Annotated in this window: 39 protein-coding genes and 1 rRNA gene; 11 read left to right on the top strand and 29 right to left on the bottom strand. The window is 68.9% G+C overall.

Annotated features, from left to right (window positions below; translation table 11 throughout):
• The 6 genes from ACTWQD_RS17810 to ACTWQD_RS17835 form a co-directional block, all read right to left on the bottom strand.
• Window positions 1-88: ribosomal RNA gene (locus ACTWQD_RS17810) — 16S ribosomal RNA — on the bottom strand; the annotation flags it as partial.
• A gap of 528 nt (window positions 89-616) precedes the next feature.
• Complete coding sequence (tyrS, locus tag ACTWQD_RS17815; protein ID WP_443197454.1) at window positions 617-1,930, bottom strand: tyrosine--tRNA ligase; 1,314 nt, start codon at window positions 1,928-1,930, stop codon at window positions 617-619.
• A 106-nt stretch (window positions 1,931-2,036) separates the two neighbouring features.
• Window positions 2,037-4,265 (bottom strand): HelD family protein, encoded by a 2,229-nt coding sequence (locus ACTWQD_RS17820; protein WP_443197455.1) that lies wholly within the window; start codon window positions 4,263-4,265, stop codon window positions 2,037-2,039.
• Window positions 4,266-4,426: 161 nt separating this feature from the next.
• On the bottom strand, window positions 4,427-4,948 hold the full coding sequence (locus ACTWQD_RS17825) for an adenine phosphoribosyltransferase (protein WP_443197486.1): 522 nt from the start codon (window positions 4,946-4,948) through the stop codon (window positions 4,427-4,429).
• A gap of 47 nt (window positions 4,949-4,995) precedes the next feature.
• The gene (locus ACTWQD_RS17830) at window positions 4,996-5,601 is read right to left on the bottom strand and encodes a hypothetical protein (RefSeq protein ID WP_443197456.1); all 606 of its coding nucleotides are present in this window, start codon (window positions 5,599-5,601) and stop codon (window positions 4,996-4,998) included.
• A gap of 76 nt (window positions 5,602-5,677) precedes the next feature.
• Entirely contained in the window at window positions 5,678-6,376 is a 699-nt protein-coding gene (locus tag ACTWQD_RS17835; protein ID WP_443197457.1) for a DNA-3-methyladenine glycosylase, read from the bottom strand.
• A gap of 87 nt (window positions 6,377-6,463) precedes the next feature.
• Here ACTWQD_RS17835 and ACTWQD_RS17840 point away from each other — a divergent pair, with 87 nt between their 5' ends.
• Together ACTWQD_RS17840 and ACTWQD_RS17845 are read left to right on the top strand one after the other, a co-directional pair.
• The gene (locus ACTWQD_RS17840) at window positions 6,464-7,996 is read left to right on the top strand and encodes an AlkA N-terminal domain-containing protein (RefSeq protein WP_443197458.1); all 1,533 of its coding nucleotides are present in this window, start codon (window positions 6,464-6,466) and stop codon (window positions 7,994-7,996) included.
• Window positions 7,993-8,499, top strand: a complete 507-nt coding sequence (locus ACTWQD_RS17845; protein ID WP_443197459.1) for a methylated-DNA--[protein]-cysteine S-methyltransferase — start codon at window positions 7,993-7,995, stop codon at window positions 8,497-8,499. The genes ACTWQD_RS17840 and ACTWQD_RS17845 overlap by 4 nt, the downstream gene beginning before the upstream one ends.
• A 73-nt stretch (window positions 8,500-8,572) precedes the next feature.
• Here ACTWQD_RS17845 and ACTWQD_RS17850 read toward each other — a convergent pair whose 3' ends face one another.
• The 10 genes from ACTWQD_RS17850 to argC all read right to left on the bottom strand — a co-directional run bounded on the left by ACTWQD_RS17850 (window position 8,573) and on the right by argC (window position 18,901).
• Window positions 8,573-9,313 carry a maleylpyruvate isomerase family mycothiol-dependent enzyme gene (locus ACTWQD_RS17850; RefSeq protein ID WP_443197460.1) on the bottom strand — a complete coding sequence of 247 codons (741 nt, stop codon included), beginning with the start codon at window positions 9,311-9,313 and terminating at the stop codon, window positions 8,573-8,575.
• 56 nt (window positions 9,314-9,369) lie between these two features.
• The gene (locus tag ACTWQD_RS17855; protein ID WP_443197461.1) at window positions 9,370-9,918 is read right to left on the bottom strand and encodes a pyridoxine/pyridoxamine 5'-phosphate oxidase; all 549 of its coding nucleotides are present in this window, start codon (window positions 9,916-9,918) and stop codon (window positions 9,370-9,372) included.
• A 166-nt stretch (window positions 9,919-10,084) separates the two neighbouring features.
• Window positions 10,085-11,563, bottom strand: coding sequence for an argininosuccinate lyase (gene argH / locus ACTWQD_RS17860; protein ID WP_443197487.1), 1,479 nt, complete (start codon window positions 11,561-11,563; stop codon window positions 10,085-10,087).
• Between the two features lie 26 nt (window positions 11,564-11,589).
• A complete protein-coding gene (locus tag ACTWQD_RS17865; RefSeq protein ID WP_443197462.1) occupies window positions 11,590-12,795 on the bottom strand; it encodes an argininosuccinate synthase in 1,206 nt (401 codons plus the stop codon).
• Between the two features lie 97 nt (window positions 12,796-12,892).
• Window positions 12,893-13,426 carry an arginine repressor gene (locus tag ACTWQD_RS17870; protein WP_443197463.1) on the bottom strand — a complete coding sequence of 178 codons (534 nt, stop codon included), beginning with the start codon at window positions 13,424-13,426 and terminating at the stop codon, window positions 12,893-12,895.
• Window positions 13,426-14,403 (bottom strand): ornithine carbamoyltransferase, encoded by a 978-nt coding sequence (gene argF, locus ACTWQD_RS17875; protein WP_443197464.1) that lies wholly within the window; start codon window positions 14,401-14,403, stop codon window positions 13,426-13,428. Before argF ends, ACTWQD_RS17870 begins: the two co-directional genes overlap by 1 nt.
• Window positions 14,404-14,435: 32 nt before the next feature.
• The gene (locus ACTWQD_RS17880) at window positions 14,436-15,707 is read right to left on the bottom strand and encodes an acetylornithine transaminase (RefSeq protein ID WP_443197465.1); all 1,272 of its coding nucleotides are present in this window, start codon (window positions 15,705-15,707) and stop codon (window positions 14,436-14,438) included.
• Window positions 15,704-16,660: an acetylglutamate kinase gene (gene argB / locus ACTWQD_RS17885; RefSeq protein WP_443197466.1), complete on the bottom strand. Its 957-nt coding sequence runs from the start codon at window positions 16,658-16,660 to the stop codon at window positions 15,704-15,706. Before argB ends, ACTWQD_RS17880 begins: the two co-directional genes overlap by 4 nt.
• 46 nt (window positions 16,661-16,706) lie before the next feature.
• Window positions 16,707-17,873 (bottom strand): bifunctional glutamate N-acetyltransferase/amino-acid acetyltransferase ArgJ, encoded by a 1,167-nt coding sequence (argJ, locus tag ACTWQD_RS17890; protein WP_443197467.1) that lies wholly within the window; start codon window positions 17,871-17,873, stop codon window positions 16,707-16,709.
• Window positions 17,870-18,901 carry an N-acetyl-gamma-glutamyl-phosphate reductase gene (gene argC / locus ACTWQD_RS17895; protein WP_443197468.1) on the bottom strand — a complete coding sequence of 344 codons (1,032 nt, stop codon included), beginning with the start codon at window positions 18,899-18,901 and terminating at the stop codon, window positions 17,870-17,872. The genes argJ and argC overlap by 4 nt, the downstream gene beginning before the upstream one ends.
• A gap of 202 nt (window positions 18,902-19,103) precedes the next feature.
• On the opposite strand from argC, the gene ACTWQD_RS17900 reads away from it, so the two are divergent.
• From ACTWQD_RS17900 to ACTWQD_RS17910, 3 genes are all read left to right on the top strand, one after another.
• On the top strand, window positions 19,104-20,069 hold the full coding sequence (locus ACTWQD_RS17900; protein WP_443197469.1) for a quinone oxidoreductase family protein: 966 nt from the start codon (window positions 19,104-19,106) through the stop codon (window positions 20,067-20,069).
• A 185-nt stretch (window positions 20,070-20,254) separates the two neighbouring features.
• Window positions 20,255-24,178, top strand: a complete 3,924-nt coding sequence (locus ACTWQD_RS17905; RefSeq protein ID WP_443197488.1) for a Pls/PosA family non-ribosomal peptide synthetase — start codon at window positions 20,255-20,257, stop codon at window positions 24,176-24,178.
• Between the two features lie 38 nt (window positions 24,179-24,216).
• Window positions 24,217-25,602 carry a M1 family metallopeptidase gene (locus ACTWQD_RS17910; protein ID WP_443197470.1) on the top strand — a complete coding sequence of 462 codons (1,386 nt, stop codon included), beginning with the start codon at window positions 24,217-24,219 and terminating at the stop codon, window positions 25,600-25,602.
• A 108-nt stretch (window positions 25,603-25,710) separates the two neighbouring features.
• On the opposite strand, the gene ACTWQD_RS17915 is transcribed toward ACTWQD_RS17910, so the two are convergent.
• The 4 genes from ACTWQD_RS17915 to pheS all read right to left on the bottom strand — a co-directional run bounded on the left by ACTWQD_RS17915 (window position 25,711) and on the right by pheS (window position 32,232).
• A complete protein-coding gene (locus tag ACTWQD_RS17915) occupies window positions 25,711-27,468 on the bottom strand; it encodes a DUF222 domain-containing protein (RefSeq protein ID WP_443197471.1) in 1,758 nt (585 codons plus the stop codon).
• Window positions 27,469-27,950: 482 nt separating this feature from the next.
• Window positions 27,951-28,604 carry a 4'-phosphopantetheinyl transferase family protein gene (locus ACTWQD_RS17920; RefSeq protein WP_443197472.1) on the bottom strand — a complete coding sequence of 218 codons (654 nt, stop codon included), beginning with the start codon at window positions 28,602-28,604 and terminating at the stop codon, window positions 27,951-27,953.
• Window positions 28,605-28,624: 20 nt separating this feature from the next.
• Window positions 28,625-31,168 carry a phenylalanine--tRNA ligase subunit beta gene (gene pheT / locus ACTWQD_RS17925; RefSeq protein ID WP_443197473.1) on the bottom strand — a complete coding sequence of 848 codons (2,544 nt, stop codon included), beginning with the start codon at window positions 31,166-31,168 and terminating at the stop codon, window positions 28,625-28,627.
• Window positions 31,169-31,170: 2 nt separating this feature from the next.
• Window positions 31,171-32,232 (bottom strand): phenylalanine--tRNA ligase subunit alpha, encoded by a 1,062-nt coding sequence (gene pheS / locus ACTWQD_RS17930; RefSeq protein WP_066434996.1) that lies wholly within the window; start codon window positions 32,230-32,232, stop codon window positions 31,171-31,173.
• A gap of 230 nt (window positions 32,233-32,462) precedes the next feature.
• Here pheS and ACTWQD_RS17935 point away from each other — a divergent pair, with 230 nt between their 5' ends.
• Window positions 32,463-32,927, top strand: a complete 465-nt coding sequence (locus ACTWQD_RS17935; RefSeq protein WP_443197474.1) for a hypothetical protein — start codon at window positions 32,463-32,465, stop codon at window positions 32,925-32,927.
• The gene (locus ACTWQD_RS17940; RefSeq protein ID WP_443197475.1) at window positions 32,924-33,562 is read left to right on the top strand and encodes an SIMPL domain-containing protein; all 639 of its coding nucleotides are present in this window, start codon (window positions 32,924-32,926) and stop codon (window positions 33,560-33,562) included. The genes ACTWQD_RS17935 and ACTWQD_RS17940 overlap by 4 nt, the downstream gene beginning before the upstream one ends.
• Window positions 33,563-33,585: 23 nt before the next feature.
• On the opposite strand, the gene pcp is transcribed toward ACTWQD_RS17940, so the two are convergent.
• Window positions 33,586-34,227, bottom strand: a complete 642-nt coding sequence (pcp, locus tag ACTWQD_RS17945; RefSeq protein ID WP_443197476.1) for a pyroglutamyl-peptidase I — start codon at window positions 34,225-34,227, stop codon at window positions 33,586-33,588.
• A 171-nt stretch (window positions 34,228-34,398) separates the two neighbouring features.
• On the opposite strand from pcp, the gene ACTWQD_RS17950 reads away from it, so the two are divergent.
• Window positions 34,399-35,706, top strand: coding sequence for an Rv2578c family radical SAM protein (locus tag ACTWQD_RS17950; RefSeq protein WP_443197477.1), 1,308 nt, complete (start codon window positions 34,399-34,401; stop codon window positions 35,704-35,706).
• Here ACTWQD_RS17950 and ACTWQD_RS17955 read toward each other — a convergent pair.
• The 4 genes from ACTWQD_RS17955 to ACTWQD_RS17970 form a co-directional block, all read right to left on the bottom strand.
• Window positions 35,703-37,076: an NAD(P)(+) transhydrogenase (Re/Si-specific) subunit beta gene (locus tag ACTWQD_RS17955; protein ID WP_443197478.1), complete on the bottom strand. Its 1,374-nt coding sequence runs from the start codon at window positions 37,074-37,076 to the stop codon at window positions 35,703-35,705. The genes ACTWQD_RS17950 and ACTWQD_RS17955 overlap by 4 nt on opposite strands.
• Complete coding sequence (locus ACTWQD_RS17960) at window positions 37,073-37,390, bottom strand: NAD(P) transhydrogenase subunit alpha (RefSeq protein WP_443197489.1); 318 nt, start codon at window positions 37,388-37,390, stop codon at window positions 37,073-37,075. Before ACTWQD_RS17960 ends, ACTWQD_RS17955 begins: the two co-directional genes overlap by 4 nt.
• Window positions 37,390-38,541, bottom strand: coding sequence for a Re/Si-specific NAD(P)(+) transhydrogenase subunit alpha (locus tag ACTWQD_RS17965; RefSeq protein WP_443197479.1), 1,152 nt, complete (start codon window positions 38,539-38,541; stop codon window positions 37,390-37,392). Before ACTWQD_RS17965 ends, ACTWQD_RS17960 begins: the two co-directional genes overlap by 1 nt.
• Window positions 38,542-38,627: 86 nt before the next feature.
• Window positions 38,628-39,083, bottom strand: coding sequence for a (deoxy)nucleoside triphosphate pyrophosphohydrolase (locus tag ACTWQD_RS17970; RefSeq protein WP_443197480.1), 456 nt, complete (start codon window positions 39,081-39,083; stop codon window positions 38,628-38,630).
• Window positions 39,084-39,255: 172 nt separating this feature from the next.
• Between ACTWQD_RS17970 and ACTWQD_RS17975 the strand changes: the two genes are divergently transcribed.
• Both ACTWQD_RS17975 and ACTWQD_RS17980 read left to right on the top strand, forming a co-directional pair.
• Entirely contained in the window at window positions 39,256-40,464 is a 1,209-nt protein-coding gene (locus tag ACTWQD_RS17975; RefSeq protein ID WP_443197481.1) for an MFS transporter, read from the top strand.
• Between the two features lie 174 nt (window positions 40,465-40,638).
• A complete protein-coding gene (locus tag ACTWQD_RS17980; RefSeq protein ID WP_443197482.1) occupies window positions 40,639-40,905 on the top strand; it encodes a GlsB/YeaQ/YmgE family stress response membrane protein in 267 nt (88 codons plus the stop codon).
• A 139-nt stretch (window positions 40,906-41,044) separates the two neighbouring features.
• On the opposite strand, the gene ACTWQD_RS17985 is transcribed toward ACTWQD_RS17980, so the two are convergent.
• The 4 genes from ACTWQD_RS17985 to infC form a co-directional block, all read right to left on the bottom strand.
• Window positions 41,045-41,956, bottom strand: coding sequence for a TrmH family RNA methyltransferase (locus tag ACTWQD_RS17985; protein WP_443197483.1), 912 nt, complete (start codon window positions 41,954-41,956; stop codon window positions 41,045-41,047).
• 64 nt (window positions 41,957-42,020) lie between these two features.
• Complete coding sequence (gene rplT, locus ACTWQD_RS17990; RefSeq protein ID WP_443197484.1) at window positions 42,021-42,485, bottom strand: 50S ribosomal protein L20; 465 nt, start codon at window positions 42,483-42,485, stop codon at window positions 42,021-42,023.
• A gap of 119 nt (window positions 42,486-42,604) precedes the next feature.
• Window positions 42,605-42,799 carry a 50S ribosomal protein L35 gene (gene rpmI / locus ACTWQD_RS17995; RefSeq protein ID WP_009358635.1) on the bottom strand — a complete coding sequence of 65 codons (195 nt, stop codon included), beginning with the start codon at window positions 42,797-42,799 and terminating at the stop codon, window positions 42,605-42,607.
• A gap of 115 nt (window positions 42,800-42,914) precedes the next feature.
• Window positions 42,915-43,958, bottom strand: coding sequence for a translation initiation factor IF-3 (gene infC / locus ACTWQD_RS18000; protein ID WP_443197485.1), 1,044 nt, complete (start codon window positions 43,956-43,958; stop codon window positions 42,915-42,917).
• A 403-nt stretch (window positions 43,959-44,361) separates the two neighbouring features.
• On the opposite strand from infC, the gene ACTWQD_RS18005 reads away from it, so the two are divergent.
• Entirely contained in the window at window positions 44,362-44,748 is a 387-nt protein-coding gene (locus ACTWQD_RS18005; RefSeq protein WP_066434949.1) for a DUF1844 domain-containing protein, read from the top strand.
• Window positions 44,749-44,801: the final 53 nt, after the last annotated feature.

Raw genomic sequence — 44,801 nt, forward strand, 5'->3', positions numbered from 1 at the left:
CGGTGCAAGCACCGGATCATCGTTCGACTTGCATGTGTTAAGCACGCCGCCAGCGTTCATCCTGAGCCAGGATCAAACTCTCCGTTGAAGTAAAACAGACACAACCAACACCCCCGGGAAAACGGGAACCATCGGCTGCACAAAATTTGAAACCAGCTGTAAAAACCATGCCATCCACGGGGTGGACAACACAGCCAAAACAACCAATCAATAAAACAATTGGTATCAACAAACTTGGCACACTATTGAGTTCTCAAACAACAGACACATTCGAATTACTCGGCGAACAATTCAATAAATGAATTTCTTTTCGCTTTTCCCTCGCTGCGATATTTCCAGCTTATTTCATTCATTTCAACTTTGCAAATCCAGATTTTCATCTGCATTTCATCCGGTGAAGCGAATCCGCCCAGCATAATTGGAAGCAACCTTTCATTTCTGCGCCGTCCGCTCCAGGGGAGCCGAAAGTACTAGAAGAATTGCTTCTCTATTTTTGTTGGGGTTGGCCGCCACTCTTCGGTGGCGACTCAGAAAACAATACACGCTCCTCCCCGACCTTGCAACCGGGTCGGGAAGGAGCGTGCAGGTGACGCGCGGTGGCACGGCGCAGCTCCGGCTAGGCGGCGCTGACCTCTACCGTGGCAAGGTTCTTCTTGCCGCGGCGCAGGAGCAGGTAGCGGCCGTGCAGCAGTTGGCCGGGTTCGATCACGGCCTCCGGGTCCGATACCTTCGCGTTGTTGACGTAGGCGCCGCCCTCCCCCACGGTGCGGCGGGCCGCGGACTTGCTGTCCGACAGTCCGGTTGCCACCAGGAGTTCAATGATGCCCAGGCCGCCGGCGTCCACGGTGGCGGTCGGGAGTTCGGAGGTTGCGGCCTTGAGCGTGGCCTCGTCGAGGACGCTGAGGTCGCCGTTGCCGAACAAAGCGGCAGAGGCTGCGATGACTTTCTCCGTGGCCTCGACGCCGTGCACCAGGGAAGTGACTTCGTAGGCGAGCTTCCGCTGGCCCTCGCGGGCAAAGGGACGCTCGGCAACGGCGGCTTCCAGGGCCTCGATCTCTGCGCGGCCAAGGAACGTGAACACCTTCAGCCGCGACGCAACATCGCTGTCCGCCGTGTTCAGCCAGAACTGGTAGAAGGCGTAGGGGCTGCACATCTCCGGATCCAGCCAGATGGCGTTGCCCTCGCTCTTGCCGAACTTTGAGCCGTCGGCATTCGTGATGAGGGGCGTGCCCAGGGCGTGGACGTGCTTGCCCTCGACCTTGCGGATCAGATCGGTGCCGCTGGTGAGGTTGCCCCACTGGTCCGAACCGCCGGTCTGCAGGACGCAGTTGTAGTCGCGGAACAGCTGCAGGTAGTCCATGCCCTGAAGGATCTGGTAGCTGAACTCGGTGTAGCTGATTCCCTCGTCGGAATTCAGCCGGTTGGCGACAATGTCCTTCTTGATCATGGTGCCGACCCGGAAGTGCTTGCCGATCCCGCGCAGGAAGTCGATGGCGCTCAGCGGCGCGGTCCAGTCCAGGTTGTTGACCATCCGCGCGGCGTTGTCACCCTCGAAGCTGAGGAAGCGCTGTACCTGTGCCTGCAGTTTGCCTACCCACTCGGCGACCGTTTCCGGGGTGTTCAGCACGCGCTCGGCGGTCTGCCGGGGATCCCCGATCAGGCCTGTGGAACCGCCCACCAGCCCGAGCGGCTTGTGGCCGGCCAGCTGGATCCGGCGCATCAGCAGCAACTGGACCAGGTTGCCCAGGTGCAGGCTCGGCGCGGTGGGGTCAAAGCCGCAGTAATAGGTTGCGGGTTCACCGGCGAGCAGCTTCTCAAGCTCCGCCTCATCTGTAGAGACGTGGACAAGGCCGCGCCATTTCAGCTCCTGCCAGACGTTGGCGAAGCTGGGGTCATTCTGCTGGGAACGAAGATCATTTAGCTGGGACACGGAATCTAAGGTAGCAGGATCAGGGCGGTCCCAGCGCGTGTGACCACCCTGCTCCCCCGGCGCCCGCGCCCCTGACGGCGGCCGTTCAGTCTTCGATGCCGGCCATTCAGTCTTCGATGCCGGCCGGCACTGCCGCGGCGGCGATCAGGCGCAGCCGCTGCGTGGGGCGGGTCATGGCAACGTACAGGTCGCCTACCCTGCCGTGCTCGTGGTTCAGCATGGCGGAGGGCTCCAGCACCACAACGCCGTCGAACTCCAGCCCCTTGGCCTCGCGGGGGCTGATGACGACGATGTCCTGCGCATAGCTGCCGGCGTCCGTGCCCACGCGGTGGCCATAGACGGCCCGCAGTGCCGCGGTCGCCTCGGGGAGAAGGTCGCCGTCGGCAATGACGGCCAGGAGCCCGCCGTCCAGCGCGGAGATCTCCTCCGGCAGGACGTCCACGAGCTTGCTGATGATCTGGCCGGATTCGACCCGGTCGATCAGCGGCGCCCAGCGGCCTTCACGGACGGCCTTCGGTGCGGACACCACCAGACCCGCCGCGTTCGCCATCCGGGCGGCGGCTTCCGCGATCTGCGAGGGCGTGCGGTAGTTGACCGTGAGTTCCTCGAGCTGCCACCGGTCCCCGAACATGGGCGCCAGGGCGCTGTGCCAGGAGTTGGCGCCGGCCACGGAGCTGGTCTGGGCAATGTCACCCACGATGGTGAACGACTTCAGGGGGCAGCGGCGCACCAGCAGCCGCCATTGCATCGGCGAAAGCTCCTGGGCCTCGTCCACCACAATGTGGCCGAACGCCCAGCTGCGGTCCGTCGTGGCGCGCTCGGCGGCGGTGAGCCGGGCCTCGCGCTCCTGGTTCTGGTCCACGAGCTCTTCCGCGGTGAACAGGGCGTCGACGCCGGCAGTCTCCATGTTGACCAGCGTCTGCTTGGCGTTGGCCAGGTCGCGGGCGCGGTCCGCTTCCTGCTGGGCCAGCCCCCTGCCGGCGGCCGCGTCGAGTTCACCGAGGAGTTCCGCCGCCTCGTCCAGGAGCGGCACGTCCGCCTCGGTCCATGGCGCGTCCGCGGGCCGGAGCAGCAGTTCGCGCTCCGCGGGGCTGAGGTGGGGGGTGCAGGCCTCAAGGATCGCGGGCCTGCTGAGCAGCTCGGTAATGAGCTTCTCCGGGGTCATGGGCATCCAGCACAGGTTCAGCGCAATGCGGACATCCCGGGCGGAACGGACGTCCTCGGCGAGGTAGGAGCGGTCTGCGTTGTTGCCCAGGTTCCCGGCTTCGACGAGTTCCGTCATCTGCTCGGTCAGTTCGCGCAGCAGGATCTTGACGAAGGACACGCGGGCCTCGTTGTGCGGCTTGCCGGTGGCACGGGCCCGGTCCCGGGCGCGGCGGACCTGCCGGGGCGTCAGGACAAGCTTGCGCCCGTCGACTTCGAGGATGCGGTTCTCCGCGGGGATGCGCTGCCGGTTGGCGACGGCGTTCGCCACGACCTCGGCCATGTCCAGACGGCCCTTGATGGCCGCGACGGCGGACTCAGGTTCCGCCACGGCGTGGATGCCGGGCATCAGCCGGCCGACGCTCGCCATCACAACGCCGGTCTCGCCGAGTGAGGGCAGCACACGCTCGATGTACTTCATGAACGACGACGACGGCCCCACCAGCAGGACGCCGGCGGACTTCAGCCGGTCCCGGTGGGTGTAGAGCAGGTAGGCGGCGCGATGCAGCGCCACGGCGGTCTTGCCGGTGCCGGGCCCGCCCTGGACCACCAGGGCGCCGGAGATCGAGGAACGGATGATCCGGTCCTGCTCGGACTGGATGGTGCCGACGATGTCGGACATCCGGCCGGTCCGCTTGGAGTTGAGGGCCGCCAGCAGGGCGCCCTCGCCCTGGAGGGATTCGTTGTCAGCGAGCAGGTCGACGTCGAGCACGTCATCTTCGATGGCCTTGACCTCGCGGCCCTGCAGGATGAGGTGGCGGCGGCGGCGCACCCCCTGCCGGTCGAACGCGGTGGCCTGGTAGAAGTGCCCGGCCTCGGGCGCGCGCCAGTCGAGCATGAGGCGCTGGAGGTCGTCCGTGGTGAGCCCGATGCGGCCGATGTACTGGGCTTCGCCGGAGTCGAGGTCGAGGCGCCCGAACACAAGCCGGTCGTCGACGGCGTCGAGCTGCGCCAGGCGGTCCTCGTAGAGGGCCGCGAACGCGTCCCTCTCGGAAACGTTCTGCATGGTGCCCACGGCTCCGGCCCGCCGGACCTGGGCCAGCTGGGCGCGCTTTTCCGCCCGCAGCTCATCCAGCCGGGCATACAATCCCGCTACATAGTCGCGTTCATGGGCCAAATCAGCGTCGTGCATCGAACGTTCCCCTATCGAAAAAGACAGACCAACCATTCTACTACCATTTCGGCCTTCCCACCGGAACATGTCAGTTTTTTGCTGGCATTCTACCGAGGCGGTTGGAATCGTCCATGGGTGCCGCAGGCATGTCGCCGCCCGGCCCCGTTGGGGAAAGGTCGCTAGAGGGCCAGCAGGGAGCTGACCCGGTGGCCGGCCAGGGCCGCGCGGCCGCCCAGATCGCCCAGTTCCATCACCACGCCCACGCCGGCCACGTGAATGCCGCAGCGTTCGAAGAGCCGGGCGGCGGCACCGAGGGTCCCGCCCGTGGCGAGGACGTCGTCGAGGATCAGGACCCGGCTGCCGGGAGCGAGGTCCGTGGTGTGCAGCTCCAGGGTGGCGGTGCCGTATTCGAGCGCGTAGTCCTCCGCCACCACGTCCCGTGGCAGCTTGCCGGCCTTGCGGACGGTGATGACGCCGGTGCCGGTGGCATAGGCGGCGGCCGCGGCCAGCAGGAAGCCGCGCGCCTCCACGCCTGCGACGGCGTCGAACTGGCCCTCGAAGGGCTCCACCAGGGCGTTGACCACAGCCTTGAGGGCTCCGCCGTCGGCGAAGACGGGGGTCAGGTCCTTAAAGACGATGCCGGGTTTGGGATAGTCGGGGATGGTGGCGCAGAGGCTGCTGATCAGTTGGCCCACCGGCATGGCGGCGTCGCTGGTGGTCACGGTGGTCTGCTGGAGCTCGCTTTGATTCACCCATCAACCCTACTGGGCGGTTCCAAATCCTCCGGAGTGCGGAGGAGTCCGTGCGCCAGCCCGTAGCTGACGACGTCGAGGGCTTTCCTGAGCGCACGCTCGGCGTTGAACCGGCCGGACGTGGCGGCGGCCAGGCGGTGGGGGTCCTTCGCCCACTCCGAGCTGCGGAACCGGTCCGCGTCGCCGTGCAGGAGACGTCCGTAGAGAACGTCCTCGAACACATCGCTTCCGTCCGTGGGCGCCGGAACCGGAATCACGTGCTGGCGGCCCTGGACCATCTCGGGGGTGAAGAGGCCGACCACAGCGTCCGCCCCGTCCGCGAGCGTGCGGTCGCCCCCGGCGTTGCACCGGCGGAGGGCCCGCACCACCAGCTTGAGGGACACGTGCTCGTCGCGGACGATGAACTTGCGCAGCAGGGCCGCCCGGAAAAGCTCCAGCCACTGCCGGCGCTCGAGCTCCCGGGGTTCCGCGGGCACCGGCCCCCCGGCCTGCGGGTCCGGCTGGAACAGTTCTGCCATCCGGAAGTAGTCCGAGGCCAGCTCCGCAAAGATCTCAAGCCGCTCGAGTTCGTTGCGCGGCTTCCCGCGCTTGCCCTCTCCCATAAGTCCTCATCATCCCTGTGCTTATATCCCTGCGCTGCAGGTGGTTGGGAATCGCCGGGACCACCGGCCACTGCTGCTAGGCCCGGCGCGCCTTCGCTGCCTTGTAGCGGGAGACGGTGGGGTCACCGGTGAGCCAGTAGCGCCAGGGGTAGTCGTCCGAGCCCCCGGCCCCCGAGACGCCGACGCGGGGTCCCGAGCTGACATCAGTGGCGTGGGCGGCCGGGAGTTCCAGCCGGAACGGGAAAGCCAGGGCGTCCCGGCCGCTGTCCGCCGTCGTGATGCCCAGAGCGGTGGCGAGCCGGGCGGGGCCGCTGGCGAGGTCTTTGGGGGACTTCGACGCCGGCCGCCGGCTCCGGGCCAGCTCCTCCCCCGCCACAATTTCGCCGGCCCGCAGCAACACGGCGGACGCCGTGCCATCCGGCCCGCACACAATGTTGGCGCAGTGGTGCAGGCCGTAAGTGAAGTAGACGTACAGGTGGCCCGCCGGGCCGAACATCACCGCGTTGCGGGCCGTCGCTCCGCGGAACGTGTGCGATCCCGGATCCGGATGCAGCGAGTCATGCGGGCCCAGGTAGGCCTCCACCTCGGAAATCCGGACGGACACCGCGCCGTCGCGCCCGTCGTGCGTCAGCACGGCCCCGAGCAGCAGGGGCGCCACCTGCCGGGCGTCCTGGGCGAGCAGCGCGCGCAGTCCGGGAGCGGGCGGACCTCCAGTGGGCTGGGCGTTGCTGGGCGGTCCGCCGGCGGGCAGTCCGGCACCGGGCGTCGCAGTCATGGTCCCACTGTAGCGGGCAGCAAGCCGCACCACGGCCGTGTCCGATTCCCGCTAGCAGCGCTGCAGGACAGCTGGCAGGATGAACCTATGGACTTCTGGCAGCGCTACCGGGCAATTGACGCCCGGGACACCCGGTTCGACGGGCAGTTCTACACCGCTGTCCGCACCACGGGCATCTACTGCCGCCCGTCCTGCCCCGCCCGGACCCCCAAGGCCGGAAACGTCACGTTCTACGAAACCTCCGCCGCCGCGCACGACGCCGGCTACCGGGCCTGCAAACGCTGCCTCCCCGAGGCCGTCCCCGGCACGCCCGCCTGGAACCTGCGCTCCGACGTCGCCGGCCGCGCCATGCGGCTCATCAACGACGGTGTGATCAACCGCGACGGCGTGGAAGGGCTCGCCGCCCGGCTGGGCTATTCCTCGCGGCAGCTAAACCGGATCCTGAGCCACGAACTTGGCGCCGGGCCGCTGTCCCTGGCGCGGGCCAGCCGCGCGCAGACCGCCCGCACCCTGCTGGTCTCCACGTCGATGAAGGCGGCAGACATCGCCTTCGCCGCCGGCTTCAGCAGCGTGCGGCAGTTCAACGACACCATGGGCGAGGTCTTCGCCATGACCCCCTCGGCGCTGCGGGCCACCGCGCGGCACCCCAAGGCGCCGGCCCACGCTGCGGCGTCCCCGTCCACCGCGCTGACCCTCAACCTTCCCTACCGGGAGCCCTTCGATCCGGGGGTTTTCGGCTTCCTCGCCGTCCGGGCCATCCCGGGCATCGAGGAGGGGTCCGCCAACTCCTACGCCCGGACGCTGCGCCTGGCCCACGGCGACGCCCGCTTCCGGGTGGACTGGGACGCCGGTGCCCCCGGCCGCCCGCTGGTACTGACCATCGGCGCCGTCGACCTGCGGGACCTGCCCACCCTGCTCAGCCGCATCCGCCGGCTCCTGGACCTCGACGCCGACCCGGTCGCCATCGACAACGCGCTGGGATCGGATCCGCGGCTCGCCGCCAGCGTCGCGGCCGCGCCGGGAATGCGGATGCCCGGGGCCGTGGACCCACAGGAGCTGCTGGTCCGCGCCATGATCGGCCAGCAGATCACCGTCGCCGCAGCCCGGACCGCCCTGATCCAGCTCTCCGCAGCCGGGAGCGAGAGCCTGGTTCCGGCGGACGGACTGCACCGGCTGTTCCCGACGGCGGAACAAATTGCCGGGGCCGGATACGAACTGCTCCGCGGCCCGCAGCGCCGCATCGACGCGGTCCGCGGCGCAGCCGCCGCGATGGCGTCCGGCGCCCTCGATTTCGGCTACGGTGATGACCTGCCAAGTCTGGAGTCCAAGCTGCTGCCGCTCGCCGGCGTCGGGCCCTGGACCGTGGGTTATGTGGCGATGCGCGTCATCGGAGCCCCGGATGTTTTCCTGGCCAACGACGCGGCCGTGCGCAACGGGATCCGCTCCCTCGGCCGGGACCAGCAAGGCCCGGCGGTCGCCGGGGACCTGCTGGCCCCGGACTTCCGTGAGGTGAGCCCCTGGCGCTCCTACGCCACGATGCACCTGTGGCGCGCGGCGGCCGGCGCGCAGGCGGCGGCCCGGTCCGCGAAGACAGCTACTCCAAGGAAAGTGACGCCATGAAAGCCCAGCTGTTGACCATGTCCACCCCGGACGGTCCTTTTACCATCATTGCGCGGGACGGGGCCGTGCTGGCCTCCGGCTGGACAGCGGTGCCCGGCGAGCTGACGGGGCAGATCCATCCGGAGCTGCTTCCGGCGGAGTACGAGGCCGTCACCGGGCTGGGCGGCATCTCGGCGGCGGTGGAGGAGTTTTATGCCGGGAACCCCGGGCCCGCCATGGACGTGCCGGTGCTGCAGAAGTCCGGCCCGTTCCGCGGGCACGCCTGGGACGTGCTGCGGACCGTCGCGCCGGGGCACCCCGTGACCTACACCGAATACGCGGAGCTCTCCGGAAACGGAAAGGCTGTCCGGGCCGCGGCCAGTGCGTGCGCCTTCAACGCGGCCGCACTGTTTGTGCCGTGCCACCGCGTGATCCGCACGGACGGCAGCCTGGGCGGCTTCCGCTGGGGGCTGGCCATCAAGGAAAGCCTCCTGGCGCGGGAAAGCCGGCTGGCCGCCGCCTGAAACGGTGAGGTGGGATTTCGCGCGCCCATGCCGCTCGTGGTCATGGTCGCGAAATCCCACCTCGGCAGGGGGGTCAGCGGGTGACGGGCACGCCGGCCGGCCACGGCAGCAGCTCGGGAAGGTCTACGCCGTCGGCCGCAGCCGTGGCGCGCAGGCTGCCGAGGGTGGGGGTGCGCCCTGCGAGCCAGGCCGCGATGTCGGTAAGCATTCCGTTGATGGCGGTGGAGCGTCCGCCGGCGGCGCCGATCGCGACGGCCGGCAGGCCGAGCGGCTGGAGGACGAAGCGCTGCCCTTCCGGCACCCGGGCGGCCAGGAACTCAAACAGGTGCTCGCAGAACGGCCGGCTCCAGGTTTCCGGGCCGCGGCCGGTGCCCAGATCGGTTGCATGGATGGTGAGTTCGCGCCAGAGCGCCAGGCCGCCGTCGAACACGACGCCGCCGCGGAAACTGATGGGCGTCTGCCAGCCGGCGCGCTCCAGCGTCCCGAAGGCGCGCAGGGCCCGGTCCAGGGCGGCGTCCAGATCGGCCCGGTGTTCTTCGGCGGTGTGCCCGGCGGCCATCTCGATGGCGCGGGTGCGGCCCTCATAGCCGCCGTCGTAGAGTTCAATGCTGTCGCCGCGGGCGGCGAATTCGACCTGGCGGGCCATCGCGTTGGCGATGCCGCAGATATGGGCCAGCACGTGGCCGCGGGTCCAGCCCGGCAGTTCCGAGGCGGCTTTGACGTCCTCCGCGGTAAAGGTGGCCGCGATTCCTGTCACTACGCCGGCTGCCCGGCGGAGTTCTTCCGGGAGTTTCTCCGGGGTGATGTGGGTCATGGCGATCATCCTAACCGAGGCTCTGGATAATCCCGACTAACTGAAGTGCCGATGAACTAAAGCACCGACTCATTAAAATGCCCCGGGCCGTACTGGTGGCGGATGTGCCGGCGGTCGTGCCGGGCCTGCCAGAACTCGACCTCTCGGGGCCTGATGGCGTACAGCTGCCAGGCTGGGTTTTCGTTCCCGCTGCCGTCCGCGCCGGGCCGGGCGAGCCAGTCGGCCGCGGAGGCTTCGCGGGAAAGCTCACTGACGGCCCCGGCGACGCGGACCTGCCGGCCCTGCGGCTGCCAGAAGAAGTTCAGCGCCGCGTGCGGGTTGCCGGTGAGTTCCCGGCCCTTTCGGGAGGCGCGGGAAGTGGCGAAGTGCCAGCCGTCGTCATCGATGTTCTTCAGGATCAGCATCCGGGACGACGGCCGTCCCAGCCCGTCCGCGGTGGCGAGGCTGCACGCGTTGGGCTGCGGCACCCCGGCGGCCAGTGCCTCGTGAAGCCACTGCCGGAAGAGTTCGGCAGGATCCGCAGGGGCCGAGGCCGGGTCGAAGTCCGGCAGCTCGTCCGGAAAATCTGGCAGGCCGCGCAGGAGCTGGCGGAATGATTCGCTCATGCGAAGACCCTACCCGGATGTTCCCGGCGGCAACCGGACATCGCTCCCCCACCTTTGGCAGGAAATCCGCCGACGCTCCTGCAGGCGGTGCAGGAGCGTCGGCGAAAACTAGCCTCGCAAGCTCGGCCAGGGAACCCTGCCGGCGTGGGCCATTCGCGTGTGGCTGCTACCCCGCGTAGGCGCGGACGCCGTCGAGCTCCGCCTCAAGGGCCAGGAGCTGGCGCTCGACGGCGGCCGGCGCCGTGCCGCCCTGGGAGTTGCGGCTGTTGAGCGAGCCCTCCGTGGACAGGACCGTGCGGACCTCCGGTGTCAGGTGCTCCGAGATGGCCGCGTATTCCTCATCCGTCAGGTCCCAGAGCTCGACGCCGCGGCTTTCGGCCTGCTTCACCGCGGCACCGGAAAGCTCGTGCGCCTCCCGGAACGGAACGCCCTGCCGGACCAGCCATTCGGCGATGTCCGTGGCCAGCGCGAAGCCCTGCGGCGCGAGCGCTTCCATCCGTTCGGTGTTGAACGTCAGGGTCGCGATCATGCCGGAGACGGCCGGGAGCAGGAGCTCCAGGGTGTCCGTGGCGTCGAAGACCGGCTCCTTGTCCTCCTGCAGGTCGCGGTTGTACGCGAGCGGCAGGCCCTTGAGCGTGGCCAGAAGCCCGGTCAGGTCGCCGATCAGCCGGCCGGCCTTCCCGCGTGCAAGCTCGGCCACGTCCGGGTTCTTCTTCTGCGGCATGATCGAGGAACCGGTGGAGTAGGAGTCGTGCAGGGTGACGAAGGAGAACTCCTTCGTGGCCCACAGGATGACTTCCTCCGACACCCGGGACAGGTCCACGCCGATCATGGCGGTGACCCACGCAAACTCGGCGAACACGTCGCGGGCGGCGGTGCCATCGATGGAGTTGTGCGTGGCCGAGAAGAAGCCCAGGTCCGCGGCCACGGCCTCCGGGTCCAGCCCGAGCGAGGAGCCCGCCAGGGCGCCCGACCCGTACGGCGACACCCCGGCGCGCTTGTCCCAGTCGGCCAGCCGCTGCACATCGCGCAGCAGCGGCCAGGCGTGGGCCAGCAGGTGGTGGCTGAGCAGCACCGGCTGGGCGTGCTGCAGGTGCGTGCGGCCGGGCATGGCCACTCCCTGGTGCGCCCGGGCCTGGTCCACCAGCGCTTCGATGGTGGCGAGCACGCCGCGGGCGATGATCCGGGCGTGGTCGCGGAGGAACATCCGGCCCAGCGTGGCCACCTGGTCGTTGCGGGACCGGCCGGCGCGGAGCTTGCCGCCCAGATGCGTGCCGGCGCGCTCGATCAGCCCGCGTTCCAGCGAACCGTGCACGTCCTCATCGGACTCGGCCGGCAGGTACGCGCCGGAGGCGACATCCTCGTCCAGCCGGGTGAGGGCGTCCAGCATGCCTTCCAGTTCGGCGTCGTCGAGCAGTCCGGCCTTGTGCAGCACGCGGGCGTGCGCCTTGGACCCGGCGATGTCGTAGCGGGCCAGCCGCCAGTCAAAGTGCGTGGACTTGCTCAGCGCGGCGAGGGCGTCGGCGGGGCCGCCGGCGAACCGCCCACCCCACAGCGCACCGGTGTTTGTAGCTTCGGACTTCGTCCCCGGGCGCACCCCAGCCTCGCTCCGCTCGGCCGGGGACCCCTGCGCCCGTGGGCCCATTTCGGATTTGTGCTCAGCCACGCGGGCTACTTTCCTGCGACGCGGATGTCGCGGCCGGAGGCGACCTTGGCGGACATGCCCCACAGCTCGATGAAGCCGCGCGCCATCGACTGGTCGAAGGTGTCGCCGGTGTCGTAGGTGGCGAGGTCGAAGTCGTAGAGCGAGGTGTCGGAACGGCGTCCGTTGACGATTGCCTGGCCGCCGTGGAGCACCATGCGGATGTCGCCGGAGACGTACTTCTGGGTGTCCTCGATAAAGGCGTCGAGGGAGCGCTTCAGCGGGGAGAACCACTGGCCGTCGTAGACCAGTTCGGCCCAGCGCTGGCCGACCGTGGCCTTGAAGCGGGCCTGCTCGCGCTCGATGGTGATGTCTTCGAGGTGCTTGTGCGCGGTAATGAGGGCCATGGCCCCGGGGGCCTCGTAGATTTCGCGGGACTTGATGCCCACCAGGCGGTCCTCGACGACGTCGATCCGGCCCACCCCCTGGGCGCCGGCGCGGCGGTTGAGTTCCTTGATGGCCTGCAGCGGGGTGACCTTGACGCCGTCGATCGCGACCGGCACGCCGGCCTCGAAGGAGATGGTGACTTCATCCGGCGCCGGCGGGAACTCCGGGGTGGCGGTGTAGTCGTAGATGTCCTTGGTGGGGGCGTTCCAGATGTCCTCGAGGTAGCCGGTTTCGACGGCGCGGCCCCAGACGTTCTGGTCGATCGAGTACGGGTTCTTCTTGGTGGTCTCGATCGGCAGCCCCTTCTCCTCGGCGAAGGCGATGGCCTTGTCGCGGGTGAGGGCGAGGTCGCGGACCGGGGCGATGCACTTCAGGTCCGGGCCGAGGGTCTGGATGCCGACTTCGAAGCGGACCTGGTCGTTGCCCTTGCCGGTGCAGCCGTGGGCCACGGTGGTGGCGCCGAACTCGCGGGCGGCCTTGACCAGGTGCTTGACGATCACCGGGCGGGAGATGGCTGAGACCAGCGGGTAGTGGCCCTGGTAGAGGGCGTTGGCCTTCAGCGTGGGCACGCAGTATTCGTTGGCGAACTCGTCGGACGCGTCGGCCACGTAGGCTTCGACGGCGCCGCAGCCGAGGGCACGCTGGCGGATGGTTTCCAGCGATTCGCCGCCCTGTCCGACGTCGACCGCCACGGCGATGACCTCGGCGCCGGTGGCTTCACCGATCCAGCCGATGGCTACGGAAGTATCCAGGCCACCGGAGTAGGCCAGAACAATACGCTCAGTCACGTCAAATGCTCCTTAGTTGTTTTGGTACTGCTTTTGTCTAGGGAAAGCCTGTCACATGGCCGTGGCAGGCCCAATCTTCAAAAAAACCTGCGGGTGCTCAGCTGGTGCCGGCTTCCTCGGCGAGCTGCAGGAAGCGCGCCGCCACGCCCGCGCCGCCTTGCGGGTCACGCGTGACCAGCAGCACGGTGTCGTCCCCGGCGATGGTGCCTAAAACGGACGGCATCACCGAATGGTCGATCGCGAGGGCCAGGAAGTTCGCTGCGCCCGGCGGGGTCCGGAGCACCACGATGTTCGCCGACGCTTCGGCGGTGACCAGCAGTTCGCCGCAGAGCCGGGTCAGCCGCGCGTCGAGGATCTCCTGCGTGACGCCGCTCTTGGCCGCCCGCTCCCCGCCCTCCCCCGGCACCGCGTAGACCAGCACGCCTTCCTTGCCGCGGACCCGGACTGCGCCGAGCTCCACAAGGTCCCGCGACAGCGTGGCCTGGGTGACCTGGACGCCGTCATCCGCGAGCAGCGCCGCGAGTTCGGCCTGGGACCGGACCGATTCCCCGGTCAGGATCGCGGTGATCCGGGCCTGCCGTGCCGTCTTGGTGGCCGGGCTGGCCCCCGGGGAGGCCGGTTGGGCGGACACTACCCGAGTCCTTCAACCACGGCGAGGCCGGAACGGTGCATCAGCCATGCCATCAGGGCCTTCTGCGCGTGCAGCCGGTTCTCGGCCTCGTCCCAGACGACGGACTGCGGGCCATCAATCACGGCCGCGGCGATCTCGTAGCCCCGGTAGGCGGGCAGGCAGTGGAGGACGACGGCGTCCGGTGCGGCCAGCTGCATGGCGGCCTCGTCGACGGCGTAGTTCCGGAACAGCTGCAGCCGGGCTTCCTTCTCGTCCTCCTGGCCCATGGAGACCCACGTGTCGGTGGCGACGACGTCGGCCCCGAGCAGCGCCTCGGCGGCGTCCACGGTCACCAGCACCGAGCCGCCGGTCTCCGCTGCGCGGTTCTCGGCGGCGGCGATGATCTCCGGGGACGGCAGGTATCCCTCAGGTCCGGCAATCCGGACGTTCATGCCGGCCGTGACGCCGGCCAGCAGGTAGGAGTTGGCCATGTTGTTGGCGGAGTCACCGAGATAGCTCATGGTGAGGCCCGCCAGGGTGCCCTTGTGCTCCTTGATGGTGAGGAGGTCGGCGAGGAGCTGGCAGGGGTGGTAGTCATCGCACAGGGCGTTGATGACGGGAACGGACGAATTCCCGGCCATGGCAACGAGTCCGGCATGCGCGCCGGTGCGCCAGACGATGGTGGACACCATGCGGTCGAGGACCTTGGCGGTGTCCTCGACGGATTCCTTGTGGCCGATCTGCGCCTCGCCCGGGTTGATGATGAGCGCGTTGCCGCCCATGTCCGCCACCCCGGTGGCGAAGGAAACCCGCGTGCGGGTGGACGTCTTGTCGAAGATGACGGCGACGGTCTTCCGTCCGCTGCCCTCGGCGGCGTACGGCTGGACGCTGTACGGGGCGGCCTTCATCCGGACGGCGAGGTCCAGGACCTCGGCCTGCTCGGCCGGGGTGAGGTCGGTGTCCTTGAGGAAGTGCCGGACCTGGCTGTTGGAAGTCACGGGCGAATTCACTGTCGGAACTTCAGTCGCGTTCACTGGGCGTCCTTTGCGGTCTGGAGGAGGGCGGGCAGGGCCGCAAGGAAACGGTCGGCCTGTTCGGTGCTGAGGATCAGCGGTGGCGCGAGCCGGATGGTGCGGGGGCCGGGGCTGTTGACGATGAAACCCGCGTCGAGGCCGGCGGTGACGACGGCCGGGGCCATGTCGGCGTCGAGGTCGAAGCCGATCAGGAGCCCTTCGCCACGGACCTCGGTGACGCCGTCGGTGGCTGCCAGCCTGGCGCGCAGGTGGTCCCCCACGGACCGGACATGGGCCAGGACGTCCTGGCTTTCCAGCACGTGCAGGGTGGCGAGGGCCGCGGCGGTGGCCACGGGGTTGCCGCCGAAGGTGGTCCCGTGCTGGCCGGCGGACAGCAGCGAGGACACCTCGGGCCCGAACGTGAGCAGGGCCCCGATCGGGAAGCCTCCACCCAGGCCTTTGGCGAGGGTCACGGCGTCGGGGACGATCCCGGCGTCTTCGCTGGCCAGCCATTTGCCGGTCCGGCCGATGCCGGTCTGGACCTCGTCCAGGATCAGCAGGGCGCCCGCGGCGCTGGTCGCCTCGCGCGCCGCCTTGAGGTAGCCGGCAGGCAGCGGGCGGACGCCGGCCTCACCCTGGATCGGTTCGAGGAAGACGGCGGCGGTGGTGTCATCCACCGCGGCGCGGAGCGCGTCGACGTCGCCGAAGGGGATGTGCACGACGCCGGCCGGCAGCGGGGCGAACGGCGCCCGGTAGGCCTCCTTGGCGGTGAGCGCAAGGGCGCCCATGGTGCGGCCGTGGAAGGCGCCCTCCAGCGCGACGATTTTGGTGCGCGGCGTCGCTGGACTGTCCGGGCTGGCGCCCGAGTTGCGCCGGGCCAGCTTAAACGCCGCTTCCACGGCCTCGGTCCCGGAGTTGGCGAAGAACACCTTGGAGCCGGCCGGGGCCTTGCTGATCTCCAGCAGTTTCTCGGCCAGCGCGATCTGGGTGGGGCTGGTGAAGAAGTTGGAGACGTGGCCCAGGGTGGCGAGCTGGCTGGAGATCACCGACGTGACGAAGGGGTGCGCGTGGCCGAGGGCGTTGACGGCGATGCCGCCGAGGAGGTCAAGGTATTCCTTGCCGTCGGCGTCCCACACGAGGCAGCCCGCGCCGCGGACCAGGACCCGCTGCGGCGTGCCGAACACGCCCAGGAGGGCGGACGAGTAGCGGGACAGCCACTGCGCGCCGGTGGTCTGGCCGCCGGTTTCGACCAGCTCCGTGAGTTCGGGGGCAGTTTCGATCTGGTTCATTTGCGTTCCTCGTCCGGGACGACCTGCGTGCCGATGCCCGCCGTCGTGAAGGTTTCCAGCAGCATCGAGTGCGGCAGCCTGCCGTCCACGATGTGTGCGCGTTCGACGCCGCCCTCGACGGCCTTGAGGCAGGCCTCCATTTTGGGAATCATGCCCGATTCCAGGCGCGGCAGCAGCTCGCGGAGTTCCGACGCCGTCAGCGAGGAGATGAGCGAGGAACGGTCCGGCCAGTTGGCGAAGAGCCCCTCGACGTCGGTGAGGATCACCAGCTTCGAGGCGCCGAGGGCTTCGGCGAGGGCTGCGGCGGCGGTGTCCGCGTTGACGTTGAGGACCTGGCCGGTGGTCTGCGCCTGCTTTGTTCCCGCGTCCAGGCTGCCGTCGTCGAAAATTTCGGGGGCAACGGTGGAGATCACCGGGATCCGTCCGGCCGCGATGATGTCCAGGATTCCCTCGGGGTTCACGCCGGTTACCTCGCCCACCAGGCCCAGGTCCACCTCCTGGCCGTCGACGACCGTGCCCGTGCGGACCGCGCGGAGCAACCCGCCGTCCTCGCCGGACATGCCGACGGCGTAGGGGCCGTGGGAGTTGATGAGGCCCACCAGCTCGCGGCCCACCTGGCCCGTGAGGACCATGCGGACCACGTCCATGGCTTCGGGCGTGGTGACCCGGAGGCCGCCCTTGAATTCGGACTCGATGCCGAGCCGGCTGAGCATGGCGTTGATCTGCGGACCGCCGCCGTGCACCACCACGGGGTGGATGCCGACGTGGTGCAGGAACACGACGTCCTCGGCGAAGGCACGGCGGAGCTCATCGTTGACCATGGCGTTGCCGCCGTATTTGATCACCATGGTGGTGCCGGCGAAGCGCTGGATCCAGGGCAGGGCCTCGATCAGCGTGCCGGCCTTGTCCTGCGCGTCGGACATGGACGTGGTTTCGCGGGTCTGGGTGTTCATGGGGCGTCCTCCTGTTTGTCCTCCTGTTCGTCCTTCTTCGAAGGCACTAGCTGGAGTAGGCGCTGTTTTCGTGGACGTAGTCGTGCGTGAGGTCGTTGGTCCAGATGGTGGCCTCGGCCCCGCCGGCCTGCAGGTCGATCTCGACCAGGACCTCGCGGGGTTCCAGGTCCACCAGGCTGCGGTCGTCGCCGATGCTGCCGTTGCGGCAGATCTGCACGCCGTTCATGGACACGTTGAGCTGGTCGGGTTCGAAGGCGGCGTCGGTGGTGCCGACGGCGGAGAGGACCCGGCCCCAGTTGGGGTCCTTGCCGAAGATGGCGGCCTTGAAAAGGTTGGAGCGGGCGACGGAGCGGCTGACCACTTCGGCGTCTTTTTCGCTCGCGGCGTTGAACGTGCGGATCGCGATGTCGTGGCTGGCGCCCTCGGCGTCGCCGATGAGCTTGCGGGCCAGCTCCGCGCAGACCTGGGTCAGGCCCGCGCCGAAGTCGACGGCGGACGGCACGGCGCCGGAGGCACCGGAAGCGAGCAGCACCACGGTGTCGTTGGTGGACATGCAGCCGTCCGAGTCTGCCCGGTCAAAGGTGACCCGGGTGGCGTCGCGGAGGACGACGTCGAGCATGTCCGGCTGGACGTCCGCGTCGGTGGTGAGGACCACCAGCATGGTGGCGAGTCCCGGGGCGAGCATGCCCGCGCCCTTGGCCATGCCGCCGATGGTGAATTCCTTGCCGGCGGCGTCGGTGCCGGTGAAGACCGCCTCTTTGGACACGGAGTCCGTGGTCATGATGGCGGTGGCGGCGTGGGATCCGCCGTCGCTGCTGAGGGCCGCCGTGGCGGCACCGATCCCGGCGAGGATCTTGTCCATGGGCAGCTGCTCGCCGATCAGTCCGGTGGAGCAGACAAAAACGTCGGTGGCGGAGACGCCGAGGGCTTCAGCGGTTTTTTCGGCCGTGGTGTGAGTGTTCTGGAAACCCTGCGGGCCGGTGCAGGCGTTGGCCCCGCCGGAGTTGAGGATAACGGCGTCCACGCGGCCGTCCTTGACCACTTCGCGGGACCAGTGCACGGGGGCTGCGGCGACCCGGTTGGACGTGAACACGGCTGCGGCGGCTTTGGCGGGACCGTCGTTGACCACGAGGGCAAGATCCGGCTTTCCGGAGGTCTTGAGGCCGGCGGTGACGCCGGCGGCGCGGAATCCCTGGGGGGCGGTGATGCTCACGGTGCGACTCCCTGGTGGTTGAGGCCGGCGGTTTCCGCCAGGCCGAGGGCGATGTTCATGGACTGCACGGCGCCGCCGGCGGTCCCCTTGGTCAGGTTGTCGATGGCGCACGTGACGATCACGCGGCCGGTGTGCGCGTCGAGCGCCAGCTGCATCACGGCGTGGTTGGATCCCTGCACGGACTTGGTGGACGGCCAGCGGCCTTCAGGCAGCAGGTGCACGAACGGCTCGTCGTCGTAGGCCTCGGCCCAGGCGGAACGCAGCTCCTCCGCCGTCACGCCCGGCCGCACCTTGGCGGTGGCGGTCGTCAGGATGCCGCGGCTCATGGGTGCCAACGTGGGGGTGAAGGAGACGGTGACGGGGGCGTTCAGCGCCTTCGACAGCCCCTGTTCGATTTCCGGGGTGTGCCGGTGGCCGCCGCCCACGCCGTAGGGGCTCATGGAGCCCATGACCTCGGCGCCGATCAGGTTGACCTTGGCGGCCTTCCCGGCCCCTGAGGTGCCGGAGGCGGCGACAATCACGACGTCGTCCGCCTGCAGCAGGTGGTTGCTGAAGCCGGGGGTCAGGGCGAGCAGGGCCGACGTCGGGTAGCAGCCCGGGACGGCGATCCGCTTGGCGCCGCGGAGGGCCTCGCGCTGGCCCGGCAGCTCCGGCAGGCCGTAAGGCCACGTTCCGGCGTGCGGGGAGCCGTAGAACTTCTCCCAGGTTTCGGCGTCGTCCAGCCGGTGGTCGGCACCGGCGTCGATGACCAGGGTGCCGGCCGGCAGCTGCGCGGCGATATCGGCGGAGGCGCCGTGCGGAAGGGCCAGGAACACGACGTCGTGTCCGGACAGGTTCTCCACGGTGGTGTCCTCGAGAATGCGGCTGGCCAGACCGTGGAGATGGGGCTGCAATTCCCCTAGTCTGGAACCGGCGTTGCTGTGCGCCGTGATGGCGCCGATGGTGACGTCGGGGTGGCCGGCAAGGAGCCGCAGCACCTCGCCGCCGGCGTAGCCGCTGGCCCCGGATACGGCAACAGAAATAGTCATACCCCCGACTATACAGCAAGACTATGCATAGATCCCGATATTTATGCATGGGTGGTGCGCGTGTTCCGCTCCCCTTGACCCGCGGCGGCACGGACAGCCGCGCCGGATCCCGGACGGCACTTCGCCGATGGGGCCGGTGTCCCTAGGATGGGTGAAAACAGCCGGGTCCGGCCCGCACACGTCAGCCCAGTCAAGGAGTTCCATGATGCATGCAATCGTTGCCCGCGAGGCCGGAGGCCCCGACGTTCTCAACCTGGCTGAAGTGGACCGCCCGGTCCCGGGCCCCGGGCAGCTGCTGGTCAAGGTCGCCGCCGTCGGCGTGAACTTCATCGACACCTATAAGCGCAGCGGCGCCTACAAGGTGGCGTACCCCTTCACCCCCGGCTCCGAGGCCTCGGGCACCGTGGAGGAACGGGGCGACGGCGTCACCGGGTTCTCCGTTGGCGACCGTGTGGCCACGGCCGAGGGCGTCAACTGCTACGCCGGCTACGCCCTGATTGACGAGGACAAGGCGCTGCCGGTGCCGCACGGGGTGGACGATTTCACGGCCGCGGCCCTGCCGCTGCAGGGCATCACCGCGCACTACCTGATCAACTCCTCCTTCAACGTGGAGCCCGGCCACACCGTCCTGCTGCACGCCGGTGCCGGCGGCGTGGGGCTCCTGCTGATCCAGCTGCTCAAGGCCCGCGGCGCGCGTGTCATCACCACGGTGTCCACCGATGACAAGGAGCAGCTGGCCCGTGAGGCCGGCGCGGACCACGTGCTGCGCTACGACGGTTTCGCCGCGGAGGTCCGCGAACTGACCGACGGGGCCGGCGCGGACGTGGTGTACGACGGCGTCGGGAAGGACACGTTCGACGGGTCCCTTGCCGCCCTGCGCGTCCGCGGCACCCTGGTGCTCTTCGGAGCAGCGTCGGGCCCGGTGCCGCCCTTCGACCCGCAGCGGCTCAACTCGGGCGGCTCGCTGTACCTCACCCGGCCGACGATCGGCCACTTCCTGCGCGACGCCCGGGAACGCCGCTGGCGCTCGGACGAGCTCTTCGCGGCAGTGGCCGACGGGACCCTCAAGGTGCGGATCGGCGCCCGTTACGACCTGGCCGAAGCCGGCCGGGCCCACGATGACCTCGAGCAGCGGCGCACCACCGGCAAAGTCCTGCTGGTGCCCTAGGCCGGGTATCACGGGCTCAGGAACAGACCAGGCTCAGGAACAGACCATGGGGAACCGCGTGCGAACATCGCCTCAGTGGCGGACTATTAACACAAAGCGAACCCGGAAACCTTCCGTTCACCTAGGCCGGAGACCATCCCCCTGTGACTGATCACCAAGCGCAACCCGGCGGCCCGCCGCAGGCCCTGGCCACCGTCAGCCCCGACTTCCTGCCGCAGCTTCCGGGGTCCCTGGCCGCGCCGCCGGAGCAAACCCTGGTTGATATCCTGCGGCACACCGCAGCCCGCTTTCCGGAGGCTTCCGCCCTCGACGACGGCCACGAGTCACTCAGTTACGCCCAGCTCATGGCGGCTGTCAGGGCCACGGCGAAGGAGCTGCACCTGGCCGGCCTCGGCGCCGGGGACAAGATCGGCGTGCGGATTCCGTCCGGCACCAACCTGCTGTACGTCTCAATCCTCGCCATCCTGATGGTCGGGGCCGCCTACGTCCCGGTCGACGCGGACGACCCGGAGGAACGCGCCCGGCTGGTGTTCGGCGAAGCCGGCGTCGCAGGCATAGTGCGCGGGGGCGGTGACATTGTGACGGAGGGCCAGCGGCCCCGCCCGTTCCGTGCTCCGAGGCTGCCCGGCCCGGACGACGACGCCTGGGTCATCTTCACGTCGGGTTCCACCGGCACCCCCAAGGGCGTGGCGGTCCAGCACCGTTCCGCCGCGGCCTTCGTCGACGCCGAAGCCCGGCTCTTCCAGCAGGGGGATCCTGTCGGGACGCAGGACCGCGTCCTGGCGGGACTCTCGGTCGCCTTCGACGCTTCCTGCGAGGAGATGTGGCTCGCGTGGCGCCACGGAGCCTGCCTGGTCCCGGCACCGCGCGCCCTGGTCCGGACCGGCATGGACCTGGGCCCGTGGCTGATCAGCCACGGCATCACGGTGGTGTCCACGGTGCCCACGCTGGCCGCGCTCTGGCCGGTGGAGTCCCTGGAGAGCGTCCGCCTGCTGATCTTCGGCGGCGAAGCGTGCCCGCCGGACCTCGCCGAGCGGCTCGCCGTCGAGGGCCGCGAGGTCTGGAACACTTACGGGCCCACCGAGGCCACCGTGGTCGCGTGCGCCGCGCCGCTGGGCGGGCCCGGACCGGTCCGGATCGGCCTGCCGCTGGACGGCTGGGACCTGGCCGTGGTGGATGACCGGTCCCGGCCCGTCGCGGAGGGCGAAGTCGGCGAACTGATCATCGGCGGCGTCGGCCTTGCCCGGTACCTGGACCCGGCCAAGGACGCCGAAAAGTATGCCCCCATGCCCTCACTCGGCTGGGCACGCGCCTACCGCTCGGGCGATCTGGTCCGTTACGAGGCCGCGGGGCTGATCTTCATGGGCCGAGCCGACGAACAGGTCAAACTGGGCGGCCGGCGGATCGAGCTGGGCGAAATCGATGCCGCCCTGCAGTCGCTCCCGGACGTCGCGGGCGCGGCCGCAGCGGTGCAGACGACGGCGGCAGGGAACCAGATTCTGGTCGGCTACCTCGCGCCGGCAGGCGGCAAGGACCTGGACCTTGCCGCCGCGCGGGAACTGCTCGGGGGCAGCCTGCCGGCGCCGCTGATCCCGCTCCTGACCGTGGTGGATTCGCTGCCCACCAAGACCAGCGGCAAAGTGGACCGGCATGCGCTGCCGTGGCCCCTGGCGGGGGCCGGCGCCGCCGACACCGAGGCGGCCCCGCTGAACCTCCCGGACGACGCGGCGTGGATCGTGGAGCAGTGGAGCTCGGTCCTGGGCAGCACCGCGTCCAGCCTCGACGCCGACTTCTTCGCCTACGGGGGCGGGTCCCTCGCCGCCGCCCAGCTCGTCTCGGCGCTCCGCGTACGCTACCCCACCATCACGGTGGCGGACATTTATGCCACTCCCCGTGTCGGGGCACTGATCGACGTTGCGCGGCAGTCGCTGCCCGACGGCGGCGCCGTGGCCCCCGCGGAACGCGTGGTCCGCCGCACGGCCCGCAGGTCGCAGGTCTTCCAGACGCTGATGGGCGTCCCGCTGCACATCCTGGTCGGCATGCGCTGGCTGACCTACCTGATGGCGGCCAACAATCTTCTCTTCGCGTTCGCCGGCTTCACGGCGGCGCCCACACTCTCGTGGTGGTGGGTGGGCGCTTCGTGGCTGGTGTTCGTCAGCCCGGCAGGCCGGATGCTGATCTCGGTCGCGGCGGCCCGGCTGCTGCTCCGCAACGTGGTCCCGGGTACGTACCCGAGGTCCGGCCGGGTGCACCTGCGACTGTGGCTGGCCGAACAGATCCAGGACCTGGCCGGCGCCATCAGCCTGGCCAGCGCCCCGTGGGTGCCGTACTACGCCCGAGCCCTCGGTGCGAAAATCGGCGACAACGTCCAGCTGCACTCGCTGCCGCCCGTCACGGGCCTGCTCTCGCTCGGCAGCGGCTGCAACGTGGAGCCGGAGGTTGATCTGTCCGGCTGGTGGATCGACGGCGACGTCGTACACATCGGGGCCATCCGGATCGGTCCCGGCGCCACCGTCGGGGCGCGCAGCACGCTGATGCCCGGCGCCACGATCGGCGCCGGAGCAAAAGTGGAGCCCGGCTCGGCCGTGCTGGGCAAGGTGAAGTCCGGGCAGCTCGTCGCCGGGTCCCCCGCCGAGCGCCGCGGCAAGGCCAAGCCCGCCCGGCCGGAGACTCCCCCGCACCATCCGCTGATCGGGCGGCTCTGGTTTGCCGGGTTCGCCGGCGCCTCCGCCGTCCTGGCCCTGATCCCCTACGTCTCGGCCGCCGCAGCGGCGCTGGTGGTTTTTGGCTTCATCCGCGGCAGCGAATCGCTGGGCGCGGCGCTCCCGCAGCTCCTCCTGTCCCTTCCAGCCGCGGCCCTGGCCTGGTTCCTGTCGAACCTCGTGCTGATCCTGGCGACCACCCGGCTCCTGGGCGTGGGCCTGGCCGAGGGGTACTACCGGGTGCGCAGCCGGATCGGCTGGCAGGTCTGGGCCACGGAACGGGTGCTGGACCTGGCCCGCGACCTGCTCTTCCCCATTTACGCCAGCCTCTTCACACCGGCCTGGCTCCGCCTGCTCGGGGCCCGGATCGGCAAAAACGTGGAGGCTTCAACCGTCCTGCTGATTCCCAAGATGACCACGGTCGGCGAGGGCGCCTTCCTGGCCGACGACACCATGGTGGCGTCCTACGAGCTCGACGGCGGTTGGTTGCGGATTGCGCCGGCCAAGATCGGCAAACGCTCTTTCCTGGGCAACTCCGGCATGACGGGTGCCGGGCGCAATGTGCCCAAGAACTCCCTCGTGGCAGTGCTGTCGGCGACGCCCGCGAAGGCAAAATCCGGGACCTCGTGGCTGGGGAGCCCGCCGGTCCGGCTCCGGCGCACCGCCATCGCCTCGGATGACACCAGGACGTTCCAGCCGCCGCTGAAACTCAAGGTTGCCCGGGCGCTGTGGGAGCTGTGCCGGTTCGTCCCCGTGGTGACGACGCTCGCGATCGCCGCCGGGGTGTTCGTCGCCTTCGACTGGCTGGCCGCCGTGTTCAACTACGGCATCGCGGCGCTCCTCGGCGGCGTCGTGATCCTGGCTGCCGGCTTCGTGGCCGCCGGGAGCGCCGTCGTGGCGAAATGGCTGCTGGTGGGTCGCATCAAGCCCGGGGAGCATCCGCTGTGGAGCTCTTTCATCTGGCGCAACGAGGTGGTGGACACGTTCATCGAAATGGTCAGCGCTCCCTGGTTCGCCCGCTCTGCCAGTGGCACCCCGGCGTTGGTCTGGTGGCTCCGCGCGCTGGGGGCGAAAATCGGGCCCGGCACATGGTGCGAAAGCTACTGGCTGCCCGAAGCGGACCTGGTGACCCTGGGCCGGAATTCCACGGTGAACCGCGGCTGCGTGGTCCAGACCCATCTGTTCCACGACCGCGTCATGAGCATCGACACTGTTACGCTCGATGACGGGGCAACGATGGGGCCGCACGGAGTCATCCTCCCGCAGGCCCGCATCGGCAGCGGCGGCACAGTGGGCCCGGCGTCCCTCGTGATGCGGGGCGAAACAGTGCCCGCCGGCACCTACTGGATGGGCAATCCAGTGAGCCCCTGGGCCGGCCCGGCCGTGCCCGCCCCCAAACTGAAGTAGCCACGCCCGTCCGCACCTGCAAGCGCGAAAGCCGGTTCATGAGTTCCATTTTTCCAAGTTCCACGGCCGCCTCCGGGGGCGTCGGCGGCCCCCCGGCGGACGATGTTGCCGCCTCGCCCGATCCGTACCTGCCCGGCCACGGAACCGACGCCTACCGGGTCACCCGCTACGAACTCGAACTCGACTACAAACTCAGCAGCAACCGCCTGAACGGGCGGGCGGTGCTGCACGCTGTGACGGAACGGCCGGCGTCGGCCATTGTGCTGGACCTGACGGGGCTTCGGGCCACCAAGATCCAGCTCAGCGGGCGCAGAGTCCGGAAGTTCAGCCAGCGCGCCGACCAACTGGTGATCGTGCCCGAAGCGGCCCTGCTGCCGGGACAGGAATTCACCCTGGACATCCGGTACGAGGGCAACCCTGCTCCCCGCCGCGGGCTGTGGGGCGAAGTGGGCTGGGAGGAGCTGACCGACGGTGTCCTGGTGGCAGGGCAGCCGAACGGTGCGCCGTCCTGGTTCCCGTGCAACGACCACCCCAAGGACAAGGCGAGCTACCGGATCTCGGTGACCACGGATGCCAACTACCGGGCCGTGTGCAACGGGATCCTGGTGTCCCGTACCAGCCGGTCCAGCCGCGAGACCTGGGTCTATGAGCAGTCCGAGCCGATGTCCACCTACCTCGCCACGGTCCAGATCGGCCGCTATGAGTTGTTGGCCCTCGACACTGTCCGGCAGCCATCCCACATTCCCCAGTTCGCCGCGGTTCCGGCCGAGCTTGCGGACGCGGCCCGGACGGGGCTGGCGAAGCAGCCGGAGATGATGCGCACCTTCATCAATTGCTTCGGCCCGTACCCTTTCGCCGAATACACGGCGGTGGTCGCGGGGGACGTCCTGGAAATCCCGCTGGAAGCGCAGAGCCTGTCGATCTTCGGCCCCAACCACCTCAAGCTGGATTGGGAGTCCCAGCGCTTGATTGCGCATGAGCTGTCGCACCAGTGGTTCGGGAACTCGCTCACAGCGGCCTCGTGGCGGGATATCTGGCTGCATGAGGGCTTTGCCTGTTACGCCGAATGGATCTGGTCCGAGGAGTCCGGCGTGTTGACGGTAGCCCGCCGGGCCGCCGCGGCATGGCGGAAGCTCGCCACCAGCAAGCAGGACCTGCTGGTGGGCGACCCCGGCCCGGAGCTGATGTTCGATGACCGGGTGTACAAGCGTGGCGCACTGGCGCTGCATGCCCTGCGCCTGCGGTGCGGTGATTTGGCCTTTTTCTCCCTGCTGCATGACTGGGTGGCACAGAACCGCCATAGTTCCGTGTCGACCCAGCAGTTCATCCTCACGGCCGACCGTGCCACCGGCCTCGATACCGAGTCCCTGCTGCACCCGTGGCTGTACCAGGAGGCCCTGCCGCCGCTCCCGACCGCAGGCTGATCCGTCCGCATCCTGCTCATTGACTCAGGAGCGGCAGCACCTTCCGTGAAACCGGCGCCGCCGCGTGGGACAGTCGCCGTGGTTGTTCGGGGCCTGTGCCACGGCTGGTCAAGCAGCGGTGAACTGGTACCAGTCCGCGGATATGTCTCGGGGCAGCTCCATGTCGGGATCCCATCCTGGGTCTTCCGGGTCCCTTTCCGGTTCAGGTTCCCGGCCTGTGGCGAACCGGTACCATTCCGCGAACGGGTCTGGAGGCGGCTCCATGTCGGGGCACCATCCGGGGTAGACAGGCAGTTCCGAATCAAGCAGATCGTCAGGTGCGTAGCCTGGGAACCCAGTCTCGAACAGACCCCAGTCCGCGCCAGGATCCGGGCTCTTGCCGGTGAGTGGGAGGGTGTCCGGCCAGTGGGGTGGTTCCCAGTCCTGGTGTTCGCTGGGGTAGGTCCGTCCGGTCGGTGAGGTCCAGCCGGGCGGGCTCTCCTTGGTGGCTCCGGCGGGTGTCCAGGCGGTGGTGTGTTTGAGGCGGTGGTGTTTGCGGCACGGCTGGCCAAGGTTGGTGATCCCGGTGGTTCCGCCGTCAGCCCAGGCCAACAAGTGGTCCGCATCGTTGTCGAGCGACGGGTTGTTGCAGTTCGGGAAGGAGCATTTGGCGTCGCGCAGGCGCAGCCATTGCCGCAGGGCCTTGGTGACCCGGTAGCTGGTTCGGCCGATTTCCAGCGGCGCCCCGTCCCGCGGGTCGACCAGGACCCGGTGGAACGAATCCGCACCATCAGCGACCAGGCGGCGGGCCATGGACGGCGGGATCGGCCCGTACCCGTCCAGCATCGCCGGTTCCTCCGTCACCCCCAGCAGCGACATCACCGGGACAGTGACCAGAACCTGCGCCCGCGGCACCGGCACACCAGAACCCACAACACCCACGCTCCCAATGTCCCCGCCGGCAGCGTCATCCGTCCCGCCGGTGTTGTTGCCGGTGTTGTTGCCGGTGTTGCCTCCGAGGAGGAGGGTGGCGGCGACGTCGGCACGGAGCTGGGTGAGGGTCCGTGGCTCGTCCGGGCCCTGCAGCGCCCTTGCCCCGGCGGTGGTCCGGTTCCAGATTCCTGCCACGGTCTCCGCCGGAAGGTACGCGTTGAACCAGGCCATGCCGTCGTTGTCCGGGACGAACTCGACCCGCCGGTCCGCCGTGCACTTTCTGTGGCGGGTTTCGATGCTCACCGGGTGGTGGCGTTCCCGCCACGTGCGGGCCTTGGCACGGAACCGTCCCGGCACGAGTTCCCCGGCCGGGCACCCCCTGGCCGGGTCCGGTACGGCCGGGTCCAAGAAATGCGCCTCCAGCGCCGCCGCCCCCGCGGCGTCCAGATTCGCCGTCTCGTCCACCATAATCCGGGCGTGCTGCCACGAGAACGTCCCGGCACCCAACGCCGCCAAAGTCAGCGGCAGGCGCGCGGTCAACGCCACACACTCACACAGAAACGCCCCGGCCGAACGCTCCGAGACGGTCAGGACACCGGCGACCTCGGCGACCTCCGCCATCTCCTGCGCAGTGCCGGACGCCTCGGGCGCCGCCAACGCCTTGGTTGTGTGCAGGTACTCCGCGGCTACCAGGACCTTCAACGCCGCGCTCTGCGCCTCCACCCGAGCAAGCCCCGCCAAACCGTCCAGGCACGCATCCGCCAGATCCCGCAACGGATCCCCACCCTCCAACGGCCCAGAACCATCCTGAGGAGAACCCACATCGGGAGGACCGCCGGCAGGAAGGCCGGATGGACCCGCGGCGCCCACCGAGGCAGCCAGCGCCGCAGCGGACGCGGCCAAAGCCTCCGCCGCCTCCCGAACCTCCGCACTGAAAACAACCCTGTTTTCCATACCCACATCGTCTCAAGACGCACCGACAAAAAGCCGACCCCAGCCGCCGTCGGGCAGAAACTGGCACCCCCATACCGGGCGCGCTGACTTCATGCGGCACAACACACACGGGGGAAGGCCTACGTGGCCTCCCTGCATCCACAAGGAGATGCGCAGACCGCAGCGTGGCCGCCCAGGGTCGCCGCAGGAATCCGTTTGAACACTGCAGTAGGCTTGCCAAGTCCACGTCGGACAGCGACTCCAGGGGGAACAGGTGGGCTTTGTACTAACCGCCACATTCGTGGCCATTTTCTTTTACATCCTTTATGGGGTCATCCGGGCGGCGACGCGGGACGGAATCATTGCAGCTCGTCAATCCGAAAAGGCCGGGGCAACCACACCTGGCCGTGGAGAGAGCCATAGCGATCCCGCGTAGGCGGCTACCCGACGAAATGCGCCATGGGCGTCTGCACCACGCGTTGGGATGACCGAACCTCGCCCGGCTACGTTCCGCCGAGGACTGCAAGCGCGGCCGCGAATTCGGGCGGCAGGCCCAGTTCCGCCGGATCCAGGTCCATGAGGCGGGTGCTGTCGGGGAAATCCGCGAAGGCTTCAACGGTGGCCGGGTCGGTCCGCAGCCCGGTGCCGTGCGCCTTCAGCAGGGCTTCCTTGCGCGCCCACGCGGAGGCCCGCCAGCTTGGCGCCTGCTCCGGCGGGACGGCGGCGAGCAGTTCCCGCTCCCCCGGAGTCAGGACGACATCGTCGAACCCGGCGAACCCGACGCCGGACATATGTTCCAAGTCGACGCCGACCGCCGCCCCGCTGCCGGCTGCCAGAAGTGCCCAGCCTCGGCTGCGGGAAAGGCTCAGGAAGACGCCGGTGGGCGCGCCGGCCAGCAGATAACCGGGCCGCCCGTGGTCAATCTCAGGTCCCGATCCGCAGTCCGGGCACGCCGAGGCGGCAGTCAGGTCAGAGGGCTGGACCCCAAGAACGACGGCGGCGAAGTCCCGCAGGGCAATCCGGCCGGCCAGGAACTCCCGCCGGGCTGCGGAGTCCCTGATGCCCGCGGCCCGCGAGTGTTCAGCGGCATCAAGGAAGGCCTCCCCGTCCGGTCCGACGTCGGCAAGACGAACGGACCGGACGGTGATCCCGGCCACGGCGAGCGTTCCGCCATACTTTAGCGTTGGACTGCTCCAAAGCGCTCATGGGCCACAGCCACGGCGCCTTCGCGGGCAGCGGAGGCCTCGTCGGCGGTGAGAGTGCGGTCCACGGCCCGGAACCGCAGGCTGAAGGCCAGCGACTTCTTGCCGTCTTCGATGCCCTTGCCGGCGTAGACGTCAAAGAGGGCCACGTCTTCCAGCAGTTCACCCGCACCCTCACGGAGGGCCGCCAGTACTTCTTCCGCCGGGATGTCCTGCGGCACCACCAGGGCCACGTCCTGGGTGGCTACCGGGTACGTGGAGATGTGCCGGGCAACGATCACGTCGGCCGCGGCCTCGAAGAGGGCGTCCGCGTTGAACTCGAGCGCCACCGAACGGGCCGGCATGTCGTGGGCGGCCAGCAGCTTGGGGTGCAGCTCGCCGGCGTAGCCGAGGACCGTTCCCGTGCGGAGCGCCAGCTGGGCGGTCCGCCCCGGGTGGAAGGCCTGGTGTTGGCCCTGGCTGACCACAATGTCCACGCCGAGCACATCGCCGGCGGTCCGGGCGATGTCCAGGGCATCGGCCCAGTCCCACGCCCGGGGCGTGTGGCCGGCTGCGGCCGGTGAATCGTGGCCGGTGAGCACTGCGGCGACGTACAGCGGCTGGTCCGGCACGCCGTCGTACAGTCCGTCCAGCACCTCGTCGCCCGGCCTGACGCCCAGCGGCGGGATGGACGCCGTGCCGAGCGTGTCGCCGGGCAGGAACACGAGGCCGGCCTCGAACAGGGCCAGGTCGCGGAAACCGCGGGAGTGGTTGCGCTTGGCGACCTCGATCAGGCCCGGCAGGATCGAGGTGCGGAGGTAGCCCTGCTCCTCGCTGATCGGGTTGGCGAGCTTGAGGGCCTTGCGCGGCGCCCCTTCCACAGGCACACCGAAGGTGTCGTTGGCGGCCTTGGAGACGAAGGGGTACGCGAGGACCTCGGTGAGGCCGGCGGCGGCCAGGGCCTGCACAAGGCGCCGGCGCTGCTGCTGGGTGCGGGTCAGGCCGCGGCCGGGAGGTGCCACCGGAAGGCTCGCGGGGATCTGGTCGTAACCGACCAGCCGGGCGATCTCCTCGGAGAGGTCCTCCTTGGTTTCCAGGTCGTTCCGCCAGCTCGGGGCAGTGACGGTGTAGCCGGCGTCTGTCACTACGACGACGGCGCCCAGGTCCTCGAGCGAGGTGACCACCTGTTCCTGCGTGAAGTCGATGCCGATCCGTTCCGCGGCGAAGGCCGCCGGGAGCTCGACGGTGACAGTCTCCGGTGCGGTCCCGACGTCGGTCCCGGCCTCATCGGCGGTGCCGCCGGCGAGCTCGACCAGCAGGTCGACCACGCGCTGCGCGGCGGTGCCTGCGACGTGCCAGTCCACGCCGCGTTCGAAGCGCTTGGAGGCTTCGGACGGGAGCTTGTGGCGGCGGCGGGAGCGTGCAATGGACACTTCATCGAAGTGCGCGGCTTCAACAAGGATGTTCGACGTCGAATCGCTCACCTCGGTGGCCGCGCCGCCCATCACGCCGGCAATGCCGATCGCGCCGGAACCGTCGGTGATCAGCAGGTCCTCGACGTCGAGCGTACGGACCTTCTCGTCCAGGGTGGTGATCTTCTCCCCCGCCACGGCCCGGCGGACCACAATGTCGCCCGAGAGCTTGTCGAGGTCGTAGCAGTGCGTGGGCTGCCCGAGCTCGAGCATGACGTAGTTGGAGATGTCCACGGGCAGGGAAATGGAGCGGATCCCCGCGAGCCGGAGCCGGGAGGTCATCCACGGCGGCGTGGGTTTGGTGGCATCCACGCCGCGGACGGTGCGGACCACGAAGCGGTCGCAGCCGGGCTTGCCGTAGATCGGGGCGTCGTCGTTGAGTTTGACGGTGTAGCCGCCGGCAAGTTCCGCGGGCGCCTGGACGTTCGACGCCGGGTCGGTGAAGGACGTGCCGGTGGCGTGGGCGTACTCGCGGGCCACGCCGCGGATCGAGAACGCGTAGCCGCGGTCCGGGGTGACGTTGATTTCGGCGGCCTGGTCGTAGAGGCCCAGCAGGTCCATGGCGTCGGTGCCGACTTCCGGGTCCAGCCCGACCCGGGACAGCACCAGGATGCCGTCGTGGTCCTCGCCGATGCCCAGCTCGCGGACGGAGGCGATCATGCCGGCGGACAGGTGGCCGTACGTCTTCCGCGCGGAGATGTGGAAGTCGCCCGGCAGCACGGCACCCGGAAGGGTGACCACCACCTTGTCGCCTTCCACGAAGTTGTGGGCGCCACAGATGATGCCCTGCACTCCGGACGGGTCGATGCCGTCACCGGTGAGGCGCTGCTGCTGGCCCTCGGGGACCACGCGGACCTGGCACCAGTTGATGGTTTTGCCGTTGGTCTGCGGTTCCTTGACGATGCTGAGGACCTGGCCCACCACGATCGGACCGCGGAGGGTGTCCGTGGGACGGTGCACGGCTTCTTCTTCAAAGCCGACCTTGACCAGGTCCGCCATGACGTCTTCGGCCGTTGCATCGGCCGGTACCTGCGCGAATTCACGCAGCCAGGAAAGTGGGATACGCACTGTTAGATCTCCATCCCGAAGTGCTCGCTGAAACGTACGTCGCCTTCGATCATGTCGCGCATGTCGCCGACCTCGTTGCGGAACATCAGGGTCCGCTCGATGCCCATGCCGAAGGCAAAACCTGAATAAATGTCCGGATCGATGCCGGCGGCGCGGAGCACGTTGGGGTTGACCATGCCGCAGCCGCCCCACTCGATCCAGCTGGGACCGCCCTTGGCCCCCGGGTGCCAGATGTCCAGCTCGGCGGACGGCTCCGTGAAGGGGAAGTAGTTGGGTCGCAGGCGGATCTGGGCCTCGTCGCCGAACATCTGGCGCGCGAAGTGCTCCAAGGTGCCGCGGAGGTCTGCCATGCTGAGCTTCTTGTCGATGGCCAGGCCCTCGAACTGGTGGAACACCGGGGTGTGGGTGGCGTCGAGCTCGTCGGTGCGGAAGACCTTGCCGGGGCACAGCACGTAGATGGGCAGCTCGCGTTCCAGCATGGACCGGACCTGGACCGGGGACGTGTGGGTGCGCATCAGCAGGTGGGCCTCGGGCGGTTCCACGAAGAAGGTGTCCTGCATTTCGCGGGCGGGGTGGTCCGGCTTGAAGTTCAGTGCGTCGAAGTTGAACCACTCGGACTCGACCTCGGGACCCTCGGCGATCTCCCAGCCCATGCCGACGAAGATGTCCGCGACGCGGTCCTGCAGCGTGGACAGCGGGTGGCGTGCGCCGGCACGACGGCGGCGCGGAGCGGCCGTGACGTCGACCGTCTCCTCCACCAGGATGCGGGCGTCGTTCTCTGCTTCGAGCTCCGCCGTGCGGTCCGCGAGCGCCTTGTTGACGCGTCCGCGGGACGCGCCCATCAGCTTGCCGGCGGCGGCCTTCTGGTCTTTCGGCAGCCCGCCGATCTCACGGTTGGCGAGGCTCAGCGCGGACTTCTCGCCGGTGTGCGCGAGCCGCACGGCCTTGAGTTCGTCGAGCGTGGAAGCGGCGGCAATGGCGGCTACGGCCTGGTCTACGGCGGCGGTGATGGCGGCTTCATCCAGGGGATTCGGGACGCCTGCGCCCGGCAAAGTTTCAGTCATCTACTGTTCTTAGCTACGAGTCGGTTCATGCCGACGGGCACGGGACCATCAGGGATGCAGGACCGGCGCGTCGGCAAAGGACAGGGCTCGCCAAAACAGCTGCGGCGGGCACTCGCCTCCAGTCTAGTTGAACGGGCCCACCTGCCTGAACGTGACGGCCCACCCAGGGCAGGCGTGCAGCGGGCCGCGGATTCGTGTCCCGCGGGCGGGTCCCGGGCTAGCATGGCCTCATGACGCCGGGACAGCGGCTGCGGCAGGTGGCCAACGTACTGAACGCAACAACTCCGTTGGGGTTGCTGCTGGCCGGCTGTGCCCGCGCCCCCGTGCAGCGTGGCCCCCGGGGACTGCTGATTGCCACCGGGTACCGCTGGCGGCTGCCCTTCGCCGGGGCCTTCACTGTCGGCAACGTGGTGATTTTCCGCGCCGGGCCCGCGGAAGCCGCGAACAACCCTGTGCTGCTGGGCCACGAGGAGCGCCACTGCACGCAGTACGCCTGGTGCCTTGGACTGCCCTTCCTGCCACTGTATTTCCTCGCCGCCGGCTGGTCCCTGGCCCGTACCGGCAACCCGGGCTCCTGGAACTTCTTCGAACGGCACGCCGGGCTGCAGGCCGGCGGCTACCCCGAGCCCAGGCGGGCCCGCCATGACCGGCCGGACGCTGCCGGCATTCCCCGAGCAGAACGAGGCACACCATGAATGACGACGCCAGGACCATCTCCGTCACCGGTTCCGGCAGTGCGGAAGCCGCGCCGGACCTGCTGACCCTTTCCATCGGCGTTGAATGCCGCCGGGAGGATGTCGGGGCAGCTTACGGCGAGGCGGGCCGCGTCTCCGCGGCCATCGCGGCGGTGCTCCGGGGCCACGGTGTGGCGGACCCGGACATCACGACGTCGGGCCTTAACGTCCGCGCGGAGGTGAACTGGCAGGAGGGGCGGGGCCAGGTGGTGACGGGATACGTCGCGTCCAGCGCGCTGAGCGTCCGGATCAGGGACCTGCAGTCCTCATCCGCGGTCATCGCCGCCGCCGTCGAGGCCGGCGGCAACGACGTCAGGCTCAACGGGCTGGAGCTGGGCTTCGCCGATCCCGCGGCCGTCACCGCCCGCGCCCGCGAGGCCGCCTGGCAGGACGCGCTCACGTCTGCCGGGCACTTCGCGTCCCTTGCCGGCGCCACACTCGGCAAGGTGGTGTCCCTGACGCAGCAGACGGGCTACCCGGCCCCGATCCCGGTGGCGAAGATGCAGCGGGCCGCCGCCGTCGAATCCTTGACCGTGGAGGCGGGCGAAGCCAGCATCAGCGCCACCATCAACGTTGTCTGGGAACTGCTCGGCTGAGGACGCCGGCCGGCAGATCTCCGCTAGTGCGTCGCTCCGGCGGCGATCCTGAGGTCCGCGGTGGTCGCCGAAGCAGTACGGGCGACGACGGCGAGCGCCTCGGCCTGCTGCTCCAGCGGCAGCGCCGGAGCCGAACTACCCGGCGGCAGCTGGCCCGGCTCGTAGGGCACGTGGACAAAGCCTCCCCGGGTGCCGGGCCGAAGCCGCAGGGCGTGCATCAATCCGTAGAAGACGTGGTTGCAGACGTAGGTGCCCGCCGTCTGGGACACCTCGGCGGGGATATCAGCCGCCGTGAGGGCCGCGAGCGCCGCTTTCACCGGAAGGGTGCTGAAATACGCCGCCGGTCCCCCGTGGACCACCGGCTGGTCCACCGGTGCGTTGCCGGCATTGTCCGGAATCCGTGCGTCGTCGCAGTTGATCGCCACCCGTTCCAGCGAGATCCGGGGCCTGCCGCCGGCCTGGCCTGCGCAGATCACCAGCCCGGGACGGTGCTGCTCCAGCGCACTTTCCAGCACGCGGATGGCTTCCCCGAACACGCAGGGCAACTCCACGGCCTGCGCCTCGAAGCCCTCTGCCCGCAACCGGACCGCGGCCTCCTGCGCGGCCAGCCAGGACGGATTGGTGCTGTGGCCGCCGAACGGCTCGAACCCTGTCAGGAGAATCATCGCCCCAGCCTAGCAACGCCCCCCGGCGCCCGCGGCTGCCCGGCAGGCGGCATGGATCGGTCACTGGCGGCGACACTGGACTGCGATGCTGCCCGGGCGCGCGGGCCGCACCCCCAGGAATGAGCCCGCGCCGCCCTTGACTTTGACTCGAACATATATTCGAATGGAGCGATGAGATGGGACGCACAAGCACTGAAGCCAGCGCCCGGAGATTCCGGCCCCACCGGCGGGGCGCCTATTGACGGAACCCCGAACGGCGGGACGCCTATTGACGCGGCCGAAGGCGGCGGAACCTCCGGCCCCGGACTGCCCGCGACGACGGCAGGGCGCACCCAGCCCCCGGCTGCCGATGCGCTGCTGCCCCTGATAGGGCTGGTGCGGTCCGTTTCCACCCCCGAGTTTGCCGGCGTCACTTTCCACGAGGTCACCGCCAAATCGGTGCTCAACAAAGTGGCGGCCGGTTCGCGGATGCCGTTCGAGTGGACCATCAACCCGTACCGCGGCTGCAGCCATGCCTGCGTCTACTGCTTCGCCCGGAAGAGCCATACCTACCTCGACTTCGACGCCGGACTGGACTTTGACAGCCAGGTGGTGGTGAAGATCAACGCCGCGGAGGTCCTCCGCCGGGAACTCGCCAAGCCCTCCTGGCAGCGGCAGCACGTGGCCCTGGGCACCAACACGGACCCCTACCAGCGGGCCGAGGGCCGGTACCGGCTCATGCCCGGCATCATCGGCGCCCTGGCTGATTCCGGCACTCCCCTGTCCATCCTGACCAAGGGCACGCTGCTGGCCCGGGACATTCCGCTCCTGAAACACGCCGCTGCCCAGGTCCCTGTCGGCGTGGGGATCTCGCTGGCCATGACGAACGAGAGCCTCTCCGAAGCCGTGGAGCCCGGAACGCCCGGTCCCCGCGCCCGGCTGAAGCTCATCACCCGGCTCCGGGAGGCAGGGCTGCCCTGCGGGGTGATGGCCATGCCCATCCTGCCGTGGCTGTCCGACAGCGACGAGGCGCTCGATGCTCTTTTCGGCGCCCTGGCCGCGGCGGGAGCCACCGGAGTCACCGCAGGAGCGCTTTACCTCAAGCCCGGAACCCGGGAGTGGTTTATGCAGTGGATTGCCAGGGAGCACCCGCAGCTCGCCGGCAAGTACCGGCGGCTGTACGGCACGGGGTCCTACGCCTCCAAGGAGTACCGGGACTGGCTCGCCGGGCGCATCCGGTATTTCAAGGCCCGGCACGGCTTTTCCGGATCCCATGGTTTCAGCCACCGCGACGTCAACGATCACCCCGGCAGCTTTGAACCGGCGAGTGACCACAACAATACGGGCCACGGCAACACGGACCACGGCAACACGGACCACGGCAGCCTTGACCCCCGGGACGAGGAAGCGCAGTACCCCGCCGGCAGCATCCCCGAACCGGCCGCCTTTCACAGCGCGGCGCGCGAAACAGCAGCGGCCGCGCAGCCCACCCTCTTCTAGAGCGCCTTCACGGCGCCCAGTACCCGGGTGAGCGAGTCCTTGGCGTCGCCGAAGAGGAGCGTGGTCTTCGGGTCGAACAGCAGCTCGTTGTCGATCCCGGCGAAACCCGGACGCATGGACCGTTTGAGGAATACCACCTGCCCGGCCTGGGCCACCTCGAGGATGGGCATCCCGTAGATCGGCGCCCCGGGCGTGCTTTTTGCGGCCGGATTGACCACATCGTTGGCGCCCACCACGAGCACCACGTCGGTGGTGGGGAACTCCGGGTTGGCTTCCTCAAGCTCCTTCAGCGCTTCATAGGGCACGTTGGCCTCCGCGAGGAGGACGTTCATATGGCCTGGCATGCGCCCGGCCACCGGGTGGATGGCAAACACCACGTCCACGCCGCGGGCCGTCAGGGCCGTGGCGAGCTCGGCAATGGTGTGCTGGCCCTGCGCCACGGCCAACCCGTAACCGGGAACAATGACCACGCGCTGCGCATAGCCGAGCTGCACAGCGACGTCCTCGGGGGACGAGGAACGGACCGGCCGGTCGCTCTGGGCGGTTGATCCGGCCGTGGAGCCGCCCCGGAAGGCGCCAAACATGATGCCCGCCACCCCGCGGCCCATTGCGGAGGCCATCACCTTGGTCAGGATGGTGCCGCTGGCCCCGACCAGCGTTCCGGCAACCACCAGCAGCACGTTCCCCAGCACCACGCCGGAGGCCGCGACCGCGAGGCCGGTGAAGGCATTCAGCAGCGAGATCACGATCGGCACGTCGGCCCCGCCGACCGGGAGCACCAGCAGGACTCCGCCCGCCAGGCCGAGCACCAGCAGGGCCAGCGCCCAGCCGGCTGACCCGGTGAGGACCACAACGGCACCGGCGGTGACCGCCCCCAGCACCACAACGCCCATCACCACCGGCATGCCGGGAAAAAGCAGGGGGCGGGTGCTGATGAGTTCCTGCAGCTTCCCGACCGTGACGGCCGAGCCGGCAAAGGACACGGCCCCGACCAGCATGGTGAAGACGACGGCCAGCCGCACCCAGGGATCCGCCGTGTGGCCGAGCTCCAGCACCGCCACGAGGGCGGCGGCTCCGCCGCCCACACCGTTGAACAGCGCCACCAGCTGCGGCATCTGGGTCATCTGCACCCGCCGCGCCACGGGTACTGCCACGGCGGAGCCCAGGGCGATCGCGGCCAGGATCAGCGGGATATTCTCCAGTTCCGCGGAGAGAAACACTGTTGCCACGGCCACGAGGGCACCGGCGGCTCCGATGGCGTTGCCCCGCCGGGCAGTCCGCGGCGAACTCAGCCCCTTCAGCGCGAGGATGAAGCAGACGGACGCCACAAGGTAGAGCAGCGCGGTCCAGCCGGGGCCGAGGATGCTCATGTCCCGTCCTCCCGCGCATCCGTCCGGGGCCGGGCACGCTTGCGGCCGCCGAACATCTCAAGCATCCGGTCGGTCACCACGAATCCGCCCACCAGGTTGGCGGTCGCCAGGACCACGGCGAGGAGCGCGACGGCCAGCAGCCAGGGGTCGGTGGCCTGGCCGGCCACAATGATGGCGCCCACCAGGATGATGCCGTGGATGGCGTTGGCACCGGACATCAGCGGGGTGTGCAGCTTGCTTGTCACTTTGGACACCACTTCGAACCCCACAAAAACGGCGAGTACCACCACCGTCAGCAGCGTGACCGGATCCATCATTTCAGCGCCTTCAGGGCTTCAGCGGTGGGGTCATGACGGACCGTTCCGCCGTGGGTCAGGCAGGCCCCGGCCACCACTTCGTCGTCGAAGTCCGGAACGACGGCGGCGTCCGAAGTCATGAGGGCCAGCAGGTTCGCGACGTTCTTGGCGAACAGCCGGGACGCGTCGGAGGGCATCGCCGAGGCCGCGTCCTGCAGGCCCACCAGGGTCACGGACCCGCCCTCGACGGGCACCTGGAGGTCCCGGCCCGGGACGACTCCTTCGACATTGCCGCCGGATTCTGCCGCGAGGTCGACGACGACCGACCCGGCGCGCATTCCGGCCACCATCTCCCTGGTCACCAGCAAGGGGGCCGCGCGGCCGGGGATGGCCGCCGTCGTGATGAGGACATCCGCGGCCGCGACGTGCGGGGCCAGGAGCGCGCGCTGGCGCAGGGCCCGGTCCTGGCCGAGCTCCCGGGCGTAGCCGCCGGCCCCTTCCGCGGCAGGCCCTTGGGAGTCCAGGTCCAGCCGGATGAACGTGCCGCCCATCGAGGCGACCTCGTCGGCGGAGGCTGCCCGGATGTCGTTGGCAGAGACCCGCGCTCCCAGCCGCTTCGCGGTGCCGATCGCCTGCAGCCCGGCGACCCCGGCCCCCAGCACCAGCACACGGGCGGGCGGAATGGTTCCGGCGGCCGTCATGTACAGCGGAAAGAACCGCGGGTAGCGCAGGGCGGCCTCCAGCACGGCCCGGTAGCCGGACACCAGCGACTGGGAACTGAGCGCATCCATGGACTGGGCCCGCGAAATGCGCGGCACCAGCTCCAGCGCAAACGAGGACACGCCGGCGGCGGCGAGGGCGGCGACGGTTGCCAGTTCGGACGCGGGGGACGCAAATCCGATCGTGATGGTGCCGGGCAGGAGCTCCGCGGCGGCCGCAGGCTCAAGCGGCCGGACATGCAGCAGGATGTTCAGGCTCTCCGGGGCCAGCCGGGAAACGATCGACGCGCCGGCCGCGGCGAAGGCGGCGTCCCCAAACCCGGCCTCGGCGCCGGCGTTGCCCTCAACTGCCACGTCCAGGCCGAGGGCGATGAGCTGCTGCACTGTCTCCGGAGTGGCCGCAACCCGCCTCTCCCCCGCACGCTGCTCCCGCCTGACGCCGACCTGCACGGGCTGCTCCTCTCGATTCGCTTCAGCGTAGCCACATGCGCCGCTCTTTGGCGAGAGGCCCGGCCACAGCGGCCCGGCTCAGCCGTTCAGCGCGCGGCCAAGGCAGCGGCTCCGGAGACCCGGAGGGTGTCAAGCAACGCTTCCACGATCGGCAGGTCAGCCGGGATCCAGGGTAGGCCCAGCACCTCGCCGCGGTTGCGGAGGCTGACCCAGCGCAGCTCATCGTGGTCCTGCAGGGGCCGGGGAACGCCGTCGAGCAGTTCCGCGAACCACACCCGCATCGCGGCGCGCTCGTTGAGCGGCCAGCCGTCGGCGGACCCGCTGTCCAGTTCGGCGCCCAGCCGGACGCTGATGCCGAGCTCTTCCCGCAGCTCCCGGTGCAGGGCCTGTTCTGCGGTCTCGCCGGACTCCACCTTGCCGCCAGGGAACTCCCACATGCCGGCGAAACGGGGCGGCGACGTCCGCCGTGCCACGAGCAGACTGCCGGGGTCGGCCAGGGAATCAAGTACCGCGCCGCCGGCAACGCGTATCAGTCCAGTCACGCACCAAGTCTAGGGGCGGCACCGGTGTAGGGGAGAATGGAAGCGGCGGCCTTCGGCGGGGACCGGAATATCGGAAGCCCCCGCCCCGTTACACACACCAACCCCACACATCAGATTTAACTTGCCGCATTTATCCCGGCCTGGCCCGGGAACGTTCCTGAAAAGCAGACGAATGACAACCACCACCCATGCCCCGGCGGCGCCCAAAACCGGGACCCGCCACCTTGCCCTCGCCATCCTTGCCCTCGCCATGGGCGGATTCGGCATCGGCACCACGGAGTTCACCATGATGGGCCTGCTCAAGGAGGTGGAGCAGGGACTGAACATCAGCACCCCCGAAGCGGGCCACCTGATCTCGGCTTACGCCCTGGGTGTTGTGATCGGAGCCCCGCTGCTGGCCGCCGTCGGCGCAAAAATGCCGCGGAAGTACCTGGCCCTGGGGCTCATGCTGTTCTTCAGCATCGCGAACCTGACGTCCTTCATCGCACCCGACTACGGCACCATGCTGGTGTCCCGCTTCGCCGCCGGCCTGCCGCACGGCGCGTTCTTCGGCGTCGCGGCCGTCATCGCCGCGTCACTGGTTGCACCGACCAAGCGCGGCTGGGCCATTTCCATGGTCATGGCAGGGCTGACCGTCGCCAACGTCATCGGCGTCCCCTTTGGCACCTGGCTGGGCCAGACCTACGGCTGGCGGCTGCTCTTCCTGCTGGTGGGCCTGATCGGCATCCTCACCCTGGTGATGCTGTGGAAATTCGTTCCGTTCCAGAAGCCGCACGCCGATGCGAGCTTCCGCCGCGAACTGGGCGCCCTGAAGCGGCTCCAGGTCTGGCTGGCGATCCTGATCGGCATCGTCGGCTTCGGCGGGTTCTTCGCCACCTACACCTACATCGCCCACACCATGACGTCCGTGGCAGGAATTCCCGCCGCCTGGCTTCCGCTGGTGGTGGCGCTGTACGGGCTGGGCATGGTGGCCGGCAACATTGTGGGCGGCCGGATCGCTGACAAGTCCGTGATGGGCACCATCTACTGGGTTCTGCCGGGCATCGCCGTCGCCCTGGTGGTCTATGCCGTGGCCGTGCACTGGCCCTGGTCCGCCTACGTGATGGTCTTCGTCGTCGGCGCCGCCGGGGCACTCCTGGTCCCCGCGCTGCAGACCCGGCTGCTGGATGCCTCCCCGGACGCACCCTCGCTGGCCTCCTCGCTGAACCACGCCGCCCTCAACGTCGCCAACGCCCTCGGCGCCTTCCTCGGCGGCCTGGTGATCGCCTGGGGCTGGGGTTACGTGGCACCCGCGCTGGTCGGTGCCGTGCTGGCAGTCCTGGGCCTCGGCGTGGCCGCCGTCAGCGGCCTGGTGGAACGCAGGAGGCCGCTCTCCCGCTAGCCGCGGATGCGGCCGCCGGGCACCCGCCGCGGGGCCTGTTTGCAGGCAACGGCGCAGGTCACCGGGCAGGTAACGATTGAGTATTGCTCTGCTGACAAGCAAACCCGCCTATGTTAGCTTGAAGCCATAATCGGGATTCACCATTTGGATGCCGACGAATATGTAGGAGGAGTAATGGGCTTTCTTGGCTGGATCATTCTCGGACTCATAGTAGGTGCAATCGTCAAGGCAGTTATGCCTGGCAGGGTGGGCGGCGGCTGGGTCACCAGCCTCGTGCTCGGCGTTGTCGGCGCAGTCGTCGGCGGCTGGATCGGGGACCTGCTGTTCGGCGGCGGCACCATGGAATTCTGGAATCTCGGTTCCTGGATCATGGCCATTGTCGGTGGCCTGGTGGTTGCCGGCGTGTACGGCGCCATCACAGGACGCAACAAGACCTCATAACTGCACATGTACGACGGCGGGGGCCCACCTTTCGGTGGACCCCCGCCGTACTTTTATGCCCGTACTTTTATGCCCGTACCGTTATGCCCAGCCGGCTGGTCACAGCGGGTAGAGGACTCTGGCGCAGGCAGTGCTGCCGCTAGTCCTGCGCTTTCGCACCGGCCTGCTGCGCCCGGGCGCTGGCATAGAGGCATACGGTCGCCGCGGTCCCGAGGTTGAGGCTTTCGGCGGACCCGTAGACGGGCACGGCCACGCGGTGGTCGGCCACGGCGAGTTCCTCCTCGGACAGGCCCTGCGCCTCGTTGCCGAAAAGCCACGCAGTGGGGCCCTCCAGGGCGTAGTCCGAAACCGCGGATGCCGCCCCCATGCGGCGGGCCGCGTTCTGGTCCTGCAGGACATCGAGGTTCAGCTGGCCGTACCCGTCCGCGGCGAGGACGCCGATGCCGCGCTCCTTGCACCGGGCCGCCACTTCCGCGACGTCGGCGCCCAGCACAACAGGCAGGTGGAACAGCGATCCCGCCGTGGAACGGACCGCCTTGGGGTTGTAGATGTCCACGCTGGCACCGGTCAGGATGACGGCGTCGGCCCCGGCCGCGTCGGCGGCCCGGAGCACGGTGCCGGCATTGCCGGGATCACGGACCTGGCACAGCACGGCAACCAGGGTGGGGCCGGCGTCGAGAACTTCTTCAAGGGTGGCGTCAAGGTGGCGGCACACGGCGACGATGCCCTGCGGGGTCACGGTGTCAGCCATCGCGGCGAGCACGTCGTCCGTGGCGAGGTAGGCGCTGACGCCCTCCGCCAGTGCTTCCAGCTCCGGGTGGCGGTCCAGGCAGGACTCGCTGGCGTAGACCTCAAGAACAATACCGGGCTCCCCCGCGGCAACCCGCTTTTGGTGCAGGGCGAGGGCCTCCCGGACCGCCTGCGGCCCTTCCGCCAGGAACTCGCGGCGCTTTAAACGGGCCGGGCGCCCGGCAAGCTGTGCCACCTTCCTCACCCGATCAGCTCGGGGATTGGAAAGTAGAAAGTCTTGCGGGCGCCCGGATTCGTTCATATAAGAACCTTAGTGGCTTTTACGGCCGGTCCCTGAACGGGGTGTTCCTGAAACTATTTCAGTACTACTCAGCAGCCTTGTCAGCGGCCGGCTTCTTGGCGGCAGCCTTCTTGGCGGCCGGCTTCTTCGCAGCCGATGCAGCTGCAGCCTGGACGGCCGGAGCGGAGGTGTCGGCGGGGAGCGCGTCCTTGGCGATCTTGACCAGCGCGGCGAAAGCGTTGGCGTCGGAGACGGCGAGCTCGGCCAGCATGCGGCGGTCAACCTCGACCTCAGCGGCCTTGAGGCCCTGGATCAGACGGTTGTAGGTCAGGCCGTTGGCGCGGGATGCAGCGTTGATGCGCTGGATCCAGAGGCGACGGAAGTCGCCCTTCTTCTTCTTGCGGTCGCCGTAGCTGTACACAAACGAGTGCAGCAGCTGCTCTTTGGCCTTGCGGTACAGGCGTGAACGCTGTCCACGGTAGCCCTTTGCGCGTTCAAGGATAACCCGGCGCTTCTTGTGGGCGTTGACCGCCCTCTTCACACGTGCCACGTGCGTACTCCTTCGAAAATCTGATCCCAAGCAACTACTGCCGGAACAACCGGCTGGCCTGAGAAGCCTTTGTGGTAGTTGACTGCTGCCAGGACAGCACCAGTCAGAGAACTTGGAACTTAGATGCCGAGCATCTTCCGGATGACCTTGGCGTCGCCCTTGAAGACGATCTTGTCGCCGGCGAGGCGGCGGGTCAGCCGTGAGGACTTGTGCTCGAGGTAGTGGCGGCGGTTGGCCTGCTGGCGGCGCAGCTTGCCGCTGCCGGTCAGCTTGAAGCGCTTCTTAGCACCGCTGTGGGTCTTCATCTTCGGCATGGGAACCGATCTCCTTACGTATCCGCAGACAAGGTCTGCAGTCTTTCGTGCAGCCGCCCCTGCGGGCGGCATGCTGGTTTCTTGCTGCCGGACATTGCTGTCCTGCAGCCCTGAACTAGTTGGTCTTCTTGGTGCCCGGCTTGGCTGCAGCCTTCGGCGCAGCCGGCCGTGCGGCAGGCTTCGGAGCCGCGGGACGCGGAACCGGCTTCGGCGCAGCAACCGGCTTCGGTGCTGCCGCCGGAGCGGCCTTCTCAGCCTCAGGAGCCTTCGCGGCTTCCGGGGCCTTCGCGGCTTCGGGGGCCCTTGCTGCGGCCTTCGGCGCCGCCGGCGCCTTGGCTACTGCCGGCTTGGCAGCAGCCTTGGGGGCTTCGGCCTTCGGAGCAGACTTGGGTGCCTCCTGCTTCGGCGCCTCCTGAACGGGAGCCTCCGTGGCCGGGGATTCCTGAGCGGGCGCTTCCTTAGCCGGGGTTTCCTTGGCAGGGGCTTCCTGAACGGGCGCTTCCTTGGCCGGAGCCTCGGCAGCGGCTGCTTCCGTGTGGACCTCGAACCCGGCCGGCAGAAGATCGGCCAGCGACTGCGTCATCGGGGCATCGCTGCCGGATACGTCGACGCGGCCCGAAGCCTTGGCTTCGTTCTCGGCCTTGGCTTCTGCACGCTGTGTTGCACGGCGGGCCTCGGCCTTGGCTTCTGCCTTGTTCTTCAGGGGACCAACCACCATGACCATGTTGCGGCCATCGATCCGGGGGCTGGACTCAACAACGCCAACTTCGGAGACGTCGTCGGCGAAGCGCTGGAGCAGACGGATGCCCATCTCAGGGCGCTGCTGCTCACGGCCGCGGAACTGGATCATGGCTTTGACCTTGTCACCGGCACCCAGGAAGCGGAGCGCGTGGCCGCGCTTCGTCTCGTAGTCGTGGGTGTCGATCTTCAGGCGGAAGCGGATTTCCTTCAGGACCGTGTTGGTCTGGTTCTTCCGGGCTTCGCGTGCCTTGACGGCGGCTTCGTACTTGTACTTGCCGAAGTCCATCAGCTTGCACACCGGAGGCTTGGCCTGCGGTGCAACTTCAACGAGATCAAGATCGGACTCGGCAGCCAAACGCAGGGCATCCTCAATACGGACAATTCCTACCTGTTCGCCTGCAGGGCCGACCAGCCGCACCTCGGGGACGCGGATACGCTCATTGATTCTTGGCTCGCTAATGTTAAAGCTCCTGTGTTCGTGAGGGGTATTCCACCGGCAAAAAGAGAAGGCCCCCAATTGCCGGAGCAATCGAAGGCCTCGAAGATCGGAACTGCCTGCCTCGAGTGAGGCGGCATGCATCCTTCCGGGCTGGCGCCCGGGAAAATGCCCGACCAGGTACCCGGCAACCTGGCTTCTTGCGAAGCCTCCCGAAGGAGAGCGGCTGACGCGGGTGGGAGAGAACTCCGCTTGCAAACTAAAAGTCGATTCTACAGAAGAAATCCCGTCCGGCGCACCTGCATGACGGGCATGCTGGCTGCTGACGGGCTCCACAACTGCGGTAAGTAACGACAATCAGTCGGTCTGTGACAAGCTTACCAGCATGAGCACAGCAGATAGTAATTCACATGTTTTCGAGCCCGCCGGCTCCCAGGGCGACGTTTCCCAGCAGATCCGCGACATCTCCGAGGTGCCCGCGATCGAGGTCATCACCACCGCCGCCGTGCACCTCATGAGTGCCGCCGCCGTAAAGCTCGGCCTTGCCGCTGAGGAGAACGCCGAGGAGCTCAAGGACCTGGACGAGGCCCGCAAGCTCATCACGGCCCTGGCCGGCCTGGTCACCGCCGCGGCGCCGGAGATCGGTTCCCAGCACGCCGGACCGTTGCGCGACGGGCTGCGGTCCCTGCAGCTGGCTTTCCGGGAAGAATCCATCATTCCGGATGCGCCGGGCAAGGGCCCGGGCGAGAAGTACACCGGACCCGTCAACTAGGCTCTAGCAATTAGGCCCTGCCATCGAGGCACCGGCAGCGCGGGGGGGGGGGG

Origin of the sequence: Pseudarthrobacter sp. 1C304, assembly GCF_052245515.1 — a bacterium.
Lineage (GTDB): Bacteria > Actinomycetota > Actinomycetes > Actinomycetales > Micrococcaceae > Arthrobacter.

Coding starts and splice junctions, on each gene's coding strand:
- ACTWQD_RS17975 (WP_443197481.1), top strand. CDS start 39,256: ATGACAACCACCACCCATGCCCCGGCGGCGCCCAAAACCGGGACCCGC.
- argB (WP_443197466.1), bottom strand. CDS start 16,660: ATGAACACCCAGACCCGCGAAACCACGTCCATGTCCGACGCGCAGGAC.
- ACTWQD_RS17855 (WP_443197461.1), bottom strand. CDS start 9,918: ATGAGCGAATCATTCCGCCAGCTCCTGCGCGGCCTGCCAGATTTTCCG.
- rpmI (WP_009358635.1), bottom strand. CDS start 42,799: ATGCCGAAGATGAAGACCCACAGCGGTGCTAAGAAGCGCTTCAAGCTG.
- ACTWQD_RS17830 (WP_443197456.1), bottom strand. CDS start 5,601: ATGGGAGAGGGCAAGCGCGGGAAGCCGCGCAACGAACTCGAGCGGCTT.
- ACTWQD_RS17840 (WP_443197458.1), top strand. CDS start 6,464: ATGGACTTCTGGCAGCGCTACCGGGCAATTGACGCCCGGGACACCCGG.
- ACTWQD_RS17915 (WP_443197471.1), bottom strand. CDS start 27,468: ATGGAAAACAGGGTTGTTTTCAGTGCGGAGGTTCGGGAGGCGGCGGAG.
- ACTWQD_RS17900 (WP_443197469.1), top strand. CDS start 19,104: ATGATGCATGCAATCGTTGCCCGCGAGGCCGGAGGCCCCGACGTTCTC.
- ACTWQD_RS17910 (WP_443197470.1), top strand. CDS start 24,217: ATGAGTTCCATTTTTCCAAGTTCCACGGCCGCCTCCGGGGGCGTCGGC.
- argH (WP_443197487.1), bottom strand. CDS start 11,563: ATGGGCCCACGGGCGCAGGGGTCCCCGGCCGAGCGGAGCGAGGCTGGG.
- ACTWQD_RS17985 (WP_443197483.1), bottom strand. CDS start 41,956: ATGAACGAATCCGGGCGCCCGCAAGACTTTCTACTTTCCAATCCCCGA.
- ACTWQD_RS17960 (WP_443197489.1), bottom strand. CDS start 37,390: ATGGATCCGGTCACGCTGCTGACGGTGGTGGTACTCGCCGTTTTTGTG.
- argC (WP_443197468.1), bottom strand. CDS start 18,901: ATGACTATTTCTGTTGCCGTATCCGGGGCCAGCGGCTACGCCGGCGGC.
- ACTWQD_RS17845 (WP_443197459.1), top strand. CDS start 7,993: ATGAAAGCCCAGCTGTTGACCATGTCCACCCCGGACGGTCCTTTTACC.
- ACTWQD_RS18005 (WP_066434949.1), top strand. CDS start 44,362: ATGAGCACAGCAGATAGTAATTCACATGTTTTCGAGCCCGCCGGCTCC.
- ACTWQD_RS17850 (WP_443197460.1), bottom strand. CDS start 9,313: ATGACCCACATCACCCCGGAGAAACTCCCGGAAGAACTCCGCCGGGCA.
- ACTWQD_RS17825 (WP_443197486.1), bottom strand. CDS start 4,948: ATGCCGGTGGGCCAACTGATCAGCAGCCTCTGCGCCACCATCCCCGAC.
- ACTWQD_RS17940 (WP_443197475.1), top strand. CDS start 32,924: ATGAATGACGACGCCAGGACCATCTCCGTCACCGGTTCCGGCAGTGCG.
- pcp (WP_443197476.1), bottom strand. CDS start 34,227: ATGATTCTCCTGACAGGGTTCGAGCCGTTCGGCGGCCACAGCACCAAT.
- ACTWQD_RS17950 (WP_443197477.1), top strand. CDS start 34,399: ATGAGATGGGACGCACAAGCACTGAAGCCAGCGCCCGGAGATTCCGGC.
- ACTWQD_RS17835 (WP_443197457.1), bottom strand. CDS start 6,376: ATGACTGCGACGCCCGGTGCCGGACTGCCCGCCGGCGGACCGCCCAGC.
- pheS (WP_066434996.1), bottom strand. CDS start 32,232: ATGACTGAAACTTTGCCGGGCGCAGGCGTCCCGAATCCCCTGGATGAA.
- ACTWQD_RS17880 (WP_443197465.1), bottom strand. CDS start 15,707: ATGAACCAGATCGAAACTGCCCCCGAACTCACGGAGCTGGTCGAAACC.
- ACTWQD_RS17820 (WP_443197455.1), bottom strand. CDS start 4,265: ATGCACGACGCTGATTTGGCCCATGAACGCGACTATGTAGCGGGATTG.
- ACTWQD_RS17980 (WP_443197482.1), top strand. CDS start 40,639: ATGGGCTTTCTTGGCTGGATCATTCTCGGACTCATAGTAGGTGCAATC.
- ACTWQD_RS17955 (WP_443197478.1), bottom strand. CDS start 37,076: ATGAGCATCCTCGGCCCCGGCTGGACCGCGCTGCTCTACCTTGTGGCG.
- ACTWQD_RS17935 (WP_443197474.1), top strand. CDS start 32,463: ATGACGCCGGGACAGCGGCTGCGGCAGGTGGCCAACGTACTGAACGCA.